Origin of the sequence: Pseudomonas sp. NPDC096950 (assembly GCF_044762525.1) — a bacterium.
Lineage (GTDB): Bacteria > Pseudomonadota > Gammaproteobacteria > Pseudomonadales > Pseudomonadaceae > Aquipseudomonas.
In genome coordinates this window covers 168011-225681 of sequence record NZ_JBIWEL010000009.1, presented here as the reverse complement: position 1 = coordinate 225681, position 57671 = coordinate 168011, and the positions used below count along the sequence as shown (strand labels likewise).

The following is a 57671-nucleotide window of genomic DNA, read 5'->3' as shown; positions in this document are numbered from 1 at the left end:
CGACCGCGCCAGTGAACAACTGGCTAGCGAAAACCGCCTGGCCCTGCGCCAGCTCGGCGTCGCCGGACTGCTGTGGTTCCAGGCAATGATGGCGACCATGGCCACCTGGCCGGAATTCAATATCGATCTCAGCCCGGAACTGCACACCATCCTGCGCTGGGTCGCGCTGTTCCTGACCACGCCCATCATCTTCTACAGCTGCGCGCCCTTCTTCAAAGGCGCGATGCGCGACCTGCGCACCCGTCACCTGACCATGGACGTTTCGGTGTCGCTGGCGATCGGCAGCGCGTATCTCGCCGGGATATGGACCTCGATCACCGGGGTCGGCGAACTGTATTTCGATGCCGTCGGCATGTTCGCGCTGTTCCTGCTGGCCGGGCGCTACCTGGAACGCCGCGCCCGGGAACGCACCGCCGCAGCCACCGCACAACTCGTCAACCTGTTACCCGCTTCGTGCCTGCGCCTGAGTGCTGACGGCCAGAGCGAGCGAATCCTGCTCAGCGAACTGCGCATCGGCGATCAGGTGCTGGTGCACCCCGGTGCGGTCCTGCCGGCCGATGGCAAGATCCTCGACGGCCAGTCGAGCATCGACGAATCCCTGCTCACCGGCGAATACCTGCCACAACCGCGCACCTTGGGCGATGCCGTCACGGCGGGCACCCTGAACGTTGAGGGCGCGTTGACCGTGGAAGTATTGGCCCTGGGCCATGACACGCGACTCTCCGCGATTGTTCGCCTGCTCGACCGCGCCCAAGCTGAGAAACCGCGCCTGGCGGAAATCGCCGACCGCGCCGCCCAATGGTTCCTGTTGTTGTCGCTGATCGCTGCCGCCGCCATCGGCCTGTTGTGGTGGGAACTGGATTCGTCGCGGGCGTTCTGGATCGTGCTGGCGATGCTCGTCGCGACCTGTCCGTGCGCCTTGTCCCTGGCTACGCCGACCGCGCTGACAACCGCCACCGGCACGCTGCACAAACTCGGTTTGCTGCTGACCCGCGGCCATGTGCTGGAAGGCCTGAATCAGATCGACACGGTGATTTTCGACAAGACCGGCACGTTGACGGAGGGTCGGCTGGCCCTGCGTTCGATTCGCCCACTCGGCTCACTCGGCAGCGATGAATGCCTGAGTCTCGCGGCAGCGCTGGAGAACCGTTCCGAACACCCGATCGCCCGGGCATTTGGCCGCGCGCCCTTGGCCGCCGAAGAAGTCCTCAGTACGCCGGGGCTCGGCCTTGAAGGCCTGGTCGGCGAACAGCGCCTGCGCATCGGTCAGCCGGGTTTTGTCTGCGAACTCAGCGGTGCCAGCGTGCCGTTGATGCCGGATGAGGCCGGACAATGGCTGCTGCTCGGTGACAGCTTCGGGCCGCTGGCGTGGTTTGTCCTCGACGACCGCTTGCGCGCCGACGCCCCGGCTCTGCTCGCGGCGTGCAAGGCGCGCGGCTGGCGCACGTTGTTGCTGTCCGGCGACAGTTCGCCGATGGTCGCCAGCGTCGCCACCGAACTGGGTATCGACGAGGCCCGTGGCGGCCTGCGGCCCGATGACAAGTTGCAAGTGCTGCAACAGCTGCACAAGGAAGGTCGCAAGGTGTTGATGCTCGGTGACGGGGTCAACGATGTGCCGGTGCTGGCGGCGGCTGATATCAGCGTGGCCATGGGTTCGGCCACTGATCTGGCGAAAACCAGCGCTGACGCGGTGCTGCTGTCCAACCGCCTCGAAGCCCTGGTGCAAGCCTTCAGCCTGGCGCGGCGCACCCGTCGGGTAATCATCGAGAACCTGCTGTGGGCCGGGCTGTACAATGGCCTCATGTTGCCGTTCGCCGCCCTCGGCTGGATCACCCCGGTGTGGGCCGCGGTCGGCATGTCGATCAGTTCGTTGACCGTGGTGCTCAATGCCCTGCGCCTGACTCGGATGCCGAGCACGCCCAAGGTCCGCGCCACGCCAGAAACCCGCCCGCTGCCGGCCTGAGCCGCGCGGGCATGGAGTCTTCCCATGCCAGCTCTTTACGTGATGATCCCGGCGGCGCTGCTGATCGTGGCCATCGCTGTCTACATTTTCTTCTGGGCGGTCGACAGCGGTCAGTACGACGACCTCGACGGCCCGGCCCACAGCATTCTGTTCGACGACCAGGACCCGAACCACACGGCGGCAGTCGATGAGGCCAGCGGCCATCCGGCCAAACCGGACGATAAGGCACCACCCCATGCTTGAACTGGCGCCACTGCTGGTGTCGGCGGTGATCCTCGGACTGCTCGGCGGCGGTCATTGCCTGGGCATGTGCGGCGGCTTGATGGGCGCGCTGACCCTGGCGATTCCCAAGGAACAACGCAGCCGTCGCTTCCACTTATTGCTGGCTTACAACCTTGGGCGAATTCTCAGCTACGCCACCGCCGGCCTGCTGATCGGCCTGGCCGGCTGGGCAGTGGCCAACAGCCCGGCGGCGATGTTCATGCGCGTCATCGCCGGGTTGCTGCTGATCAGCATGGGCCTGTACCTGGCCGGCTGGTGGAGCGGCCTGACCCGCATCGAAAGCCTTGGTCGCGGCCTCTGGCGGCATATCCAGCCGGTTGCCAACAAACTGCTGCCAGTATCGAGCCTGCCCCGCGCCCTGCTGCTGGGCGCCCTCTGGGGCTGGTTGCCGTGCGGGCTGGTTTACAGCACCTTGCTGTGGGCGGCGAGCCAGGGCAATGCGGTGGATAGTGGGTTGTTGATGTTGGCGTTTGGGCTGGGGACATGGCCGGTTTTATTGGCCACGGGACTCGCGGCCGAACGCGTGACGGCGTTGTTGCGCAAACGCAGTGTGCGGATGAGTGGCGGGTTGCTGGTGATTCTGTTCGGGATCTGGACATTGCCGGGGCCGCATCAGCATTGGCTCATGGGGCATTAGATTGGCGGTGCGCCCTTCGCGAGCAAGCCCGCTCCCACATTGAAATGCATTCCCCTGTGGGAGCGGGCTTGCTCGCGAAGGCGCCGGCACTGCCAACCCCGATCGACCGTTGATGCAAATCAAGATGCCCCAACGCCGCACCCCATAGACTCGCAGCCACTGCAAGCCTATCCGGGGGAATGCCCGCATGCTCGACGCCATTCGTTGGGACACCGATCTGATTCGCCGTTACGACCTGTCGGGGCCGCGCTACACCTCGTACCCGACCGCCGTTCAATTCAACAGCCAGGTCGGCACGTTCGACCTGTTCCATGCCCTGCGCGACAGCCGTAAAGCGCTGCGGCCGCTGTCGCTGTATGTGCACGTGCCGTTCTGCGCGAACATTTGCTACTACTGCGCCTGCAACAAGGTCATCACCAAGGACCGTGGCCGCGCACTCCCCTACTTGCAGCGCCTGGAGCAGGAGATCCAGTTGATCGCCTGCCACCTCGATCCCGCTCAGAAAGTCGAGCAACTGCATTTCGGTGGTGGCACACCGACCTTTCTCAGCCACGACGAACTGCGCCAGTTGATGGCGCAGTTGCGCAAGCATTTCAATCTGCTGGACGACGATTCCGGCGACTACGGCATCGAGATCGACCCCCGTGAAGCCGACTGGTCAACCATGGGCCTGTTGCGGGAATTGGGTTTCAACCGGGTCAGCATCGGCCTGCAAGACCTCGATCCCGCCGTGCAACGCGCGGTCAATCGCCTGCAAAGCCTGGAAGAAACCCGCGCCGTGATCGACGCCGCGCGGACCTTGCAGTTTCGCTCGATCAACATCGACCTGATCTATGGCTTGCCGCGCCAGACACCGGAAAACTTCGCCCGCACAGTGGATGAAGTCATCGCCCTGCAACCGGACCGTCTCTCGGTATTCAACTATGCGCACCTGCCGGAACGCTTCATGCCGCAGCGGCGGATCAACAGCGCCGAACTGCCAACCCCGGCGCAGAAACTGGAGATGCTCCAGGGCACCATCGAACAGTTGACCAAGGCCGGCTACCGCTACATCGGCATGGACCACTTCGCCCTGCCCGACGACGAACTGGCGATTGCCCAGGAAGAATCGACCCTGCAACGCAACTTCCAGGGCTACACCACTCACGGACATTGCGATTTGATCGGGCTTGGGGTTTCGGCGATCAGCCAGATTGGCGACCTGTACTGCCAGAACACCAGTGATTTGAACCTGTACCAAAACACCTTGGCTTCGGCGCAACTGGCGACTAATCGTGGCTTGCTGTGCAACGCCGACGATCGTCTGCGGCGGGCGGTGATTCAGCAATTGATCTGCCATTTCAGCCTGGAATTCGCCGGAATCGAACAGGCCTTCAACATCGATTTCCGTGGCTACTTCAGTGAACTCTGGCCGCAGTTGCAGGCGATGGCCAAGGACGGCCTGATCGAACTGGACAGCGAGCGGATCACTGTTTTACCGGCCGGACGCTTGCTGGTGCGCTCGGTGTGCATGGTGTTCGATGCCTACCTCGAGCAGCAGAATCGTCAGCGCTTTTCCCGGGTGATTTAGGACTTCATGGCCAGCGACGCCGCCTTGAGGACTTGCTCCGGCGTCAGGCCCGCTTGCTTCATGGCTTTACTGAGCGCGTTGTTGGCGACGATCAAGCCACCGTTGAGGTTGTTGATAAACGCTTGCAAGGCGCCGAGCTTGGCTTTTCTTTCTTCGGGGCTCAGCCGTTTATCTTTCATCACCGCCTGCATTTCGGCGAGTTTTTCGGCGATCTGCTGCTGCAATTTACGAATCATCTTCAGGATCTGCTGAATGTTGTCCGGCAAACCGCTTTCTTCGATGTCGCTGTTTTCGCCCTTGGCCCCGGCGGCTTTTTCAATGCCAGCGCCGGACAGCGACACTTTGACGCCTTCGACTTTAGTCGGGGTGTCGACACTCGGTGTCGTGACATCCGCGTCATTGACCGCAGGAAGTTTCGAGGTGTCGAGCAACGACGACAAGCTGCTGTTACCGGGGTTCAGCGTGCCTATGGCGGACATGAATGCGGTTCCTTGCAGGCGATCAGTTGACAGGTTATCGGCCAACCAAGCGCAGCCTTTACCGGCCTGCGGCAAAATCGCCGTGCGCTGGCCTGAATGTCCTCCCGTGAGTTACCCTTACGTCTTATGTGTGTTTTTCCCACAAGGATTGAAGAAATGTCCGAGCCAGTAAAGCTGCGCGCTCACAGTCAGGCCCATTGCAAGGATTGCAGCCTGGCCCCCCTCTGCTTGCCACTTTCTCTGAATCTGGAAGACATGGATGCGCTGGACGACATCGTTAAACGTGGTCGCCCGTTGAAAAAAGGCGAGTTCCTGTTCCGCCAAGGCGACACGTTCGATTCCGTTTATGCAGTACGCTCCGGCGCCCTGAAGACCTTCAGCCTCAGCGATGGCGGCGAAGAACAGCTCACCGGTTTCCACCTGCCGAGTGAACTGGTCGGCCTGTCGGGCATGGACACTGAAAAGCACCCTGTGTCGGCGCAAGCGCTGGAAACCACATCGGTCTGCGAAATTCCTTTCGAGCGCCTCGACGAACTGGCCATTCAACTGCCGCAACTGCGTCGCCAGTTGATGCGCGTCATGAGCCGCGAGATTCGTGACGATCAGCAAATGATGTTGCTGCTGTCGAAGAAAACCGCCGACGAGCGTATCGCCACATTCTTGGTCAACCTGTCCGCGCGCTTCCGCGCCCGGGGTTTCTCGGCCAACCAGTTCCGCCTGAGCATGTCGCGTAACGAAATCGGCAACTACCTGGGCCTGGCGGTGGAAACCGTGTCCCGGGTGTTCACGCGCTTCCAGCAAAACGAACTGATCGCCGCCGAGGGCAAGGAAATCCATATTCTCGACCCGATCCAGCTCTGCGCCCTGGCTGGCGGCTCCCTCGACTAGTGCAATTGCGGCTGAGCGAAACGGTTCAGCCGCCGTTATACTGCGACGTTTGCAGCCCTGCCAGGACAACTCGACGATGGTCTTCGACTCCTTCGACATCAAATCCCTGATCCGCCCCGTGATCGACTTCCCCAAACCGGGCGTGATCTTTCGCGACATCACCCCGCTGTTCCAATCGCCCACGGCCCTGCGCCTGGTGATGGACACTTTCGCTCATCGTTACGTCGAGGCCGACTTCACCCACATCGGCGCAATGGACGCCCGTGGCTTCCTGATCGGCTCGGTGTTGGCGTATCAGTTGAACAAGCCGCTGGTGCTGTTCCGCAAGCAAGGCAAACTGCCGGCGGACGTGTTGGCCGAAGGTTATGCCACCGAGTACGGCGAAGCCTTCCTCGAAGTGCATGCCGACAGTCTGTGCGAGGGCGATTCGGTGGTGATGTTCGATGACCTGATTGCCACCGGCGGCACCTTGATCGCTGCGGCGAACCTGATTCGTCGCATGGGCGCGCGGGTACATGAAGCGGCGGCGATTATTGACTTGCCGGAGCTGGGTGGGTCGCAGCGGCTGGAAGATATGGGGATTCCCACCTTCTGCCTGACGCAGTTTGCGTTGTCGGAAAAGTAAGCGGCGTCTGGGCTGGCGCCTTCGCGAGCAAGCCCGCTCCCACATTGGATTTGTGTGCACCGCAGATCCCCTGTGGGAGCGGGCTTGCCCGCGAAGACGTCAGCCGCCACACCACAAAAATCAAAGTCCCATCTGCTTGCTGATAATCTCGTTCATCACTTCCCGCGTCCCGCCGCCAATCGACAGAATCCGGTTATCCCGATACAAGCGCTCTACCAGACTCTCGCGCATATAGCCCAATCCCCCCAGAATCTGCACCGCATCGTTGGTGATGCGATCCGCCGTGTCAGTGGCAAAGTTCTTGGCCATGGAAATCTCTTTGATCACGCTCTGCCCCGCCGCCATTTTCGCGGCCTGGCGGTAGGTGAATTCCCGTGACACTTCCAGCGCCGTGGCCATTTCGGCGAGGCGATGCTTGAGCACCTGGAACTTGCCGATCGGTTTACCGAAAGCCTCACGCTGACGCGCCCATTTCAGGCTTTCTTCAAGGGCCAACTGCGCGGTCATGTTGGCCATCAGCGCCAGGGCCAGGCGTTCGCTCTGGAAGTTGCCCATGATGCAGGCGAAACCCATATTTTCGGCACCGATCAGATTTCCTACGGGCACTCGGCAATTATCAAAGAACAACTCAGCGGTGTCCGACGCCCACCAGCCCATTTTCTTCAACTGCCGGCCGACGGTGAAACCGGGGGTGCCCTTCTCGATCAACAACAGGCTGATACCGCCAAATCCGGGCTCGCCGGTGCGCACCGCCACGGTGTAGAAATCCGCACGCACGCCGCTGGTGATAAAGGTTTTGCTGCCGCTGACCCGATAGAAGTCGCCGTCGCGCACGGCGCGGGTTTGCAGGTTGGCCACATCGGAGCCGCCGCTGGGTTCAGTGATGGCCAGGGCGCTGATTTTCTCGCCGGACAGCACTTGCGGCACCACCCGGTCGCGGACTTCGGGCCGGGCCCATTTGAGGATTGGCGGCAGGCCGATGTCCAGGGAACCAAGACCCGCGACCAAACCGCCGGAGCCACAACGCATCAATTCTTCGCTGGCGGCGACCTTGGCGAACAGATCGCCTTCGTGGCTGCCGCCCAGGGCTTCGGGGTAACCGATACCGAGGATTCCGGCGGCACCGGCCTTGAGGTAGAGCTCCTGGGGAAAGCTTTCGGCTTCTTCCCACTCATCGATACCCGGCAGGATCTCGCGCTCGACGAAACGCCTCACGCTGTCGCGAACCAATTGGTGGCTGGGATCGAAGTATTCCTGAAAGGCAGGCATCGGCGAACTCCACTGAAGGGTTCAGCGACGTTAACCGAGCGCTTGCTTGGTTTTCAACAGGATTGTGTGAGTCAGGTGGACCGAGGTGCGCTCATTCGCGAGCAAGCCCGCTCCCACATTGGATTCGTGCACACCGCAAATCCCCTGTGGGAGCGGGCTTGCTCGCGAAGGCGTCGGTTCAAACGCTACAAGGCAATCGGCTTACGCCCCGCAAACGAATGCGCCAACGTCCCGCCATCCACCAATTCCAGCTCGCCACCCAACGGCACGCCATGGGCGATCCGCGAGGCGACCAGGCCTTTGTTGCTGAGCAACTGGGCGATGTAATGCGCGGTGGCTTCACCTTCCACCGTCGGGTTGGTGGCCAGGATCACTTCGGTAAACGTGCCGGCTTCTTCGATCCGCGCGAGCAATTGCGGAATGCCGATGGCTTCAGGCCCGAGGCCGTCGAGTGGCGACAAATGGCCCTTGAGCACGAAGTAGCGACCCCGGAATCCGGTCTGCTCCACCGCGTAGACGTCCATCGGCCCTTCCACCACGCACAGCAAGGTGTCGTCACGCCGGGTGTCGGCGCATTGCGGGCAGAGGTCGTCTTCGGTCAGCGTGCGGCACAAACGGCAGTGACCGACCCCTTCCATCGCCTGGCTCAGGGCCAGGGCCAGGCGCGAGCCGCCGCTGCGATCGCGCTCGAGCAGTTGCAACGCCATGCGCTGGGCGGTTTTCTGACCCACGCCCGGCAACGTTCGCAGGGCATCGATCAGTTGGCGAATCAGAGGGCTGAAGCTCATGGGGAAAAGTCCGACAAAACAACGAGACGCGGTTTATACCCGCGCCTCTGGCCAGCGTCAAATACTCAGTCCTGGGCGACCCGCACTACCAGTTTGCCGAAGTTGCGTCCTTCCAGCAGACCGATGAACGCCTCGGGCGCCTGTTCCAGGCCATCGACGATGTCCTCGCGGAATTTGACCTTGCCGTCGCGTACCCACGGCGCCATGGCGCTGACAAATTCCGGCTGGCGATCACCATAGTCATCGAACACGATAAAGCCCTGGATGCGCACCCGTTTGGTCAATAAAGTCCGTTGCAATTGCGGCAGACGATCCGGACCGCTCGGCGCTTCATGGGCGTTGTAACCAGCAATCAGGCCACAGAGCGGAATCCGCGCCTTCGAGTTGAGCAACGGGATGATCGCGTCGAAGACCTTGCCGCCGACGTTCTCGTAGTAGATATCAACGCCTTTGGGACAGGCCAGCGCCAGGTCATTGGCAAAGTCCGGGCTCTTATGGTCGATGCAGGCGTCGAAGCCCAGTTCCTCGACCACGTAGCGACACTTCTCGGCACCACCGGCCACGCCGACCACCCGCAGGCCCTTGATCTTCGCCACCTGGCCGACCACCGAACCCACGGCACCGGACGCGGCGGCGACCACCAGGGTTTCACCGGACTTGGGTTGACCGATGTCCATCAGGCCCATGTAGGCCGTCATGCCCGGCATGCCGAGTACACCCAACGCCATCGACGGACTCGGCAGCCCGGACGGGATCGGGATGATGTTGCGCCCATCGCTGATGCTGTGGCTCTGCCAGCCTGTGGCGCCGACCACCAGATCACCTTCGTGAAACTTCGGATTCAGTGAACGCTCGACGCGGCTGACCGCGCCACCGGTCATCACTTCGTCGATTTCCACCGGCGCGGCGTAGGACGGTGCGTCACTCATGCGACCGCGCATGTAGGGGTCGAGGGACAGATAAAGGGTCTTGAGCAACACCTGGCCGTCGGCCAGGTCCGGCAGCGCCACGCGCTCCAGGCGGAAATTCTCCGGGGTCGGCGCGCCCACCGGGCGGGACACCAGGACGATACGTTGGTTGAGGGTCAATGCTTGCGGCATGTGAGCGTCTCCTTTGATCGATGAATTCAGCGGTATAGGGAGCAGACCTTTATGGGCCAGGCGCGTTCGATGTTTCTGCCCCGATCGTTCCCACGCTCTGCGTGGGAATGCAGCCCGGGACGCTCCGCGTCCCAACAGCGGACGCAGAGCGTCCATTGAGGCATTCCCACGCAGAGCGTGGGAACGATCAGTGTGCGCCAGAAACAAAAATGCCAGGCGCAATGCCTGGCATTTTTTGTAGCCCATCCGACGCGCCTTGGCGAATCAGAATGGCAGTTTCATACCCGGTGGCAGCTGCATGCCAGCGGTTACGCTGCCCATCTTGTCCTGGCTGTTGGCTTCGATCTTGCGCACGGCATCGTTGACGGCGGCGGCGAATACGGCCTCCAGCATCTCTTTGTCGTCTTCGCTCAGGCCTTCCACCAGGCTTGGGTCAATGGTCACGCGCTTGACGTCGTGACGACCGGTCATTACCACGGTGACCATATCGCCACCGGCCTTACCGGTGACTTCGGCGTTGGCCAGTTCTTCCTGCATCTTGGCCATTTTTTCCTGCATCTGCTGTGCCTGCTTCATCAGGCCGGCCATGCCACCTTTCATCATGGTAATCACCTCAAAGTACTTGGATAAAAACAGTGTCCGGCGACGGTCGCCGAACGCCTTCAGTTATTAGCCCTGAGTGACCAGGGCTTCGACAGGTTCAATAGTATCGTTACGGATCACCGCACCGAACTGCTCCATCATCTGCTGGATGAACGGATCACCGTGGATCGACTCCTCGGCCTCGCGCTGACGGTTCACACGACGACGGGACGCGGCCTGGGCCGGGGTTTCCTGCTCGGGCTTGATCAGTTCCATGCTCAGGTTCAGCGTACGCCCGTGAAACTGGTTCAACGCATCGTTGAGACGACGTTGCTGGGTCGCGTTGAACAAGGCGCTGTGGGCCGGATCCAGGTGCAGCAACCAATTGTCGCCATCGACCGCGATCAGCGTGCAGTTGGCGGCGATGCTGCCGGTCATGCCGGAAATCGGCAGTTTCGGGAACAGCTCCAGCCATTGCAGCGCCAGACCGGTGGCCGGCATTGCAGCAGGCTCGGGCTCAGGTTCGGGCGTCGGCTCGGCGGTGTGCTCGCTGGCCAGTTCGTCGAGATAACTGTACGCCGAGTCGATGTCCGGCTCGATGTAATCCTCGTCCAGCGGCGGCTCGTCATCCAGATCGATGCCCGGCGTGGCGGCATCGACTTCGGCCACGGACGGTTCCGGAATCGGCGCAGCGGCCCACTCCGGCGCGTCCGGCACCACGCTGTCAGGCGTTGGCGTCGGCATCGGTGGCAATTCGGGTTGTTCGCTGGTGGTTTCCAGCACCGGCTCGGCCGCTGGCTGCTGAACGACTTCGGGTTCAACCGGGTCATTCCACGGCAGGTCAACGACGGCTTCGACCGCCACCGCTTCAACCACAGGCTCGGGCACGATAACTGGCGCAACCGGCTCAGGTTCAGGCACTGGAGCCGGCGCAATTTGCGCAGCAACCGGCGCCGCTACAACAGGTGCAACTGCCGCAGGAGCTACCGGCGCGACTTTAGGCGCGGTAGCCACTGAATTTGCGGAATCAACTGTGGCCTGGCTGATCCCCACTGGCTTTAGCGGTTGCCTCGGGACATCCGCCGTATCCGCCGGCCGGAACGCGAGCATGCGCAGCAGGACCATTTCGAAGCCACCACGCGGGTCCGGTGCCAGCGGCAAGTCGCGGCGCCCGATCAGGCCCATCTGGTAATAAAACTGCACGTCTTCGGCCGGCAATGCCTGGGCCAGGGCCAGCACCCGATCACGGTCGCCGTGGCCGTTGTCGACGCCTTCAGGCAAGGCCTGGGCGATGGCGACACGATGCAGCACGTTGAGAATTTCCGAGAGCACGCCGTTCCAGTCCGGGCCTTGTTCGGCCAGATGACGGACGGCTTCGAGCAACGCCTTGGCGTCGCCTTCGATCAGCGAATGCAGGACATCAAACACCTGGCCATGATCCAGCGTGCCGAGCATCGCCCGCACGTCGGCGGCCATGACCTTGCCTTCACCAAAGGCGATGGCCTGGTCGGTGAGGCTCATGGCGTCACGCATCGAACCATCGGCGGCGCGACCCAGCAACCACAGTGCATCGTCTTCGAACGGCACTTGTTCGACACCCAGCACGTGGGTCAAATGCTCGACCACCCGTTCCGGAGTCATGTTCTTCAGGGAGAACTGCAGGCACCGGGAAAGAATCGTTGCCGGAAGTTTCTGCGGATCCGTGGTCGCCAGGATGAACTTGACGTAGGGCGGCGGCTCTTCGAGGGTTTTCAACAGCGCATTGAAGGAATGGCTGGAGAGCATGTGCACTTCGTCGATCAGGTAGACCTTGAAGCGCCCGCGGCTCGGGGCGTACTGCACGTTGTCGAGCAGCTCGCGGGTGTCCTCGACCTTGGTCCGGCTCGCGGCGTCGATCTCGATCAAGTCGACAAAGCGCCCTTCATCGATCTCACGGCACACCGAGCACTCGCCGCAGGGCGTTGAAGTGATACCTGTTTCACAGTTCAGGCATTTGGCGATGATTCGTGCGATGGTGGTCTTGCCGACCCCACGGGTACCGGTAAACAGGTAGGCGTGGTGCAGCCGCTGGCTGTCCAAGGCATTGATCAGAGCCTTGAGCACATGGGTCTGGCCGACCATTTCGCGGAACGAGCGCGGACGCCATTTACGTGCAAGAACCTGATAACTCATCGAAAACCGTCGCAACTAAGGAACAGAAGCGGCTAATGCTAGCGGAGCAGGCCCGAAATTGCATCCGGTGTGCTCGTCTAATCTGACTAAGCTGCAATTGGGGGGCTATTTTCGGCTCGGGTTTCATCAGTACCGGAGCGTTTATGCGGTTGGCCTTGGGGGCATTGTTGTGGATCAGCCTGAACGTCGCAGCCGCCGACGCGCCTGTGCGCTTCGTCATGGCCGACAGTTGGGCCATGCCGATGGTGCAACTGGATCGCGGCCGACCGACCCAGGGCATCCTTTACGACATCATGCTCAGCCTCGCCACCCAGGTCGGGGTGCCGGCCGAATTTCATGTGCTGCCCCGGGCGCGGGTGCAGGGCGCCATGGAACACGGCGAAGTCGATGTGCGCTGCTATGCCGCACAGTCATGGCTGCCGAACCAGTCCGGGGATTACATCTGGAGCATTCCACTGTTTCTGCAACGGGATCTGCTGGTCAGCCGGCAAGGTCCGCCCGGGCCGATTGTCCCGGCCAGCCTGAAACATGAATCCATCGGCACGGTGCTCGGCTATATCTATCCGACGTTGCAACCGTTGTTCGATAACGGCCAGTTACAACGGGAAGACGCGCGCAATCAGGAACAGGTTCTGGATAAACTCATGGTCGGACGCTATCGCTACGCCGTCACCAATCAATGGACCCTGGACTGGTTCAACCAGCGCCTGATGCCCGGTCGGCAGTTGCAAACGGTCGCGGTGTTGCAGGAGCAGAATGTTGGCTGCTATGTGCGCAACGACCCGAAGGTGCCGGTGCAGCGGATTTTGCGCACGTTGCTGCGGATGAAAATGTCTGGGGAGATTGATGACATTATTGGGCTCTATACCGGCGCGGAGCCCAGTACGCCTTGAACAACACGGAAACCCTGTGGGAGCGGGCTTGCTCGCGAATGCGGTGTGTCATTCAGCAATGATGTCGACTGTTCCACCGCTTTCGCGAGCAAGCCCGCTCCCACAGGGGATTGGTGGTGATTACAAAACTTCAGCCAACCTGATCCAGCACTTGCCACTCCACCGGTGCAACAAACCCCGCGACCCAACCCGGCACCTCGGCGGGCGGCATCGGCTTGGCGATGAAATAACCCTGGGCCACTTCGCAGCCCAGTTCCAGCAACAATCGACCATGCTCGACACTCTCCAGTCCTTCGGCAATCACTTGTCGGCCAAACGCCCGGGCCAGGCCGATCACCGCCGTGGTCAGGGCCAGATCGTCGCGGTCATGGAGAATGTCGCGCACAAAGGATTTATCGATCTTGATTGTTTGCGTGCGCAGGCGCTTGAGATAACTCAGGGACGAATAACCCGTGCCGAAATCCCCCAGCGAAAACTGCACCCCGAGCGCCTGGCAGGCCTGCAAACAGGCGCTGACATGCTGGATGTTCTCGACGGCCACCGACTCGACGATTTCCAGGTCCAGCAATTGTGGATCGACCTGGGCATGCCGGGCGAGCACCTGCTTGAGTCGCTCGACAAAATCCGCCCGCTGAAAATGCCGCGCCGCGATATTGATGCTGATCGGCCAGCCCTGCCCTGCCTGCTGCCAGCGGTGCAATTGCGATAAGACTTGATCCATCACCCACTCACCAATGTCGATGATCAGGTCGGTTTCCTCCACCAGCGGCAGGAATTCCCGCGGCGGCACCAGACCGTTTTGCGGGTGCTGCCAACGCAACAACGCCTCGAAACCCACCACCTCGCCGCGGCGCATGTTCACCTTGGGCTGGAAATACAGGCGCAGTTCGCCAGCGGCCAGCGCCTGGCGGACGCGCTCGACGGTCTGGTGCGTGACCTTGACTTCCAAGTCCCGGGACACATCGAATAGATGAAAACGGTTGCGCCCGCGCTGCTTGGCCACGTACATCGCCTGATCGGCGTGACGCAACAAAGTTTCGGCATCTTCGTGGTCATAGGGGAACAGCGTCACGCCAATGCTGGCAAACACGTTGACGTCCTTGCCGTGCAGCGAATACGGGGCCGAGATCGCCCCCAGCACTCGATTCAGCGCCGCGCGCAATTCCGGCAGATCCCGCACGTAACGCAGCACCAGCACAAACTCGTCGCCGGCCAGCCGCGCCACCACGTCTTCGCCTCGCACTATGGTGCGCAACCGCTTGGCCACTTCCACCAGCAACAGATCGCCACTGGCATGACCGTAGCCATCGTTGACGGCCTTGAAGCCATCGAGGTCGAGCATACAGACCGCCAACGGGATGTTTTCCTGGCGGGAAAACTCCAGCGCCTGATCCAGCAGGTCCGAGAGGAAGGCTCGATTGGGCAGGCCCGTCAGCACGTCATGCCCGACCCGCCATTGCAGGGAATGCAACAATTGGCGTTTTTCGCTGATGTCGAAGCGAATCGATAAATAGCGGTCAACCCGCCCGGTGGCGTCGTTCAGCACCGGCACCATGGTGCTGTCGACCCAGTACAGGCTGCCATCCTTGGCGCGATTACAGATCTCGCCCTTCCAGACGCTGCCCAAGGCGATAGTGCGCCATAGCGTGGCGAAAAAATCGGCGGAGTGCAGGCCGGAATTCAGCAGGCGATGGTTCTGCCCGATCAGTTCCTCGCGGCTATAGCCGGAGATGGCGCAAAACTGGTCGTTGACGTAAGTGATCCGGCCGCTCAGATCCGTTTCGGAAAAAATGGCGGCGGCGTCCACGGCCCTGCGGTATTTCTCATCCATGAGTCAGGCTCGCTGTCGCTAGCGGTGGTACCGCTCGACCAGCACACAATGCCCGGAAGAGATGTTTTGAGACGGACTGCGCAGAGACACTCGGTTACTCCATGACAGCATTTGATGGCCCCGGGACAGTCGAAGATCAACTAGGCTCAAAGGCCTCGGCGAAATCGGAAACAGCGATCCAGGCAGCATTTTGCAAGGCACCGGACCACTCGTGGCGCCTCCGCACACCCGGTGCTGGAACGCAACGCTGGCTGTTCCATAGCGCCTTAACTTCTGGAAGCAGGTCACCAAATGCCCCCTCTGAGCGGCGATTCTACGAAATGCATCACATTTTGCAAAGCAAGGTGATGGATCATGCAGTTGTCTAATGCAAAAATCTATCGTTAAGTTCTTGATTCTAAATGGGAATTGAGCGATGCAAATTTCAAGTTTGGGTCCGGCCATCCGACGCTATCGCAAGGTCGCGGGGCTTACTCAGGCTGAACTCGGCGAAAAAACCGGTTTTGACCCCAAAACCATCAGCCGCTTCGAAACCGGCACCTATACCCCCAGCGTGGAAGCATTGTTCCTGCTTGCCGATGTGCTGGGCGTGAAGCTGAAAGCGTTTTTCGCAGATATGGGCGATGAAGACGAACAGCGGGCGTACCTGTTCAGCGTCATACACAAAGCCACCTCAAAGGATCTGGGAAAGCTGATCGCTGCGGTTGACCAGGCCTTGTCCAAGCCTTAGTGCCAGTAATGAAAAAGGCAGATTTGTCGAAATCGATAAATCTGCCTTTTGTGTTTATCAGCGCCTGAAAACCGTACGACTTGAACGTCGAACAACGTGCATCGATAGTGGCCATCCGATATTCTCCGCACGAAATTAATTCAAAATGTAAGGGAATACGATGAAACACCTCCGCCCAATCCTCATGGCCGCGTTGTTGCTCGCACTGCACAACCCCGCCCACGCCGCGAGCAATCCCCCGGCAGCCCCAACCGAAGCGGCCCAGGTCGAGCAATCGCCCGCACAGTTTCTCGCCTCCTTGAAGCAACAGCACGGCACTATCACCCTGCCGTCTGGCATCGCCACGTTGAAACTCAACGATGAGTTTTACTACCTGGACCCGAAAGACACCGAACGCTTGCTGACCGAAGGCTGGGGCAACCCGCCCGGCCACAAGACCTTGGGCATGATCATCCCAAAAGCCGTTAACCCACTGGCCGCCAGTGGTTGGGGCGTGATTGTCAGCTACAACGACGACGGGCATATTTCCGACGAAGACGCGGCAAAAATCGACTACGCAGACCTGCTCAAACAAATGCAGGAAGAGGATGAGGAAGACAACAAGGCGCGTCAGAAACAGGGCTATGCCGCCCTGCACCTGCTGGGCTGGGCCGAGCAGCCGCATTACGACGAAACCAGCCACAAAATGTACTGGGCCCGGGAACTGAAATCTGATGACGCGGAGGACAGCACGCTGAACTACAGCATTCGGGTGTTGGGCCGCAAAGGCGTCCTCGAATTGAACGCCGTCGCTGCCATGGCCGACCTGCCGACCATCAAGCAAGAACTGCCTAAAGTCATCGCCTTCACCAACTTCACCGACGGCAACCTCTACACCGACTACAGCCCCGGCACCGACAAACTGGCCTCTTATGGCCTGGCCGCACTGGTGGGCGGTGGCCTGGCGGCCAAAGCAGGGTTATTTGCCAAGATCGGCATCTTCCTGCTGGCCGCGAAGAAATTCCTGATTGTCGGTTTGGTGGTGATTGCGGGGTTTGTGCGTAAGTTGTTCAGTCGCAACAAAGCTTAAGACCATAGCCTGTCTGTGCTGCCGGGTAACACTGGCAGCGCAGAATCCACGAACCGCAGGCATGGCAAAACCGCCGCATCAAGCGCAGCAGACAAACAAAAAAGGTTTTTAAACGAGAGGTATCGGAGAGTACTGCGCGCTCAACTCTTCGAATCCGAAGAGAGGGCGTTATGGAGGCAACCCCACCAGCCACACCCCGGCACACAATGTTCCCGCTGTGGCTGCTTCCTTCCGGATCTGACCAGGTTCACGGGTAATCGTTGCGGGGGGACCGATGGAGTCACCATAACGACATTCACCTGACGGCGAACGGCGCCATTGTACCTATCTGAGTCGAAGTTACAACCGTTCGATCCAGATTAAAAATATGAATCAGGTCAAGGACATGCGCGGGCCCTGAAAAGCCGGGCTATTGAGCCAACACCTCATCCGCCCTGCCGCCCTCTTGCTGGATCACCAGATGGATAAAGTGCAGCTTGGCGATCACCGCGGGTGGCAGGACGAACGGATAGAAATCCGGCTGGCCCATGCTGCGCGACAATTCGTTGAGCATGCCGGCCAGTTCGATCCACGCATTGACGAACGACAGGAATGCCGCGCCGCCGGGATGCTGCGGGTCGTAGAGGGTGCTGGACGGGAATGGCTGGTAATCGAAATCCATTTCCCGGGCGCTCATGCCGAAGCCCAGGGCGGTGTCCACCGCGTCCATCATGTGCAGGTAGTGCGCCCAGGTTTCGGCCCAGTCTTCCCACGGGTGCATCGTCGCGTAGGCGCTGACGGAGTGTTGCTGCCAGTCCAGCGGCGCGCCTTGCTGGTAGTGCCGCTCGAGGGCGTCGGCGTAGCTGGCGCGCTCGTCGCCGAACAGGCCACGGAACGGTTCCAGCCAGTGACTGTTGGCGATCAACCGATCCCAGTAGTAATGCCCGACTTCGTGACGAAAATGCCCGAGCAACGTGCGATACGGCTCGTGCATTTGCACGCGGATCTGTTCTCGGTGAGCGTCGTCGGCTTCCTTGATGTCGAGGGTGATCAGCCCGTTGGCGTGACCGGTGGTGGGCGGTTTGCCTTCCAGATCGACACCGATGAAATCGAAGGCCAGGCCGGTTTCTTCGTCCACGGTTTTCGGGATCACCTGCAAACCGAGGCTGACCAGTTGCGCAATCAGACGCCGCTTGGCCGTTTCGACCTTGCGCCAGCGTTCAGGGTTTTCGGGAATCGAGAGATCAGGGATGGTGTGATTCAGGCTACAGGCGATGCACAACGCATCGTGGTCGTTGGCCGGCAGCAGCCAGTTGCACGCGGCCGGTGAATCGAGATTGGCGCAGCGGCGAAACACACCGGCCTCGGGATCGGCGTCGAGCAGCCAGGTGTCCGCTTGCGGGCCGGATTGCAGGGACGACAGGCGACTCTGTTCCGGCTGATAGCCCAACGCCGCCGAGCAGGCCAGGCACTGGCTGTTGCGAAAGAACAGGGACTGGCCGCAGCGGCACTGCCATACCTTGCTGTTGCGCGAACTCTCGCCGATGAAAGGCGCGGCGATGCGGGAACTGAGCTGTTCGAAGAAACGGTACATGGCGAACTCTCCCTGAGGGGTGCCAAGACTAGATCATTTCAGCCTCGCGATCGTTCCGGTTTTTTTGCGCAATGGCCGACATCGCCTTCGCGAGCAAGCCCGCTCCCACAGGATTGCGCGGACCATGTGGGAGCGGGCTTGCTCGCGAAAGGCGTCACACTGGAATGTCGTACTTGCGCAGAAACTCGACAAATGCCTCTTCATCCAGCACCTTCAACCCCAGTTCATTGGCCTTGGCCAACTTCGAGCCCGCCCCCGGCCCCGCGACCACGCAATGGGTCTTGGCGGACACCGAACCCGCCACTTTGGCGCCTAGACCCTCAAGCTTCTCCTTGGCCACATCACGGCTCATCAACTCCAGCGAACCGGTCAGCACCCAGGTCTGCCCGGCCAGTGGCAAGCCTTCGACGACTTTCTTCTCGCTCAACCAATGCATGCCAAAATCACGCAACTGCTTTTCGGCTGCTTCTGCAATCTGGCGATTCTCTGCAATCGCAAAAAACTCGCGAACCGAATTCGCCTGTTTCTCCGGCAGCGCCTGACGCATGTCCAGCCAGTCAGCGTTGAACACGCCTTCCAGCGAACCAAACTTGTCCGCCAGTTTCTGCGCCCCGCCCGGCCCTACCGAGGGAATGTGCAGCTTGTCGAGGAACCCGCCGAGCGTAGTGCTCGCGGAAAACTCGGCGCCCAACTCGCCTTGGTCCTGAATCTGCAAACCGTGCTTGAGCAGTTCCGCGATCACCTGCTGGTTGTGCGCATCTTCAAAGAAACTGTGAATCTCATACGCCACTTCCAGGCCGACATCCGGCAGGTACGTCAACACTTGCGGCAACGCCTGCTGAACCCGCTCCAGCGAGCCCAGGGAGCGCGCCAGCACCTTGGCCGTCTCCTCGCCGACATCGGGAATCCCGAGGGCATAAATGAAGCGTGCCAGGCTCGGCTGCTTGCTGTCTTCGATGGCGCAGAGCAGCTTTTTACTCGACAGCTCGGCAAAGCCTTCCAGGTCGACAATGTCTTCGAACTTCAGGGCATACAGATCTGCCGGCGAACTCACCAGGCCTTCATCGACCAATTGCTCGACGCTCTTGTCGCCCAGGCCTTCGATGTCCATGGCGCGACGGGAGACGAAGTGGATGATCGCTTGCTTCAGCTGCGCGCCACAGGCCAGACGTCCGACGCAGCGATACACCGCGCCTTCGCTGACGGTCTCGCGCCCTTTGCTGCGCTTGACCAGTTGCGTGCGCTCGACGTGTGAGCCGCACACCGGGCACTGCTCGGGAATCTGCACCGCTCGCGCATTTTCCGGACGACGCTCCAGGACCACTTGCACCACTTGCGGAATCACGTCCCCCGCGCGGCGAATGATCACGGTGTCGCCAATCATCAGACCCAGGCGCGCAACTTCGTCCATGTTGTGCAACGTCGCGTTGGCCACGGTGACGCCGGCCACTTTGACCGGTTTCAAGCGCGCAACCGGCGTTACGGCGCCGGTGCGGCCAACCTGGAATTCCACGTCGAGCAACTCGGTGAGTTCTTCCATCGCCGGGAATTTGTGGGCAATCGCCCAACGTGGCTCGCGGGCGCGGAAACCCAGCTCACGCTGAGAAGCGATGCTGTTGACCTTGAACACCACGCCATCGATTTCATAGCCCAGCGCGTTGCGGCGCTCGCCAATGTCGCGGTAGTAATCCAGGCATTCGCCGATGCCGTGCGCCAGTTTCAGTTCATGACTGATCGGCATGCCCCAGACCTGCAACTGCTTGAGATTGCCGATATGAGTGTCGGCAATATCCGCCGAAATCTGGCCGATGCCGTAGCAGCAGAATTCCAGCGGACGATTAGCGGTGATCTTCGAATCCAGCTGACGCAAGCTGCCGGCCGCCGCGTTACGCGGGTTGGCGAAGGTCTTGCCGCCGACTTCCAGTTGTGTGGCATTCAGCCGTTCGAAACCAGCCTTGGACATGAACACTTCGCCGCGCACTTCCAGGGTCGCCGGCCAGCCGGTGCCGTGCAGCTTGAGCGGAATGTTGCGCACGGTGCGCACATTGACGCTGATGTCTTCGCCGGTGGTGCCGTCGCCGCGTGTCGCGCCGCGCACCAGTACGCCGTCCTGATACAGCAGGCTGACCGCCAGGCCATCGAGTTTCGGTTCGCAGCTGTATTCAACCGCCGCGCCGCCACCAAACAGATCACCGACGGGCAGATCCAGACCTTCGGTAACGCGGCGATCGAACTCACGCATGTCGGTTTCTTCGAAGGCGTTGCCGAGGCTGAGCATCGGCACTTCGTGGCGCACCTGGGTGAACGCCGACAGGGCTGCGCTGCCGACGCGCTGGGTGGGCGAGTCGCTGGTGATCAGTTCGGGATTGGCCGCTTCGAGGGCCTTGAGCTCATGGAACAACCGATCGTACTCGGCGTCCGGAATGCTCGGCTCGTCCATCACGTGATAGCGATAGTTGTGCTGATCCAGCTCAGCGCGCAGCTCTAGAATGCGGGTTTTGGCGGCGGTCATGGGTGTTCTCTCATAAAGCAAAAGAGCAGCCGAGGCTGCTCAATTTTCTAGATACAGTAGCTTAAAGATATGGACACTGTGGCGAGGGAGCTTGCTCCCGCTCGGCTGCGAAGCAGTCGTAAAACCAGCGAAATGCGGAGTGTCTGAATATTTAAGGTTGTTGCTTGAATGGGGCCGCTTCGCAGCCCAACGGGAGCAAGCTCCCTCGCCACAAGAGCCCACCCCATTCATCTGAATTAGCGTTTCTGGGTCAACGCACGACGTTCGAATTCAACGATGCGCTGACGGTAGTGCTCAATCGTCTGGGCGGTCAGCACGCTGCGCTGGTCGTCTTTCAGTTCGCCGTTCAGCTCCTGGGACAGTTTGCGCGCCGCGGCCACCATCACGTCGAAGGCTTGCTTCGGATGACGCGGGCCTGGCAGGCCGAGGAAGAAGCTCACCGCCGGGGTGCTGAAGTGGTCGATGTCGTCCAGATCAAAGATGCCCGGCTTGACCGCATTGGCCATGGAGAACAGCACTTCACCGTTGCCGGCCATGCTTTCGTGGCGGTGGAAAATATCCATCTCGCCGAAACGCAGACCGCTTTCCAGAATGTTCTGCAACAGCGCCGGGCCTTTGAAGCCGGCAGCGTCGCGGCAGATCACGCTGATCACCAGCACTTCTTCGGCTTGCGGTTGTTCTTTGTCGCTGACCGATGGCGAAGACTTGGTGTCATCCGGGAAGTCATCGTCACGGCTGCTGAAGCTCGGGCCGCCGTCCAGGTCCAGGCTGAGGTTCATGTCGCCCTGGGATGGCTCGGAATGGCCACGCTTGCCGCGTTTGGAACCCGACTCACGGGGCTCCCGGGCCGGCATGCTCACCGACGGCAGATCGTGCTCGTCCAGCTGCGGCTCTTTATGGGTATCCAGCACCCGAGGCGGGCCCAACAGCTCGGCGCTGGTGTCCTCGTCCGGCAGGTTGGACAGACTTCGATCAAGACGGAATTTCAGTTTTCCCTTGCCGCCGCGCATGCGACGCCAGCCATCGAAAAGAATACCGGCAATGACAATAATGCCGATGACGATCAGCCACTCGCGCAGACCGATTTCCATGTAATCCCGTGCCTCTATAAAAAATGCTGAAAAATAAGGGGTTTACAACGTGCAAACCGCTTTAAAACGTGGCGCCAACTCTATGTTCTGACAGGCGTTTTGCCCACGTATACGAAAAATTGACATTAAACTAGCACGACCAAAGGCAACTTTACACCGTCTGTCACAATGGCTTCAGCGAATATGTCGATTGGCCAGCAAGTAAAGGGCGCGTAAATAAGCCTACAGCGCATAAATACTTGCCTTACAAGCGCCGGTTCAGGCATCCACCATCGCCATCGCCTCCTCGACATCCACTGCCACCAAGCGTGAGCAACCCGGTTCGTGCATCGTCACCCCCATCAGTTGATCGGCCATTTCCATGGCGATCTTGTTGTGGGTGATGTAGATGAACTGCACCGTCTGCGACATCTCTTTGACCAGCCGCGCGTAGCGTCCAACGTTAGCGTCATCCAGTGGCGCGTCAACTTCATCGAGCATGCAGAACGGCGCCGGGTTCAACTTGAAGATCGCAAAAACCAGGGCCAATGCGGTCAGGGCTTTTTCGCCACCGGAGAGCAAATGGATGGTGCTGTTCTTCTTTCCTGGCGGTCGCGCCATGATCGTTACCCCTGTATCGAGTAGATCTTCGCCCGTCAGTTCCAAATACGCGCTGCCGCCACCGAAAACTTTTGGGAAAAGTGCCTGAATTCCGGCATTGATCTGATCAAAGGTATCTTTGAAGCGGTTTCGCGTCTCTTTGTCGATCTTGCGAATCACGTTTTCCAACGTATCCAGCGCTTCCACCAGATCGTCGTTCTGGGCATCCAGATAACGTTTACGCTCGGATTGTTGCGTGTATTCGTCGATGGCCGCCAAGTTGATCGCACCGAGTCGAGCAATGCGCGCGGCGATGCGCTCCAGTTCTTCCTCGGCCTCTTTCTCGTTGGCCTCGGCCACCAGGGTCGCGATCACGCCGTGGAGGTCGTAGCCGTCTTCCAGCAGTTGATCTTCCAGGGTCTTGCGCCGCACGGTCAGGGCTTGCCATTCCATGCGCTGGTGTTCGAGTTGGCCGCGGATTAATTGCGATTGCTGCTCGGCCTGATTGCGGCGTTTCTCGGCGTCGCGCAATTCGCGGTCGGCATCTTCCATGGCGGTTTGCGCGGTCTTGAGTTCTTCGTCGACGGTCATGCGCTTGTCGAGCAACTCTTCGAGTTTGAGGCGCAGTTCTTCCAGCGGCGCCTCGCCCTCCTCCAGGTTCAGACTGAGCTGCTCGCGCTTCTCGGTCAGGCGCTCGGATTGCATCTCCAAACGCTCCAGGGCCTGGCGCGTGGAATCGTGTTGAGCCTTGAGCGAACCCAGGCGCACCGCCAATTGATGCGCGTGATCCTTGTGCTGCCGGGCTTCCTGGCGCACCCGATCGAGGCGCTCGCGCAAGCTGTCGCGCTGGGCCAGCAGCAACTCGCGCTGCTCGGTGTCCAGCGCCATGCTGTCGAGGGCTTCCTGCAATTGCAGACGCGCTTCGCCGATGTTTTCGTGTTCCAGCGCCCGTTGCTCGCCCAACTCGGTGAGTTCTTCATCGAGACGGGTACGGCGCAGGGTCAGTTGTTCGGCCTTGGCTTTTCCGGCGGACAACTGCGCTTTCAATTCACCTTGCTGACGGGCTTCGTCTTGCAGCAGACGGCGCAAATGTTCGCGACCGTTTTCCTGCTGACGCTGTTGTGCCCGCAAGTTTTGCAGCTGGGTTTCCAGGGTTTCGACCGTGGCTTCGCGCTCTTCGCGCTCAAGGCCCAGTTGCTGGATTTCCTGGCCACGGGCGAGCACGCCGCTTTCCGCTTCACTGGCGCGACGCACGCGTAAAAAGTGTCGGGCGACCCAGTAACCATCGCGGCTGATCAGGCTTTCACCAGGCTTCAATTGACCGCGCAAGGCCAAGGCCTGCTCGAGGCTGTCCACCGGTTTGACCTGCCCCAACCATGGCGACAAATCAATCTGCGCCTCGACCTTATCGAGCAAGCTGCCGGCCACGCGCACGCCATCGCTGGCGGGGCTGAGCAAGCGCAAATCGCCCTGGGCAAAACCGGCCAGATCAAAGTCGCCGAAGTCATCCACCAGCACCGCTTGCAGGTCGGCACCGAGCACGGTTTCTACCGCCAGCTCCCAACCGGCCTCGACCTTCAGGCCTTCGGCCAGGCGCGGACGCTCTGCCAGATTCTGTTCACGCAGCCATTCAGCAGTGCCGGTGCCCGGATCGAGCGCGGCTTGCTGCAAGGCTTCAAGGGACGCGAGACGCCCGTTGAGGCGCTGCAAATCGCCCTGAGCTTGCTGTTGCGCGGTCAATGCGTGCTGCAACTCCTGACGCAGTTGTTCAAGCTTTTCGACCTGAGCCTGTTCACTGGTCTGCAAATCCTCAAGCGTCGCTTCGGATTCAGCGAGCTGCTCGCTGAGTTGCATGATCGCCGCGTCTTCCGGGTCGGCCGAGAGCAACGCGCGCTCTTCGCCTAGACGCTTCTGGCGATCGGCCAGACGCTCCATGCTGGTTTCCAACTGCTGGATTCGCGATTGCTGCACTTCGGACTGACGACGGGGTTCGGCGGCGGTGAGGTTGAAGGTGTCCCACTGCTCCTGCCACGCATGCATGGTGGTTTCGGATTCTTCCAGCGCGGCGGCAGCCTCTTCGGCGGCGGCGCTGGTGACCTCCTGCTCTGGCGTGAGCATGTCCAACTCTTCGCCGAGGGTCAGCAGCAGAGTGCGGTCGTGACCCAAGTGCGATTCGGTTTCCAGACGCGCGCGCTCGGCTTCCTTCAAATCGTCCTGCAACTGGCGCAAGCGCTGCTGGCCGTGCTGGATGCTCTGCTCGACCCGGGCAATGTCGCCACCGACCGAATAGAAGCGCCCCTGCACCAGATTGAAGCGCTCGGACAGGTCATGGTGACCGTCACGCAGGCGTTCAATCGCCGCATCGGCGTTGCGCTGTTCAGCGACCAAGGCTTCGAAAGTGATTTCCTGGTTGCCGATGATCGCTTCGCGCTGCCCGACCTGTTCGTTCAACGCCTGCCAGCGCAGGGCAGACAACTGGGCCTTGAGCTGACGTTCTTCGCCCTTGTATTCCTGATACTTCTTCGCCGACTCGGCCTGGCGATGCAAGCGCTCAAGTTGACGCTCAAGCTCTTCACGCAAGTCAGTCAGGCGCGCCAGATTTTCGTGGGTACGGCGGATGCGGTTTTCAGTCTCGCGCCGACGCTCCTTGTACTTGGAGATCCCCGCCGCTTCTTCAATAAAGTTACGCAGGTCTTCGGGCTTGGCTTCGATCAGCTTGGAGATCATGCCCTGCTCGATGATCGAGTAGCTGCGCGGGCCCAGGCCGGTGCCGAGGAAGATGTCGGTGATGTCGCGACGACGGCATTTGGTGCCGTTCAGGTAGTAGCTGTTCTGGCTGTCGCGGGTGACTTTGCGGCGTATCGAGATTTCCGCGTAGGCCGCGTATTCGCCGACCAGGGTGCCGTCGGAGTTGTCGAACACCAGTTCGATGCTCGCCTGGCTCACCGGTTTGCGGCTGGTGGAACCGTTGAAGATGACGTCGGTCATCGACTCGCCGCGCAGGTTCTTGGCCGAGCTCTCGCCCATCACCCAACGCACGGCGTCGATGATGTTCGACTTGCCGCAACCATTGGGCCCGACCACCGCCGCCATGTTACTGGGGAAGTTCACCGTGGTCGGGTCGACGAAGGATTTGAACCCCGCCAGTTTGATGCACTTGAGCCGCACGCTTAAGCGACCGTCAGGGCGGAAATCACCAGATCGCAGCTGCGCTGGGCATACGCCGTCAGCACCACGCGAATCTGCGGAAAGTCACGGGCGATCACGGCCGCGAGCAAACGCTCGAACAGCTCCAGGAATTCGCTCATCTCGGCCTTGCGCTGTTCCAGGGCGAGGAAATACGCGCGGCTCATGGCCGGTTGCAGGTTCTCGACGGTTTCCTGCAAGTACGGGTTGTTGGCGAACGGGTACGCGGCGCGCATCACGCTGAAGCTGTCGTCGACGAACGTGCGGATGTCCTGGCGCTCGTAGCTGGCGGTCAGGCGCTGCTGAATCTGCACGAACGGCGCCAGGTCGGCCTGGACTTGCCAGCCAGTGGCCACGGCGTTGCCGAGCAAGATGTACAACTCGCTCATCAGCGTGCACAGGCTCTGGACCTTGTGCGCGGTAAGTTCGGTCACGTGGGCGCCACGTCGCGGCAGGATCGCGATCAGGTGGCGGCGCTCAAGGATCAGCAAGGCCTCACGGACCGAACCGCGGCTGACATTGAGGGCCAGCGTGACCTTCTGTTCCTGGATGCGCTCTCCCGGCTTCATTTCGCCGCGAATGATACGTTCGGCGAGGTGGTGAGCGATTTGCTCGGCGAGGCTGTCCGGCGCCTTGAACGTCATGGTTGTCCTTCAAACTCTTCGATCTGCACAAGCGGCGCAGTGTAGCGCAATTGGTACGTCATGGCGGAGTGCCCACCCGGCGGTTTTTGGCACGAATTAAGCAAAAAGCAAGCTATCGCGTCAGGGTCAATACTGATGAAACGCGCAGTTGATCGCCAAAACGGGCTTTCCTGACCTTTAAGTCAGAAAATCATTGACCGAAAAGTCAGACCTGATAAATTCGGCTCAATCGGTTAACAACAATAATGAGTCTGCGAGGCCTTCCGTGATCCAGTTTTTACTAAACCAGGAACTCCGTAGCGAGCACGCCCTGGACCCGAACCTGACCGTGCTCAATTACTTGCGCGACCATGTGGGCAAACCCGGCACCAAAGAAGGCTGCGCCAGCGGCGACTGTGGCGCGTGCACCGTGGTAGTCGGCGAGTTGCAAACGGATGACGACGGCCGCGAACACATTCGCTATCGCAGCCTCAACTCGTGCCTGACCTTCGTTTCGTCGCTGCATGGCAAACAACTGATCAGCGTCGAAGACCTCAAGCACAAGGGCGAACTGCACAGCGTGCAGAAAGCCATGGTCGAGTGCCACGGCTCGCAATGCGGCTTTTGTACGCCCGGCTTCGTGATGTCGCTGTTCGCGTTGCAAAAGAACAGCGACGAACCGGATTCCCATAAAGCCCACGAAGCGCTGGCGGGCAACCTCTGTCGTTGCACCGGCTATCGGCCGATCCTGCAAGCCGCCGAGCAGTCCTGCTGCGGCAAGCAACCGGATCAGTTCGACGCCCGCGAGGCCGACACCATTGCGCGCCTGAAAGCCATCGCCCCCACCGACATCGGTGAACTCAACAGTGGCGACAAACGCTGCCTGGTGCCACTGACCGTCGCCGACCTGGCCGACCTCTACGACGCTTATCCACAAGCACGATTGCTGGCCGGCGGCACCGACCTGGCGCTGGAAGTCACGCAGTTCCACCGCACCTTGCCGGTGATGATCTACGTCGGCAACGTCGCCGAGATGAAGCGCATCGAAACCTTTGATGACCGCATCGAAATCGGCGCCGCCACCGCACTGTCCGACTGCTACGAAGCGCTGAACGCCGAGTACCCGGATTTCGGCGAACTGCTGCACCGTTTCGCGTCGCTGCAAATCCGCAACCAGGGCACCCTGGGCGGCAATATCGGCAACGCTTCGCCGATTGGTGACTCGCCACCGCTGCTGATCGCGCTCGGCGCGCAGGTTGTGTTGTGCAAGGGTGAAACCCGACGCACGCTGAACCTCGACGATTACTTCATCGATTACAAAGTGACTGCGCGTCAGGAAAGCGAATTCATCGAAAAGATCATCGTGCCCCGCGCCAGCGCCGAACAATTGTTCCGTGCGTACAAGGTTTCCAAGCGCCTGGACGATGACATTTCCGCCGTCTGCGCCGCGTTCAATCTGCGCGTGGAAAACGGCGTCATCACCGACGCCCGCATCGCTTTCGGCGGCATGGCCGCGATCCCGAAACGCGCCGCCCACTGCGAAGCCGTGCTGATCGGCGCGCCGTTCAATAGTGCGTTGGTCGAACGCGCCTGCGCCGCCCTGGCGGAAGATTTCACGCCACTCTCGGACTTCCGCGCCAGCAAGGAATATCGCCTGCTCAGCGCGCAAAACCTGCTGCGCAAATACTTCATCGAACTGCAAACGCCGCACATCGAGACTCGGGTGACCGCTTATGTCTAATCATCACGCTGTAGAGAAGACCCAAGCCGAACTGGCTGAACTGTTCGCCAAGGACCTGACCACCGGTGTCGGCCGCAGCGTCAAGCACGACAGCGCCGCCAAGCATGTGTCCGGCGAAGCGCAGTACATCGACGACCGGTTGGAATTCCCGAATCAACTGCACGTTTATGCACGCCTGTCGGACCGCGCCCACGCGAAGATCATCAGCATCGACACCAAGCCCTGCTACGCCTTCGAAGGCGTGCGCATCGCCATCACCCACGAAGACGTGCCGGGCCTGAAGGACATCGGCCCGCTGTTGCCAGGTGATCCGCTGCTGGCCATCGATGATGTGCAATTCGTCGGGCAACCGGTGCTCGCCGTCGCGGCGAAAGATCTGGAAACCGCACGCAAAGCCGCGATGGCCGCGATCATCGAATACGAAGACCTCGAACCGGTGCTGGACGTGGTCGAAGCCTTGCGCAAACGCCACTTTGTGCTCGACAGCCATACCCATCAGCGCGGCGATTCGGCCGGTGCATTGGCGACTGCTGAACATCGCATCCAGGGCACGCTGCACATCGGCGGCCAGGAACACTTCTATCTCGAAACCCAGATCTCTTCGGTGATGCCGACTGAAGACGGCGGGATGATCGTCTACTGCTCCACGCAAAACCCGACCGAAGTACAGAAGTTGGTGGCTGAAGTGCTGGACGTGTCGATGAACAAAATCGTCGTCGACATGCGCCGCATGGGCGGTGGTTTCGGCGGCAAGGAAACCCAGGCCGCGAGCCCTGCTTGTCTCTGCGCAGTGGTCGCGCACCTCACCGGCCAGCCGACCAAGATGCGCCTGCCCAGGGTCGAAGACATGCTGATGACCGGCAAGCGTCACCCGTTCTACGTCGAGTATGACGTCGGTTTCGACAGCACCGGTCGCCTGCACGGCATCGCCCTGGAACTGGCCGGCAACTGCGGTTGCTCGCCGGACCTGTCGGCGTCGATTGTCGACCGTGCGATGTTCCACGCCGACAACTCCTACTACCTCGGCGATGCGACCATCAACGGTCATCGCTGCAAAACCAACACCGCGTCGAACACCGCTTACCGTGGCTTCGGCGGCCCGCAAGGCATGGTCGCCATCGAAGAAGTCATGGACGCCATCGCCCGGCATCTGGCCCTCGATCCGCTGGCCGTGCGCAAGGCCAACTACTACGGCAAGACCGAGCGCAACGTCACCCATTACTACCAGACCGTCGAGCACAACATGCTCGAGGAAATGACCGCCGAACTGGAAGAAAGCAGCCAGTACGCCGAGCGCCGTGAAGCGATCCGTCGCTACAACGCCAACAGCCCGATCCTGAAAAAAGGCCTGGCGCTGACCCCGGTGAAATTCGGTATTTCCTTCACCGCGAGTTTCCTCAACCAGGCCGGTGCGCTGGTGCATGTCTACACCGACGGCAGTATCCACTTGAACCACGGTGGCACAGAAATGGGCCAGGGCCTGAACACCAAAGTCGCGCAAGTCGTGGCCGAAGTGTTCCAGGTGGAAATGGACCGCGTACAGATCACTGCGACCAACACCGACAAGGTGCCAAACACCTCGCCGACCGCCGCGTCCAGCGGCGCCGACCTCAACGGTAAAGCTGCGCAAAACGCAGCGGAAATCATCAAGAAACGCTTGGTGGAATTCGCCGCGCGCCACTACAAGGTCAGCGAAGAAGACGTGGAATTCCACAACGGCCATGTGCGGGTTCGCGACCACATCCTGACCTTTGAAGCGCTGATCCAGCAGGCGTATTTCGCCCAGGTGTCGTTGTCGAGCACCGGGTTCTACAAGACCCCGAAAATCTTCTACGACCGCAGCCAGGCCCGGGGGCGTCCGTTCTACTACTACGCCTTCGGTGCGGCGTGCTGCGAAGTGATCGTCGACACCCTGACCGGCGAATACAAAATGCTGCGTACCGACATCCTTCACGACGTCGGCGCCTCGCTGAACCCGGCCATCGACATCGGCCAGGTCGAGGGCGGTTTCATCCAGGGCATGGGGTGGCTGACCATGGAAGAACTGGTGTGGAACAACAAAGGCAAACTCATGACCAACGGCCCGGCGAGCTACAAGATCCCGGCCGTGGCGGACATGCCGCTGGACCTGCGGGTGAAGCTGGTGGAAAACCGCAAGAACCCGGAAGACACGGTGTTCCATTCCAAGGCTGTGGGCGAGCCGCCGTTCATGCTCGGCATCGCCTCGTGGTGTGCGATCAAGGACGCCGTGGCCAGTCTCGGGGACTACAAGCATCAACCGAAGATCGATGCGCCGGCGACCCCGGAGCGGGTGTTGTGGGGTTGTGAACAGATGCGCCAGTTGAAGGTGGCGAAGGCTGTCGAGGCCGAATCGGAAGTGGTGGTTTGATCGTTCCCACGCTCTGCGTGGGAATGCAGCCCGCGACGCTCTGCGTCGCATTGTGAACAGCGGACGCGGAGCGTCCAGAGATGCATCCCACGCGGAGCGTGGGAACGATCTTGAGAGGTGAAACATGTACAACTGGATCGACGCCCTCGCCGACCTGCAATCCCAGGGTGAACCCTGCGTGTTGGTGACCATCATCGAAGAGCTCGGCTCGACGCCGCGCAATGCCGGTTCGAAAATGGTCATCAGCGCCCACCAGACCTTCGACACCATCGGTGGCGGGCATCTGGAATACAAGGCCATGCAGATCGGCCGCGAGATGCTTGCCAGCGGCAAGCAGGACACGCACCTGGAGCGCTTCAGCCTCGGCGCCAGCCTCGGCCAGTGCTGCGGTGGCGTGACCGTGTTGCTGTTCGAACCGATGGGCCAGGTCCAGGCGCAGATTGCCGTGTTCGGCGCCGGGCATGTCGGCCGCGCGCTGGTACCACTGCTCGCCAGCCTGCCCTGCCGGGTGCGCTGGATCGATTCCCGGGACGCGGAATTCCCGGAACTGCTCCCCCACGGCGTGCGTAAAATCGTTGCCGAAGAGCCTGTGGATGAAATCGATAACTTGCCCGCCGGCAGCTACTGCATCGTCATGACCCACAATCACCAACTCGACCTTGAACTCACCGCCGCAATCCTCAAGCGCAACGATTTCACCTACTTCGGCCTGATCGGCTCGAAGACCAAACGGGTGAAGTTCGAACATCGCCTGCGTGATCGCGGTTTCGACAGCGACGTGCTGCAACGCATGCGCTGCCCGATGGGCATCGGCGAAGTCAAAGGCAAGTTGCCTGTGGAAATCGCCATCTCCATCGCCGGCGAAATCATCGCCACCTATAACGCGAATTTCGGCCAGCAAACCGCCAGCGCCGGATCATCGATTGCCAAACTGCTGCCTGCTTCACGCCGCAGCCAAGCCTCTAATTGATAAGCCTAGAACCCGGGAACCCACATGCCTTTCACTCGCAAAGCCTACCGCGCCGCCATCCTGCACAGCATCGCCGACCCCGCCGAAGTGGGGATCGAAGCCTCCTATGAGTATTTCGAGGACGGCTTGCTGGTGGTGGAGAACGGCCAGATCAGCGCCATCGGTCACGCCACCGAACTGTTGGCGACCCTGCCGGCGGACATCGAGATCACCCATTACCAGGATGCGCTGATCACTCCGGGCCTGATCGACACCCACATCCACCTGCCGCAAACCGGGATGGTCGGCGCGTACGGCGAGCAATTGCTGGACTGGCTCAACACCTACACCTTCCCATGCGAAAGTCAGTTCGCCGACAAGGCTCACGCCGATGAAGTCGCGGACATTTTCATCAAGGAACTGCTGCGCAACGGCACCACCACTGCGCTAGTGTTCGGCAGTGTGCACCCGCAATCGGTGAACTCGTTCTTCGAGGCCGCGCAGCAACTGGATCTGCGGATGATCGCCGGCAAGGTGATGATGGACCGCAACGCCCCGGACTACCTGACTGACACCGCCGAATCCAGCTACGTCGAAAGCAAGGCGCTGATCGAGCGCTGGCACGGCAAGGGTCGCTTGCACTACGCGGTCACCCCGCGCTTCGCCCCGACCAGCACCCCGGAACAACTGACCCTCGCCGGCCAGTTGCTTGGCGAATACCCAGACCTGTACATGCAGACCCACATCAGCGAAAACCTGAAAGAAGTCGAGTGGGTCAAGGAACTGTTCCCGGAGCGCAAAGGCTACCTGGACGTTTACGATCACTACCAATTGCTGGGCGAGCGCTCGGTGTTCGCCCACGGCGTGCACCTTTGCGACGACGAGTGCGCGCGGCTGGCGGAAACCGGGTCGGCCATCGCCTTCTGCCCGACCTCGAACTTCTTCCTTGGCAGCGGTTTGTTCAATCTGCCGATGGCCGAGAAGCACAAGTTGAATGTCGGTTTGGGCACGGACGTGGGCGGCGGCACCAGTTTCTCGCTGCTGCAAACGTTGAACGAAGCGTACAAGGTCATGCAACTGCAAGGTGCGCGACTGAGCCCGTTCAAATCGCTATACCTGGCGACCCTCGGCGGTGCGCGGGCGCTGCGTCTGGAAGACAAGATTGGTACGTTGCACCCGGGCACCGATGCGGACTTCCTGGTGCTGGATTACAACGCCACGCCGCTGTTGAGCTATCGCTTGAAACAGGCGAATAACATTGCCGAGACGTTGTTTGTGTTGATGACGCTGGGGGATGACCGGACGGTGTTGCAGACGTATGCGGCGGGAACATTGGTGCATCAGCGCTGAGTTTCTTTCGGGCATAAAAAATCCCCCGCAATCGATGGTTGCGGGGGATTTTTTGTGTTCTTGAGGACGCCTTCGCGAGCAAGCCCACTCCCACATTTGAAATGCATTCTCCTGTGGGAGCGGGCTTGCTCGCGAAGGCCGCGCCGCAGTCTTACTTATAACTTCGCGGTCGACCGCCCAGGCTTCTTGGTCTGCAACAAATGCGAGAACACCGCATGCAAATCATCCGACGCGCTTTCTTCGTCGAGGTTGAGTTTGCTGTCGATGTGATCCATGTGATGCATCATCAAGTCCACCGCCAGCTCACCGTTGCGCGCTTCGATCGCGTCGATCAGTTGGGTGTGTTCATCATAGGAACAGTGCGAGCGGTTGCCGCTTTCGTACTGGGCGATGATCAACGAAGTCTGGGACACCAGGCTGCGCTGGAAGCTGATCAGCGGCGCATTCTTCGCCGCTTCGGCCAGTTTCAGGTGGAACTCGCCCGACAGACGGATGCCGGCGCCGCGATCACCACGGGAGAAGCTGTCGCGTTCGTCGTTGACCATTTGGCGCAACTCGGCAATCTGCTCGGCGGTGGCGTGTTGCACCGCCAGCTCGGTGATCGCGCGCTCCACCAGACGGCGTGCCAGGAACACCTGACGAGCCTCTTCGACGCTTGGGCTGGCGACGACCGCGCCACGGTTCGGCCGCAGCAACACCACGCCTTCATGGGCCAGGCGCGATAGCGCGCGGCGAATGATGGTGCGGCTGACCCCGAAAATTTCCCCCAGCGCTTCTTCGCTCAACTTGGTGCCGGGCGCCAGGCGCTGTTCGAGGATGGCCTCGAAGATATGCGCGTAGACAATATCGTCCTGGGTACCGCTGCGGCCGGCTTTGCCTGCTCGCGGTTGTTTCTTTAGGGGCTGCAACTGTTCGTTCATGGGCACTCGAGTCGGGAGAACTGCGGCGAATAGACCGTGACTGTAATACGGCACAGTGGGTCGCTGGCAAGTATCGCGTAAAAAACACCGCGATTGTACACAATGGATGGTGGCAACACGACTGTATGGCTGAATGCGGCCTCGGCTGTATCGCAACGGTCCGTTACCTTTGAGTTTAGGCTTGAACCCGGAATCCGCCGCTTGAACGCAATTCTCCCCTGTGGGAGCGGGCTTGCTCGCGAAGACGTCGGCACATCCAACATCAATGTCGACTGATACACCGTCTTCGCGAGCAAGCCCGCTCCCACAGGGGTCCAGCGTTGCTGCGGACATCTTCACCAGAACAAGGATCACCGCCGTCATGAACGACGCCACGCAAACGCAGTTGCGCCCCTTGGCCGACACATCGCCTTCGGCCATCGTCGCCGGGTTCATTGCCATGATGACCGGCTACACCAGTTCTCTGGTCCTGATGTTCCAGGCCGGGCAAGCAGCGGGCCTGACCAGCGGGCAGATTTCCTCGTGGATCTGGGCGATCTCGATTGGCATGGCAATCTGTTCGATTGGCCTGTCCCTGCGTTATCGCACGCCGATCACCATTGCCTGGTCCACGCCCGGCGCGGCGTTGCTGATCACCAGCCTCGGCGGTGTGACCTACGGCGAAGCCATCGGCGCTTACATCACCTGCGCGGTGCTGGTGACGATTTGTGGCCTGACCGGCAGCTTCGAACGGCTGGTGAAAAAGATTCCGGCGTCGCTGGCGGCGGCGCTGCTGGCGGGGATTCTGTTCAAGATCGGCAGCGAGATTTTCGTCGCGGCCCAGCATCGCACTGCGCTGGTGTTGGGGATGTTCTTCACTTATCTGGTGATCAAGCGCCTGTCGCCACGCTATGCAGTGCTCGCCGCGCTACTGAACGGCACGGCGCTGTCGGGGTTCATGGGGCTGCTGGATTTCAGTGGTTTCCATCTCGAACTGGCGACACCGGTCTGGACCACGCCGCACTTTTCACTGGCCGCGACCATCAGCATCGGCATCCCGCTGTTCGTGGTGGCGATGACTTCGCAGAACATGCCCGGCATCGCTGTGTTGCGCGCCGACGGCTATAACGTGCCGGCCTCGCCGCTGATCACCACCACCGGCATCGCCTCGTTGCTGCTGGCGCCGTTCGGCTCCCACGGCATCAACCTCGCGGCGATCAGCGCAGCGATTTGCACCGGACCGCATGCCCATGAAGATCGCAACAAGCGCTACACCGCGGCGGTCTGGTGCGGGATTTTCTACGGGATTGCCGGGGTGTTCGGCGCGACGCTGGCGGCGTTGTTTGCCGCGTTGCCGAAAGAACTGGTGCTGTCGATTGCGGCGCTGGCGCTGTTCGGTTCGATCATCAATGGCTTGAGCATTGCCATGAGCGAAGTGAAGGAACGGGAAGCGGCGCTGGTGACGTTTATGGTCACGGCGTCGGGGCTGACGCTGTTTTCGATCGGGTCGGCGTTCTGGGGGATTGTCGCGGGGGTGTTGACGTTGTTGATTTTGAATTGGCGTAAAAGTTAAAAGCACGCAGCCTCGTTTCACTCGACAGCTGCTACAGGGCGACGCAATCCATGTAGCAGCTGTCGAGTGAAACGAGGCTGCGATCATTTAATCCGGGCATAAAAAAACGGCGACCCTTGGGTCGCCGTTTTTTTTAAGACAAAAAGCTATGACATCAAGCTACCGGATTGATCGGCTTTTCCGGGTACCAGACATCGATCAGCGGGCTGACGGTTGCTTCGGTCAGTTCGCTGCGGCCTTTGAGCCAGGCTTCAACAGCAGCGCGCTGCTCTTCGGACACCGAGCCACGTTTCTGCAGGCAAACCAGACCGAAGTCGTCGCCGCCAACATAACCCAGACCGTTGGCTTCCATGGCTTCTTTCAGGAACGCGTCGAGGAAAGCATCAATGGCTTCATCAGCCAAATCTTCTTTGAAATCCAGGTTCAGTTCGAAACCCAGCTCTTGAAATTCATCGACGCACAGTTTTTTGCGCAGACGCTGGGAACGGTTAGTCGCCATTGGAACAATCCTCATAAGTAATAACGGGCGGCACTTTAGCAGTTTAAGGCACTAATTGCCCGCTCTGCGGTAGCGGCCAGCCTACCGTCGGTAAAAAAATAGCGGATTAGAGGGCCGGGGCACGGCCCATGCCGCGTCACCTTGGGGCATAATGCCGACACTTTCATGACCACTGAGGGATTTTATCTTCATGCCCTCGCCTTTTTTCCCCTCGCCCGTAGGGTTTTACTTCATATGATCAAATCTTTGCGTCCACTGTTACTCGCCAGCCTTCTTCTGCCCCTGGCCCTCCCGGTTTCTGCTGCTCAGATCAATACCTCGCTGACGCCCAACGTTGAAAAAGCCCTCAAGGCCAGCAAGTTGCAGGACAGCGCCCTGTCCCTGGTGATGCTCCCGCTCGACGGCCCCGGCACCCCGACCATTTACAACGCGGACGTCTCGGTCAACCCGGCCTCGACCATGAAACTGGTCACCACGTATGCGGCCCTGGAAATGCTCGGCCCGAACCACCAGTGGAAAACCGAGTTCTACACCGACGGCACCCTTAGCGGCGGCATCCTCAACGGCAACCTCTACCTCAAGGGTGGCGGCGATCCGAAACTGAACATGGAAAAACTCTGGCTGCTGATGCGCGACTTGCGGGCCAATGGCGTGACCCAAGTCACCGGCAACCTGGTGCTGGACCGCAGCTTCTTCGTGCAACCGCAACTGCCGGAATTCAATGACGACGGCAATGACGAGAACAAGCCGTTCCTGGTCAAGCCCGACTCACTGATGGTCAACCTCAAGGCCCTGCGCTTTGTCGCCCGCAACGACAACGGCAAGGTGCTGGTGTCGGTGGAGCCGCCGATTGCGACGATTAACATCGATAATCAGGTCAAAGCAGTCAATTCCAAGCAATGCACCGGTGGCGTGCGCTACAACCCGGTGACCCAGGCGGATGGCAGCGTGACTGTGACGGTCGGCGGTCAGTTGGGCGACGGTTGCAGCTCGCAGACCTACCTGTCGCTGCTCGATCACGCGACCTACACCGCTGGCGCCGTGCGGGCGATCTGGAAAGAACTGGGTGGCAGCATCCAGGGCAAGGATGTGCTGGCAGCGACGCCAAAAGACGCCAAGGTGCTGGCGCGGGCGTTCTCGCCGGATCTGGCGGAAATCATTCGCGACATCAACAAATACAGCAACAACACCATGGCCCAGCAGCTGTTCCTGAGCCTGGGCCAGAAGTTTCGCAATGACGCCGATGGCGATGATGCCAAGGCTGCACAGCGTATCGTGCGTCAGTGGCTGGCCCAGAAAGGCATCACCGCACCGCACCTGGTGATGGAGAACGGCTCCGGCCTGTCCCGCGCCGAACGGGTCAGCGCCCGTGAAATGGCCGGCATGCTGCAAGCCGCGTGGCACAGCCCGTACGCCGCCGAGTTCATCAGCTCGCTGCCGATCGCCGGCACCGACGGCACCATGCGCAAACGCCTGAAGACCACCGCCATGCGCGGTGAAGCGCACATCAAGACCGGCACCCTGAACACCGTGCGAGCGATCTCGGGCTTCAGCCGCGACGTCAATGGCAACACTTGGGCGGTGGTGGCGATCCTCAACGACAAGGCACCGTTTGGCGCTTCTTCGGTGCTGGATCAGGTGCTGCTGGACCTGTATCGCCAGCCGAAAGTGGCGGCCACGGCTTCGGTACTCTAAAGCACCACAAATCCAAATGTGGGAGCGGGCTTGCTCGCGAAAGCGGTGTGTTATTCAACATTAATGTCGACTGACACGCCCTCTTCGCGAGCAAGCCCGCTCCCACAATGGATTGTGTGCGCTCCGGCCTAGAGGGGCTGCGCCTCGACCCGATCCCGGCCCGCCTGCTTCGCCGCATACACCCCCGAATCCGCCCGCAGCAACAGCGCATCCGCACCCTCGCCGACTTGCCAACTGGCGATGCCGAAACTGGCGGTCACCGTGCCGACGCCTTCGATCGGCGAGCTGCGCAACGCCTGCCACAGCTGCAAGGCCAGGACGTGCGCGTGTTCGCCGCTGATGTCCGGGCACAGCACCATGAATTCCTCACCGCCCAGGCGACAGAACACGTCGGTGCGGCGCAGGCGATGACCGATGCGTTCACACACCGCTTGCAACACCCGGTCGCCCACTGCGTGGCCGTGCTGGTCGTTGATGCGTTTGAAGTGGTCGATGTCGAGCATGATCACCGACAACTCACCGCCACCGCGTTCGACCCGCGCCATTTCAGTGGTCAGGCGCTCTTGGAAGTAGCGGCGGTTGTGAATGCCGGTCAACGAATCGGTGACCGACAGCGCCCGCAGTTCCTCTTCAACGCGTTTCAGATCAGAGATGTCCGAGATGTAGCCGTGCCAGAGCACGCCGCCACCGGGCAATTCCTCCGGGGTTGCCTCGCCACGCACCCAACGCAGGCCACCCACGGGCAGTTGCACGCGGTATTCCTCGCGCCAAGGGCTGAGGGTGTCCGCCGAGGCACGGATCGAGGCGCGGACCCGGGTCGAGTCCTGTGGATGAATCCGGGTGAAAATCGCTTCGGCGTTGAGCAACAGCACTTCCGGCTCAAGTTCATAGATGTCACGAATGCCGTCACTGGCGTAGATCACGCTGAAACGCCCGTCGAATTCCATCTTGAACTGGTAGATGCCGCCCGGCACATGGGCGCTGAGTTTCTTCAGCAGCAAGTCCCGCGCCGCCAGAGCTTCGTGGACGCGTTTGCGCTCGGTGATGTCGATGCAGATCGCCAGGTGCCCGACCCACAGCCCCTGCTCATCCAGCACCGGGGTGGCCAGCATGTTCACCGTCAAATGGCTGCCATCCTGGCGCACCAGGGTCCACTCCCGGGCTTCGTGACCGCCCTCCTCGCCGCCCTCGACCAGCATCGCCTGGCAAGTCGGGATCAACTTGCCGTAACGGGCGCTCAACTCTGCCGAACGGGCTACCAGCTCCCGTGGGAAATGCAGATTTTCCAGGGTCATGCGCCCGACCACATCCGCGGCGGAATAGCCGAGCATTTGCTCGGCACCGGCGTTAAAGGTGCTGATGACCCCGCGCAGGTCGGTGGCGATAATCGCCACTTGGGTCGCCGCATTCAGCACCCCGCGCAACTGGCCATGGGTGCCGCGCAACTCTTGCTCGCGGGCACGCAATTCCTCGGTGCGCTGCTCAACCATTTTCAGTGCCCGTTGCCGCTGGCTGACCAACACGTAGAGCAAGGCACTGAGCAACAGGCTAAGCAAACCGCCGAGCACCACCAGGCTGCTCACCGACGAATGGTTGGCCGCCAGAAAGGCCTCGCTGGGCTGGATGTCTACTTGATAGTCGTGGTCGGCCAGGCGCAGCAGGCGACTCGCGGACAGTTCACTGGCGGCCGGCGGGTTCGCCGACTCAAACAGCACTTCGTGTTGATCGCTGGTGGACAGGTCGAGAATGCGCACCGTCAGATAATCGCGCCCGGCCTCCGGCAACCCGTCGGCCAGCAACTGGCGCATGCTGATCACGGCCATGACGTAGCCGAACGGCTTGCTCTCCGCCATTTCAGAACCTGAATGGCGTATGACCGGCGCTACCAGCAGCACACCTCGGGCATAAGTCGGCTCGACGCTCACCAAATGCATCGGTTGCGACACCGCCATGCTGCCCCGTCGATCCGCCCGCTCCAGCGTGGCCCGGCGCAACGGCTGGGCCAGCAAGTCGTAACCCAGCGGTGAACCGAGGCGACTTTGCGTCTGGCTATAAAGCACCACCACATACTCATCGCGCTCCGCCGCCAGTTGCAGCTCACCGGCAGGGTTGAGTTCACGAATGGAAAAGTCGTTCAACCCTTGGGCACGCACCTCCTGCTCAAACGCCGGGCGCTCTTCACGGGTCACTCGCTTGGCGAACGAATACGCCTGGGTGCGGTGCAATAAAGGCTGGGTGTAACCGTCAAATTCGGCGCGGGACACCGATTCGGAATTGGCAAAGAACCGGCGCAGGCCGTCGAGGCGCTGTTCCTGATCTTCGAAACGTTCTTCGATACGGCTGTAACGCTCACTGGCCAGCAGTTGGAAGCGTTGCCGCAATTGATGGTGAAACAGATTCAGCGTCGCCCAGGCCAGCAATCCCGTGAGAATCCCGCCAGCGAGCAATACCAGCATCGCGACCAGCCAGGCCGAGACGTCTTCGCTGATAAAACCCAGGATCTTGGGGCGCACGGCGTGCAACGACATAAAACGCAACTCAAAACGCCAGGTGCCGGAAAAGCCCATTGGCCATGGGTTGAGTTATAGCTATTAGCCACTAATTTGGCCAGCCCTGAAAGAATCCAAGAGCCTTTAAAAATCAAGGCTCTGTGGATCCAATCAAGTCAGGTGTCAGCGGGCCGTGATTTTCCAGGCACGATGGATCTTGCCGTTGCGGGCAAAGTCCGGATCGATGGTCTTGTCGGTGATTTCCTCGACCGCGTAACGGGTGGTGAGGTTCTCCTCCAACACGAACTTGCGGAAGTTGTTGGAGAAGTACAAAACGCCGCCCGGCGCCAGGCGCGCCATGGCCAGGTCGATCAACTGCACCTGGTCACGCTGCACGTCGAAGATCCCTTCCATGCGCTTGGAGTTGGAGAAGGTCGGCGGGTCGATGAAGATCAGGTCGTACTCGTCACGGCAGGCGTCGAGCCAGGCCATCACATCGCCCTGCTCCAGGCGGTTCTTGTCGGAGAAACCGTTCAGCGACAGGTTGCGACGCGCCCAGTCCAGGTAAGTTTTCGACAAGTCGACACTGGTGGTGCTGCGGGCGCCCCCCTTGGCCGCGTGGACACTGGCGGTCGCGGTGTAGCAATACAGATTGAGGAAGCGCTTGCCCTCGGCCTCTTTCTGGATGCGCATGCGCATCGGCCGGTGATCGAGGAACAGCCCGGTGTCGAGGTAGTCAGTGAGGTTGACCAGCAGCTTCACGCCGCCTTCATTCACCTCGACAAACTTGCCCTGTGCCGCCTGGCGCTCGTACTGCTTGGTGCCGCTCTGACGCTCGCGACGCTTGACCACCACGCGGCTCTTGTCAATGTTCAGCGCCTGCGGAATGGCCGCCAACGCATCGAACATCCGCGCCGAGGCTTTTTCCGGGTCGATGGATTTCGGCGCGGCGTATTCCTGGACGTGGACCCAATCCTGATACAGGTCGATGGCCATGGAATATTCCGGCATGTCGGCATCGTAGACGCGATAGCAGTCGATGCCTTCACGCTTGACCCACTTGCCCAGAGCCTTGAGGTTCTTTTGCAGGCGATTGGCGAACATCTGCCCGCCTTCGCTCAAGCGCGGTTGCTCGATCACCACCGGGGCCGGTTTGATCGGATTGCCGTTCTTGTTGTACTTCTCGTACTTGCCCGGCGCCACGTCGTTGTCGGCGACTTCGACTTCAGCCTGCTCACGCTCGACCTGACGCTGCTCCGGGGTGCGACGCTCGCCGGTGACGAACTGATCCGGGGTGACCTTGATCAGCAGCAGCTTGCACGGCAACGCGCCGTTCCAGAACGAATACTGTTTGTGGCTGCGGATGCCCATGCGCTTGCCGAGGTCCGGCGCGCCAGTGAACACCGCGGCTTCCCAGTTCAGGCAGGCCTGACGCAGACGCTCGCCGAGGTTCTGGTAGAGGTAGAGCAGGCTCGCCTCGTCACCCAGACGCTCGCCGTACGGCGGGTTGCAGATGACCAGGCCTTTCTGGTTCTGGTCCGGACGCGGCTCAAACGTGCCGACTTCGCCCTGGTAGATCTTGATCCACTCGCTCAGGCCGGCACGCTCGACGTTGTTGCGGCCCGGTTGAATCAGGCGCGGATCGGCTTCGTAGCCGCGAATCCACAACGGAGGCTTGGCCAGACCGGCAGCGCAACGTTCGGTGGCTTCTTCGTGAAGCTTTTTCCACAGCGCCGGGACGTGGCCCAGCCAGGCCGTGAAACCCCACTGCTCGCGACGCAGGTTCGGCGCCATATCGGCGGCGATCATTGCCGCTTCGACGAGGAACGTACCCACACCGCACATCGGGTCAGCCAGCGCGCCGCCTTCGGCCGCAATGCGAGGCCAGCCGGAACGGATCAGGATCGCCGCCGCGAGGTTTTCCTTCAGCGGTGCCGCGCCCTGCTGCAAGCGATAGCCGCGCTGGTGCAGGCTGTGGCCGGACAGGTCGAGGGAGAGGATCGCTTCGCCACGGTCCAGGCGCAGGTGAATGCGCAGGTCCGGGTTGAGCTTGTCGATCGACGGACGGTCGCCTTGCGGGGTGCGCAGTTTGTCGACGATGGCGTCTTTTACTTTCAAGGCGCCGAAGTGGGTGTTGTCGATGCCCGAGCCGTGACCGCTGAATTCGACGGCCAGGGTGCCGTCATTGAGCATGTGGTCTTGCCACTCGATGTCGAGCACGCCGTGGTACAGGTCTTCGGCGTCTTTCATCGGGAAACGCTTGAGCACCAGCAGCACCCGGTTCGCCAGACGCGACCACAGGCACAGGCGATAAGCGGTTTCCATGGTAGCCATGCCGCGCACGGCAGAAGTGTGTTCACGCGCTTCTTCAAGGCCAAGCCCGACGGCTTCCTCGATGAGCAGGCCTTCAAGGCCTTTTGGGCAAGTGAGGAAGATTTCGAATTGATCGGACATTGGAATTTCAGAGCCTTTGGCTAAGTGAACCGACAACGCATTGCCGGTCCGGTTTTCAATCAGGCGCTTTTCTAAAAGAGCGCCCGCGTGGCACGAAGGTGTGCCGTCCCACCCTGACTGCTCGGTTAAAAGAGCTTAGATGCCAGGGCAGATAAAATAGTTGAAGCAACAAAATGTCATAAAGCGACCCTTCGTCGAATAGTACCCCAGCGTAAACGTGGGTCATTCTCACTAAAGGATGAAGCCCGTCATACAGCGCGGAGCTGATCATACCGGGGTTTGGCCAATAAACACGGAGCAAACATCGTGTTACTTATGGCCATAGCATCTTTATGGTTACGTCCTTATGACAAAACGATCATTCCATCAATGTGACGCATTGGTTAGAACTCAACACAGGTTGACGTCGCAACGGCGTCAACACCTTGGCTCGCGACGCCGGCAGCGAGCCGCCAACGGCAGAATTTTTCTGCCAGACCTCGATTGAGGTCGACGCGATAAAAACAGTCAACAAGTGAGGGCAACACCCTATGAGAAGACTTAAGCGTGATCCGTTGGAAAGAGCATTTTTGCGCGGATATCAATATGGCGTTGGTGGCAAATCCCGTGAGCTTTGCCCATTTACTCTACCGTCGGTACGCCAAGCCTGGATTAACGGCTGGCGCGAAGGACGCGGCGACAACTGGGACGGTATGACCGGCACTGCGGGAATCCATAGACTCAACGAACTTCACGCCGTTGGCTAACAAAGGGCCTGACACTGCAACACAATCATCTGACTACGTAACACATTAACCACGCACGTCCCATCCGGACGGCGGGCTCCGGCCCAGGGGCACCTTCGAGGTGCCCTTTTTTATGCCTGCTCAAATCTTGAACCACACACCAATCAACTGTGGGAGCGGGCTTGCTCGCGAAAGCGGTGTGTCATTCAGTGTTGATGTCGACTGATACACCTCATTCGCGAGCAAGCCCGCTCCCACAAGGGCTCAGCGCAAAGCGGCTATGGCGTCGACGGATTCACGAATCAGCGCCGGCCCTTTATAGATGAAGCCCGAATACAGCTGCACCAGGCTCGCACCCGCAGCGATTTTCTCAGCCGCGTGCTTGCCTTCGGTGATGCCACCCACGGCGATGATCGGCAAACGGCCGGCCAACCCTGCCGCCAGGACCTTCACGGTCTGAGTGCTCTTGTCGCGAACCGGCGCGCCGGACAAACCGCCCGCCTCGTCACCATGTTCCAGGCCTTCGACGCCAACCCGGCTCAGGGTGGTGTTGGTGGCAATCACCGCGTCCATCCCGGTTTCGATCAGCGCTTGTGCGACCTGTGCAGTTTCTTCGTCGGTCATGTCCGGGGCGATCTTGATCGCCAGCGGCACATGCTTGCCGTGACGCAACGCCAGTTCGGCGCGGCGCTGGGCCAGGTCGGCGAGCAGTTGCTTGAGCGAATCACCGAACTGCAGGCTACGCAGGCCCGGGGTGTTCGGCGAGCTGACGTTGACCGTCACATAGCTGGCGTGGGCGTAGACCTTGTCCAGGCAGATCAGGTAATCGTCCACCGCTCGTTCAACCGGAGTGTCGAAGTTCTTGCCGATGTTGATGCCGAGTACGCCCTTGTACTTGGCGGCTGCGACTCGAGCCAGCAGGTGATCGACGCCGAGGTTGTTGAAACCCATGCGGTTGATGATCGCCTCGGCTTCCGGCAAGCGGAAAATCCGTGGTTTCGGGTTGCCAGGCTGTGGACGCGGAGTAATGGTGCCGATTTCAACGAAGCCGAAACCCAACTGGGCAAACCCGTCGATGGCCGCGCCGTTCTTGTCCAGACCCGCCGCCAGACCCACCGGGTTCGGAAACTCCAGGCCCATGACCTTCACCGGCTTTTTTGCCGGTGCCTTGCACAGCAAGCCGTTGAGGCCCAAACGCCCGCCCGCGCCGATCAGGTCCAGGGACAGATCGTGGGAGGTTTCCGGGGAAAGTTTGAACAACAGCTGACGGGCCAGGGTGTACATGGGCGGGTTTGACTCGGATGGCGGCGAAATGAGGCGGCGATTATAGCCGGGCATCGGGGTCGCAAGCGAGGCGCACACACAAATCAGCGTTCGATGGCATATGCCTTGCACCGGTATAGGCATCAGCACTCATGCCAACGACGGGATGAGTCGACGGACAATGGCGTCGTCACCCGGTTCTGCTCGCGCGGGGACCTGGGACGACGTTTTTTTTTGCAAGGTGTTTATCGATGAATGAAACCACAGTCGGCCCGCTGGCCTGGGTCAACGGCAGCGATGCCCCGGAAAAGTCCGCGATCAATATCGGCTTCATGGCCCTGACTGACTGCGCCTCGGTGGTGGTCGCCGCCACCCAGGGCTTCGCCCAACCCTATGGCCTGACCCTGAACCTCAAGCGCCAATCGTCCTGGGCCAACCTGCGGGACAAACTGGTCAGCGGCGAACTCGACGCCGCCCACAGTCTCTACGGCCTGATTTATGCGGTGCACCTGGGCATCGGCGGCGTTGCGCCCACGGGCATGGCGGTACTGATGGGCCTGAACCAGAACGGCCAGAGCATCAACCTGTCCCACGGTTTGCAGGCCCAGGGGGTGACCAGTCCTGAAGCACTTCACCTGTGCGTGCACCAAACTCGCCCAAAACTGACCTTCGCCCAGACCTTCCCGACCGGCACCCACGCCATGTGGCTGTATTACTGGCTGGCGAGCCAGGGCATTCATCCGTTGCACGATGTCGATAGCGTGGTGGTGCCGCCGCCGCAAATGGTGGCGCACCTGCAGGCCGGGCGCATCGACGGTTTCTGCGTCGGCGAGCCATGGTGCGCCAGCGCCGTCGATCAGAACCTCGGTTTCACTTTGGCAACGACCCAGAGCATCTGGCCCGATCACCCGGAAAAAGTCCTCGGCTGCACCCGCGCCTTTGTCGAGCAATACCCCAACACTGCCCGGGCGCTGGTGATGGCGATCCTCGAAGCCAGCCGCTTTATCGAAGACAGCCAGGAAAACCGCCGCAGCACCGCGCAACTGTTGAGCGCGCCCGAGTACCTCGATGCGCCTGTGGAGAGCATCGAACCGCGATTGCTGGGGGATTACGCCGATGGCCTGGGCAATCGCTGGCAAGACCCGCACGCCTTGCGTTTCCATGGCGGTGGCGAGGTCAATCTGCCGTATCTGTCCGACGGCATGTGGTTCATGACACAGTTCCGCCGCTGGGGCTTGTTGCGCGAAGACCCGGATTACCTCGGCGTCGCCCGCAAAGTCCAGCAACTCGACTTATACCGTGAGGCCGCGACGGCAGTGGGCGTTGCCGCCTGGGGTCAGGAAATGCGCAGCAGCCAGTTGATCGACGGTAAAGTCTGGGACGGCTCGGACCCGGCCGGCTATGCCCGTGGTTTCAAGCTTCACGCCATGAGCGACAGCTCCCACCGATTGGCCAGCCGCTGACAGGAGCCCGCCCCTATGTTGCGCATCCTGCTGATCAACGACACCGCGAAGAAAGTCGGCCGACTGAAAGCCGCCCTGACCGAAGCCGGGTTCGAGGTGATCGACGAGTCCGGCCTGACCATCGACCTGCCCGCGCGCGTCGAAACGGTGCGCCCGGACGTGATCCTGATCGATACCGAGTCACCCAGCCGCGATGTGATGGAGCAAGTGGTGCTGGTGACCCGCGACCAGCCCCGTCCGATTGTGATGTTTACCGACGAACATGATCCCGGCGTGATGCGTCAGGCGATCAAGTCCGGGGTCAGTGCCTACATCGTCGAAGGTATTCACGCACAACGTTTGCAGCCGATTCTCGACGTGGCCATGGCGCGGTTTGAAAGCGACCAGGCCTTGCGCGCTCAACTCCATGCGCGGGACCAGCAATTGGCCGAGCGCAAGCGCATCGAGCTGGCCAAGGGGCTGTTGATGAAGATGAAGGACTGCAACGAGGAAGAGGCCTACACCCTGATGCGCCGCCAGGCCATGAGCCGCCAGCAGAAGTTGATTCAGGTGGCGGAGCAGATTATTGCCATGAGTGAGTTGCTCGGCTGAATTCCTGTGGAGTCTCTGAGGGCGCTTTCGCGAGCAAGCCCGCTCCCACATTTGAAATGCATTCCCCTGTGGGAGCGGGCTTGCTCGCGAATGGCCGCGACTCGGACTCCTGGTTGGCACAAATCTGGCTAAGTAATCCACACAGGTAACCAACGGCGGTTGCCCCACCTACGACAAAGACGTCGCTCACCTCGTTCGCCCCATGGCGGATCCGGTGGCGGCGTTTTTTTGTTTTGGCCCCGGAGAACGGGGCCGGTGGTGCGGCCGTTGCGGCGCCCCACCTGCAAGCTCATGACTCCTTCTCGAGACGCTTAACAGCTGAGGTGCGCGATGAATTCAAGCTTCTGGAAATCCGGCCATGCCCCGACCTTGTTCGCGGCTTTCCTCTATTTCGACCTGAGCTTCATGGTCTGGTACCTGCTCGGCCCGCTGGCGGTGCAAATTGCCGCCGACCTGCACCTGACCACGCAACAGCGCGGGATGGTGGTGGCCACGCCGATTCTGGCCGGCGCGGTATTGCGCTTTGCCATGGGCTTGCTGGCCGATCGTCTGTCGCCAAAAACCGCCGGGATCATCGGCCAGGTGATCGTCATCAGCGCGCTGTTCGGCGCCTGGAAACTCGGGATCCACAGCTACGAACAGGCGCTGGTGCTGGGGCTGTTCCTCGGTATGGCCGGCGCATCCTTCGCCGTGGCCCTGCCGCTGGCGTCGCAATGGTATCCGCCGCAGCACCAAGGCAAGGCAATGGGCATCGCCGGCGCCGGTAACTCGGGCACGGTCCTCGCCGCGCTGATCGCCCCGGTATTGGCCGCATCGTTCGGCTGGAGCAACGTCTTCGGCTTCGCCCTGATCCCGCTGATCCTGACCCTGATCGTCTTCGCCTGGCTGGCTAAAAACGCGCCGGAACGGCCGAAAGCCAAGTCCATGGCCGATTACCTCAAGGCCCTGGGTGACCGCGACAGCTGGTGGTTCATGTTTTTCTACAGCGTGACGTTCGGTGGCTTTATCGGCCTGGCCAGCGCCCTGCCCGGCTACTTCAACGACCAATATGGCCTGAGCCCGGTCACCGCCGGTTACTACACCGCCGCCTGCGTGTTCGGCGGCAGTCTGATGCGTCCGTTGGGTGGCGCCCTGGCGGATCGATTCGGCGGCATCCGCACCTTGCTCGGGATGTATACGGTGGCGGCGATCTGCATCGCGGCGGTGGGTTTCAACTTGCCAAGTTCCTACGCGGCGCTGGCCCTTTTCGTCTGCACCATGCTCGGTTTGGGGGCGGGTAACGGCGCGGTTTTCCAACTGGTGCCGCAACGTTTTCGTCGGGAGATCGGCGTGATGACCGGTTTGATCGGCATGGCGGGCGGCATTGGTGGCTTCGCCCTCGCGGCGGGCATGGGCGCGATCAAGCAAAGCACAGGCAGCTATCAAATGGCCCTGTGGCTGTTCGCCAGCCTGGGCGTGCTTGCCTGGTTCGGCCTGCACGGCGTGAAACGTCGTTGGAGAACCACTTGGGGTTCGGCAGCGATGACGGCCGCTCGGGTCTGAGGCGTCGTCAATGAGCCTGCAACTGAGTTTCGCCGAAGCCAGCGCCATCGGCCCGCGCGAGGAAAACCAGGACGCCTTGCGCCTGGTGACCCCGGCCCCGGCGCTGGCGGCGAGCAAGGGTTACCTGTTCGCCATCGCCGACGGCGTCAGCCAATGCGCCGATGGCGGCCTCGCTGCCCGTTCGACCTTGCAGGCGCTGGCGCTGGATTACTACGCCACCCCGGAAACCTGGGGCGTGGCCCAGGCGCTGGATCGCCTGCTGTCCGCGCAGAATCGCTGGCTGCAGGCCAATGGCGGTGGGCAACCGCTGCTGACCACGGTCAGCGCTTTGGTCATGCGCGGCAGGCGTTTTACCCTGGCCCATGTCGGCGATTGCCGGGTGTATCGCTGGCACGCCGATCAGTTGCAGCGGGTCAGCGAGGATCACGTCTGGGATCAGCCGGGTATGCAACATGTGTTGAAACGGGCGCTGGGGCTCGATCAACACCTGGTGCTGGATTTCCTGGACGGTGAATTGCGCCTCGATGAGCGTTTCGTGCTGCTCAGCGACGGGGTCTGGGCGGTGTTGGGCGATACCGCGATTGCCGGGATCTTGCGTGATCAACCTGACCTACAGAGCGCCGCGCAAACCTTGGTTAACGCCGCGCACCTGGCCGGCAGCCAGGACAACGCCAGCGCCCTGCTGGTGCGGGTCGATGCCCTGGGTGAAACCAGCATCGGCGATGCGTTGATCCATTTGCAGCAATGGCCGTTGCCACCCACCCTGAAACCGGGGCAGTTCTTCGAAGGGTGGCAGGTCGAGGGTGTCCTTGCCCAGAGCCAGCAATCGTTGCTTTACCGGGTGCGAGATGCACAGCAACAGGCTTGGCTGCTGAAAACCTTGCCCGGGCATCTGCACGACGATCATCTGGCCGGGCAGGCCTTGCTGTCGGAGGAATGGTTTCTCAAACGCGTGGCCGGGCGGCATTTTCCTGAAGTGCATGCCGCCAGTCAGCGTCAGCATTTGTACTACGTGATGCGTGAATATTCGGGCTCGACCCTGGCGCAATTGCAGGACCGGACAGGGCCGCTGTCACTGGCGCAGTGGCAGGAACTGGCCGAACGCCTGCTGCGGGCGGTGGGCATGTTGCATCGGCGGCAGATCCTGCATCGCGATATCAAGCCGGAAAACCTGCTACTGGGGGACGACGGCGAGTTGCGGCTGCTGGACTTCGGTCTCGCCTACTGCCCCGGCCTGTCCGAAGACCAACCGAGTGCATTGCCCGGCACGCCCAGCTATATCGCGCCGGAAGCCTTTCGCGGGGAAGCGCCGACGCCGCAGCAGGATCTGTATGCGGTCGGTGTGACCCTGTTTTTCCTGCTGACCGGGCAGTATCCCTACGGCGAAATCGAAGCCTTCCAGCGCCCGCGGTTTGGCGTGCCGGTGAGTGCCAGTCGCTATCGGCCCGATCTGCCGGAATGGCTGGCACTGAGCCTGGAGCGCGCGGTCGCGGTGGATCCACTGCAACGCTTCGAAACGGCAGAGGAATGGTTGTTGCTGCTGGAGCAAGGCGAGCGCCGGAGTTTGAGCGTCAGACCCAGGCCACTGCTGGAACGCGAGCCACTGAAGGTTTGGCGGACGTTGGCGCTGGGGTCGTTGCTGGTGAATGTGGTGCTGTTGTTTCTGCTGTTTCATGGCTGAGTGTTGGCGCAGCCGACCGCCGTATCCCCTGAGGAAAATTCGATGAGCGCAAAAGTCTGGCTGGTGGGTGCGGGTCCCGGCGATCCTGAATTATTAACCCTGAAGGCTGTTCGGGCCTTGAGGGAAGCGGATGTGGTGCTGATCGATGATCTGGTCAACGAAGCGGTGCTGGAGCATTGCCCGAATGCGCGGATTATTCCGGTCGGCAAGCGCGGCGGCTGTCGCTCCACGCCGCAAGCGTTCATTCATCGGCTGATGCTGCGTTATGCCCGCCACGGCAAATGCGTGGTGCGGCTCAAGGGCGGCGATCCGTGCATTTTTGGGCGTGGTGGCGAAGAGGCGCAATGGTTGCGCGAGCGTGGCGTGGAGGTGGAGCTGGTCAATGGCATTACCGCAGGACTGGCCGGCGCAACGCAATGCGATATTCCGTTGACCCTGCGCGGCGTGGCACGCGGCGTGACGCTGGTCACCGCCCATACGCAGGACGACAGCAGCCTGAACTGGCAGGCCTTGGCCCAGGGTGGCACGACGCTGGTGATTTATATGGGCGTGGCGAAACTGAGTGAGATCCGCGAGCAACTGCTGGCGGGCGGCATGTCGACGGACACACCGGTGGCGATGATCGAAAACGCTTCACTGCCGCATCAGCGGGAATGTCGCAGTGTTCTGGCAGCCATGGAAGACGATGCCCACAGCTTCGAGCTCAAGAGCCCGGCGATCCTGGTGATTGGTGCCGTTGCGGCGTGTGCCGCGTCCTCCCTGTGGGAGCGTGGCTTGCCCGCGATGGCGGCCGATCAAACAGCCTGAACCCACCTGATTCAACTTCCCCTCATCAAATCGCAGGCAAAGAAAAGCCCGGCCTAAGCCGGGCTTTTCAGAGCTGCAAGATAATTACTTACCTTGGGCTTCAACCTGCGCTTCTACGCGACGGTTTACAGCGCGACCAGCTTCAGTTTTGTTGTCAGCAACTGGGCGGGATTCGCCGTAGCCAACAGACTGAACGCGGGACGATTCAACACCGTACTGGTTGGTCAGAACTTGTTTAACGGCGTTTGCACGACGCTCGGACAGTTTCTGGTTGTAAGCGTCAGGACCGACGGAGTCAGTGTGACCTTCAACAGTAGTGGTGGTGGATGGGTACTGTTTCATGAAATCAGCGAGGTTTTTGATGTCGCCGTAGCTGTTAGGCTTGACTACCGACTTGTCGAAGTCGAATTTCACGTCCAGCTCAACACGAACAACTTCAGCAACTGCTGGGCAGCCATCAGCGTCAACAGTTACGTTGGCTGGGGTGTCCGGGCACTTGTCAACGTTGTCGCAAACGCCATCGTTGGCGCTGTCGGAGCAGACTTCAGCTGGTGCTGGAACTGGAGCAGCAGCAGGCTTGGCACCGCCGCCAACGTTGGCGAAGGTGGAGCGGTTACGACCGGATTCGTTCTGACCGATGCTTTGATCGGAGAAACCAGCCGAAACGTACGGACGCAGCATGTCGCCCGGGTTGTTGAAGTGGTACAGAGCGTCCAGAGCGGTGTTGGCGCCCTTGATGTTACGGCCGTTGTCTGCACGTACGTTGTGCACTTCGTCGTAGCCCAGACGCAGTTCAACGTCGTCGGTCAGGAAGTAACCAACCGAACCACCGAACAGGTTGCCGTTGTTCTTGAAGTTACGAGCGCTGTCGTTGAACTGCTTTTTGTAAAACAGCTGGCCTTCAACTGCGCCTTGGCCTTGTGCCAGAGCGCCGAACGAAGTGGCAGCAATAAGAGAACCAATGGCAAAGCCCAAGGTGTTTTTCAGTTTCATCCGTTAAATCCCCATCTGGTGATTGTGAAGCAGTCCCGCAAACCGGGGGACAACTCGGCGGCAAGTCTAACAGAACTTGCCTACACGTAAGAGATATTTGCTCTGAACTAAGTTTCAGCAACGCCCGCAAATTTCTCACGCAATTTATCTAGAGCACGTTTGTAACGCATTTTTGTCGCACTCAAGCCCATATGCATGATGTCCGCGATCTCCTGAAATTCCAGCTCTGCGACAAATCGTAGCACCAGAATTTCACGGTCAATCGGGTTCACATACACCAACCAGCGATCAAGTCCACCCTTATCCTCGGGTTTCGGCGCCTTTTCTTCAGACGCTTCCTCGAGGGGGTCCAGACTCAAAGCGTCCATCAAGCGACGCTTTCGCCGTTCTTTTCGATACTGTGTGATGCACTCGTTGTACGTGATGCTATAGAGCCATGTCTTGAACTTCGATTTCCCCTCGAAGTTCTTCAGGCCGTACAACACCTTCAACATCACTTCCTGACAGACATCGTCTGCGTCGCGATCGTTCCCAAGATATCGTGCACAAACGTTAAATAATGTTCGTTGGTAACGCCGCATCAGTTCTTCATAGGCGCGTGTTACGTGAAACAGCTCGGTATGCGAGCGCGCGACCAACTCCTCATCAGAGAGCTCGCGGGGGTCGTAGCGCGTGGAGAGCGATTGAGCTTTATTCAAAACAAGTCGGGCCGACAGTCAGGTCAATGTCCGCCGCAGTCCCTTCAGGGCAGTTTGCGGCGGCATACATTAGCAGGGTTTGCCGGGTTAGCGGCTACTCACATGCTGCTCCAGGAGGATCCGATTGGAGAGAGAGACTAGCTCACCCTCGTCGGTCAGCAATGTGGTTTTAACCGTGCCGATCTCTTCGATCTGACCTTCGACCTCGCCAACACGCACTTGTTGCCCAACCTGATACAACTCACGCACATAGATTCCCGCAAGAATCTGACCGGCAATTTCCCGGCTTCCCAACCCCATGGCCAGCGCAACCGCCAGACCAACGGTAATCAATACGATCACAATCACGTGGTTGAGCAGGTCAGTCTTGACCTCCAACTGGCTGATCGCAACCGACAAACTGATGATAATCACCAGGCCCTGGGCAATTCGCCCCAGGCCAGAGGCGTAATCCAGCCCTACGCCCTCTGCCGCACCGCGCACCAGCCCATTGGCCAGTTGCGCCAGCAATACCCCCACCAACAACACCAGCGCGGCGCCAAATACTTTCGGCAAATACAGCGCAAGCATATCCAGCGTAGCTGAAACCCGCTCAAGTCCAAGGGATTCTGCTGCCGACACAAGGAAAATCAGCAAAACAAACCAATAGACGATTTTGCCGATCAGGGTCGAAATGGGCACCTGAAGGCCGGCACGGGACAACAACTTGGTCAGGCCGGTACCGCCCATCAGGCGATCAAGGCCCAATTTGGCGAGCAGCTTGGACAACAAGGTGTCCAGAAGCTTGGCTACGACAAATCCCAGCAGTAGGACAACCAAGGCACCGAAGAGGTTCGGAATAAAATTCGCAACCTTGGTCCACAACGCAGTCATTGCAGTGACGAGGCTCTGAGTCCAGAGATCAAGTTCCATATTCAATCAGCCTTATCAGCAGTGCGAACTGTAGGTTTACGGTGACGGGAGACCGGCGCGACGTGGGCCGATCCATTGTTCAAGGCAATCATCAGCGCGGGCAACCAGCGGCCCAGCAGGCTGAACAGATCACCGGCGCCGACCTGGCGGTTGGCGGTTTTCAGGACACGGCCAAGGCACGCATCGTCGTCCCGGGTGGACGGAGATGCCTTGAGCATGTCACGCAAAGACTGTTCAAACGGATCGTGCATACGCACCTCTCGTAATGTCAGTGAAAGACGCGATCAAATTTGCCCGGGTCACATGGCTCATCGATCACACCCAGCGCAAACGTCGGAATAACCACCACTGCCCGAGTGCCACCGAGACCATCATCAGGCAGGCAATCAGGAAGCCATAGGGGCTCGCCGAGAACGGAATGCCACCAACATTGATGCCCAACAGACCGGTCAGAAAACTCATCGGCAAAAAGATCCCGGTGATGATCCCGAAGCGGTACATCGTGCGGTTCATGCGCACGCTCAAACGCCGGTCTTCGGCCTCCAGGACCAGCCCCACCCGCTCCCGGGTCAATTCCAGCTCCTCGAGATAGCGGGTCAGGCTGTTGTTCAATTCGTTCCAGTAATCGCCGTCATCTTCGACAAACCACGGCAGTTTTATCCGCGTCAGCTGTCCGAAAATATCCCGCTGCGGGGCCAGGAAACGTTTCAGTCCAGCCGCCCTGCGCCGGATCTGCAAAATGGAGCCATGCTCGGGTGTATACCGTTCGTCGGCATCCAGTTTTTCTTCTTCCTCATCGACCACTTCCGAGAGGCAAGTGACCAGATCCTGCACCTTATTGGTGAGGTACTGAGCCATATAAAGGATGAGTTCGGAGGCGGTTTTCGGGCCCTTGCCTTCGGCGAGCTGCACCAGCAACTCATCGGTGGCGCGCAACGGACGCAAGCGCAGGGAAATAACCCGCGGGGCCGAAGCAAAGATGCGCACGGAAACCATGTCCTCTGGCTCGGCGCCAGGGTTCAGGTTTACCCCACGCAAAAATAGCAGCAGTTCGCTGTCGGAAAGCTGTAAAAGCCGCGGACGGGTGTTTTCTTCGAGCAGCAGATCGCAGCTGAACTCACTCAGACCGCTGGATTTACGCAGCCAGGTCTGGGTTTGCGGGTGACTGCGATCCCAATGCAGCCACAGGCTTTCATGGGCCTGCAGCTGCAAGTCATCGAGATCAGTCCGGGCTATCGAACGCGCACCGCCTTTACCGTCCAGCACCAGGGCATGCACCAGCCCCCACTGCGCGTTTTCTTCCTCGAACATCCTCACCCCATGGTTACCACGAAAATTCGCATCGACGCTTTATTCAGGCATCTTCAGCGGGCTCGGCGAGATGATCACGCCGTTGTTGTCCGCATAAATGTAATGGCCCGGATGGAACGTCACGCCGGCGAAGGTCACCGGAACGTTAATGTCGCCAAGCCCGCGCCTGTCGGACTTTCTCGGGTGGCTCGCGAGGGCCTGCACGCCCAGATCGGTCTGCGCGAGGATATCGACGTCGCGAATGCACCCGTAGATGACCAGCCCTGCCCAACCGTTTTTCGAGGCTTTCTCGGCCAGCATGTCACCCAGCAACGCATGACGCAGGGAACCGCCACCGTCAACCACCAGCACCTTGCCGTCACCCTTGAGTTCGACTTGCTCTTTAACCCGCGAGTTGTCTTCGAAACACTTGATGGTCACGATTTCGCCGCCGAAGGAATCACGGCCGCCGAAATTGCTGAACATCGGCTCCAGCACCTGCACCAGCTCCGGATAGGCGTCGCACAGGTCAGGCGTAACGTAATGGTTCATCGAGAAACTCCTGTAAAGAGGAAGACAATCGAGGATGTCGCAAAATGACCAGAAAAGCTCAATGCGTCATATCTTAGCCGCAAGCCGACCGGAGCGAAATGCCCTTGTTAGAGCAGTGCGCTCAGACGGCCGTGGCCAAATCCGGCTTTTCCCCGAGCAACGGCGTCTGTTGATCAGCCAGCCAGCGGGCCACCAACGGCCAGACTTCGACCTGCGCCGCTTTGCTCACCAGCATTTCAACATGACCGAAATTGTCGGCAAAACCCTGTTCGCGGCCCAAGTTGATGAACTGCTTGTGCTCCGAGCCGAGCTGATCGAACAGTTTACGACATGCCCACGCCGGGTCTTGATGATCGCCGGCCGCGCTCACCGCCAGCACTGGCAACTGAACCTCGGTCAATCCGGCCCACCAGTCCTTGTCCGCATCGCCAAAGCGCCCGAACAGGCCGTACCAGCGCATGCTTTCCAGGGCCAGGCCAATCGGCTCGTCCTCCGGGCCGCGCTTGAGCCGTGAACCGGACAGTTGGGCAAAACGCTTGAGAATGAAGCGCCCGCTCCACTCCACCGGCGGAATCTTCAGCGGCCAGTAGGTGCGGCTGACCTGCGTCCCAAAAAACGCCGCCGAGGCTACCACCGGCTCGCCGATGTACTGACCACCCAGCGCTGCCGCCAGGGTAATGCCGCCCAGCGAATGACCGATCCAGTGCGGAACCTGGCCACTTTGTTCGCGCACGAACGCACCGATGGCTGGCAGATCGTAGCGGGCGTAGTCGGAAACGCGGTTCTTGCGGTAGTTCTGGTTGCGCTGGGACAGGCCGTGACCACGCATTTCCGGAATCCAGACATCGAAGCCCAGGCGCGTCAGGTAAGCGCCCAATCCCAGGCCCTTGGGGGAAAACCAGAACCGGCGATTGGAAAAACTGCCGTGCAGCAAAATCACCGGAACGCCGCGTGCGTCCGAGCCGTCCGCCATACCCAGGCGCGTCACCGCCAGCTCGACGGTGCCGTCGGGGCTGTTGCCGGGTTTCAATCGATACACGTCTTCGCTCAGATCACCGCGCCGCTCGGCGCTGATCAGGGCGACAGGAAATAGGTTGCTGCTGCTTTGCATAATGCTCTTGCACAAAAAAGGGCGGCGTCCAGAGGAGCCCGCCCTACTTGAATCACTGAAAAGCCCCGATCAATGTGGGAGCGAGCCTGCTCGCGAAAGCGGTGTATCAGCCAACATCCCTGTGGGATGTCAGTGCGCCTTCGCGAGCAGGCTAGCTCCTACAAGGAAGCGGGCCTTTCTCTCACACCATCAGACTGCTGCCTGGCCTTCAGCCAGGAAGAACCAGGTTTCCAGTACGGAATCGGGGTTCAGCGAAACGCTTTCGATGCCCTGCTCCATCAGCCATTTGGCCAGGTCCGGGTGGTCCGAAGGACCCTGGCCGCAAATGCCGATGTACTTGCCCGCCTTGTTACAGGCCTGGATGGCATTGGCCAGCAGCTTCTTGACCGCCGGATTACGCTCGTCGAACAGGTGAGCGATGATCCCGGAGTCACGGTCCAGGCCCAGGGTCAACTGGGTCAGATCGTTGGAACCGATCGAGAAGCCGTCGAAGAATTCGAGGAACTCTTCAGCAAGGATCGCGTTGGACGGCAGTTCGCACATCATGATGATGCGCAGACCGTTCTCGCCACGGGCCAGGCCATTTTCGGCCAGCAGGTCGATCACCTGGCTCGCTTCGCCCAGGGTGCGGACGAACGGCACCATGATTTCAACGTTGGTCAGGCCCATCTCGTTACGCACGCGCTTGAGGGCGCGGCATTCGAGCTCGAAGCAATCGCGGAACGATTCGCTGATGTAACGCGAGGCGCCACGGAAGCCCAGCATCGGGTTTTCTTCTTCCGGCTCGTAGAGCTTGCCGCCGATCAGGTTCGCGTATTCGTTGGACTTGAAATCCGACAGACGCACGATGACCTTTTTCGGGGTGAACGCTGCAGCCAGGGTGCTGATGCCTTCAACCAGCTTATCGACATAGAAGCCGACCGGATCGTCGTAACCGGCGATGCGCTTGTCGACGCTGTCCTTGATGTCCTGCGGCAGGCCGTCGTAGTTCAACAGCGCTTTGGGGTGAACACCGATCATGCGGTTGATGATGAATTCCAGGCGGGCCAGGCCGACACCGGCGTTCGGCAGTTGCGCGAAGTCGAAGGCGCGGTCCGGGTTGCCGACGTTCATCATGATCTTGAACGGCAGATCAGGCATGGCGTCCACGGAGTTTTTCTTGATGTCGAAGCCCAGTTCGCCTTCGAAGATGTAGCCGGTGTCGCCTTCCGCGCAGGAAACGGTCACGCCCTGGCCGTCTTTCAACAGCTGGGTGGCGTTGCCACAACCAACCACGGCCGGGATACCCAGCTCGCGAGCGATGATCGCCGCGTGGCAGGTACGGCCGCCACGGTTGGTGACGATGGCGCTGGCGCGCTTCATGACCGGCTCCCAGTCCGGGTCGGTCATGTCGGAGACCAGTACGTCGCCTGGCTGGACCTTGTCCATCTCGGACACGTCCTTGATGATGCGGACCTTGCCGGCGCCGATGCGCTGGCCAATGGCGCGACCTTCAACCAGCACGGTGCCGGTTTCTTTCAGCAGGTAGCGTTCCATGACGTTGGCCTGGGTGCGGCTCTTCAC

The 57671-nt window shown here is 60.5% G+C and carries 46 protein-coding genes, 1 other RNA gene and 1 pseudogene (2 of these 48 running past the window's edge); 21 read left to right on the top strand and 27 right to left on the bottom strand.

Going from position 1 to position 57671, the window contains the following annotated elements; all coding sequences use genetic code 11:
- From ACIQY3_RS16750 to hemN, 4 genes are all read left to right on the top strand, one after another.
- Positions 1-1963, top strand: partial view of a heavy metal translocating P-type ATPase gene (locus tag ACIQY3_RS16750; protein WP_403021293.1) — the 3' portion only. It extends 488 nt beyond the left edge of the window; 1963 of the gene's 2451 nt are visible here — the last part of the coding sequence; its start codon lies off the left edge, out of view; its stop codon occupies positions 1961-1963.
- Positions 1964-1987: 24 nt separating this feature from the next.
- Positions 1988-2206 (top strand): cbb3-type cytochrome oxidase assembly protein CcoS, encoded by a 219-nt coding sequence (ccoS, locus tag ACIQY3_RS16745; RefSeq protein WP_047531427.1) that lies wholly within the window; start codon positions 1988-1990, stop codon positions 2204-2206.
- A complete protein-coding gene (locus tag ACIQY3_RS16740; RefSeq protein ID WP_403021289.1) occupies positions 2199-2882 on the top strand; it encodes a sulfite exporter TauE/SafE family protein in 684 nt (227 codons plus the stop codon). Before ccoS ends, ACIQY3_RS16740 begins: the two co-directional genes overlap by 8 nt.
- Before the next feature lie 187 nt (positions 2883-3069).
- Positions 3070-4452 (top strand): oxygen-independent coproporphyrinogen III oxidase, encoded by a 1383-nt coding sequence (gene hemN / locus ACIQY3_RS16735; RefSeq protein WP_403021286.1) that lies wholly within the window; start codon positions 3070-3072, stop codon positions 4450-4452.
- Here the strand turns inward: hemN and ACIQY3_RS16730 are convergent.
- On the bottom strand, positions 4449-4931 hold the full coding sequence (locus ACIQY3_RS16730) for a hypothetical protein (RefSeq protein WP_403021283.1): 483 nt from the start codon (positions 4929-4931) through the stop codon (positions 4449-4451). The two genes, hemN and ACIQY3_RS16730, sit on opposite strands and share 4 nt — an antisense overlap.
- A 156-nt stretch (positions 4932-5087) precedes the next feature.
- Here ACIQY3_RS16730 and fnr point away from each other — a divergent pair, with 156 nt between their 5' ends.
- Positions 5088-5819, top strand: a complete 732-nt coding sequence (gene fnr / locus ACIQY3_RS16725; protein WP_403021280.1) for a fumarate/nitrate reduction transcriptional regulator Fnr — start codon at positions 5088-5090, stop codon at positions 5817-5819.
- Between the two features lie 76 nt (positions 5820-5895).
- A complete protein-coding gene (locus tag ACIQY3_RS16720; protein ID WP_403021277.1) occupies positions 5896-6444 on the top strand; it encodes an adenine phosphoribosyltransferase in 549 nt (182 codons plus the stop codon).
- Between the two features lie 120 nt (positions 6445-6564).
- On the opposite strand, the gene ACIQY3_RS16715 is transcribed toward ACIQY3_RS16720, so the two are convergent.
- From ACIQY3_RS16715 to dnaX, 5 genes are all read right to left on the bottom strand, one after another.
- A complete protein-coding gene (locus ACIQY3_RS16715) occupies positions 6565-7713 on the bottom strand; it encodes an acyl-CoA dehydrogenase family protein (RefSeq protein ID WP_403021274.1) in 1149 nt (382 codons plus the stop codon).
- Positions 7714-7898: 185 nt separating this feature from the next.
- Positions 7899-8501 carry a recombination mediator RecR gene (gene recR / locus ACIQY3_RS16710; protein ID WP_163909218.1) on the bottom strand — a complete coding sequence of 201 codons (603 nt, stop codon included), beginning with the start codon at positions 8499-8501 and terminating at the stop codon, positions 7899-7901.
- A 65-nt stretch (positions 8502-8566) separates the two neighbouring features.
- Positions 8567-9601: an NADP-dependent oxidoreductase gene (locus ACIQY3_RS16705; RefSeq protein WP_403021270.1), complete on the bottom strand. Its 1035-nt coding sequence runs from the start codon at positions 9599-9601 to the stop codon at positions 8567-8569.
- A 264-nt stretch (positions 9602-9865) separates the two neighbouring features.
- The gene (locus tag ACIQY3_RS16700) at positions 9866-10204 is read right to left on the bottom strand and encodes a YbaB/EbfC family nucleoid-associated protein (RefSeq protein WP_123403312.1); all 339 of its coding nucleotides are present in this window, start codon (positions 10202-10204) and stop codon (positions 9866-9868) included.
- Positions 10205-10270: 66 nt separating this feature from the next.
- Positions 10271-12355 (bottom strand): DNA polymerase III subunit gamma/tau, encoded by a 2085-nt coding sequence (gene dnaX, locus ACIQY3_RS16695; protein WP_403021267.1) that lies wholly within the window; start codon positions 12353-12355, stop codon positions 10271-10273.
- Between the two features lie 143 nt (positions 12356-12498).
- Between dnaX and ACIQY3_RS16690 the strand changes: the two genes are divergently transcribed.
- Entirely contained in the window at positions 12499-13248 is a 750-nt protein-coding gene (locus ACIQY3_RS16690) for a substrate-binding periplasmic protein (protein ID WP_403021264.1), read from the top strand.
- Positions 13249-13262: 14 nt separating this feature from the next.
- Here the strand turns inward: ACIQY3_RS16690 and ACIQY3_RS16685 are convergent.
- Together ACIQY3_RS16685 and ACIQY3_RS16680 are read right to left on the bottom strand one after the other, a co-directional pair.
- Positions 13263-13382, bottom strand: a pseudogene (locus ACIQY3_RS16685) (DUF4381 domain-containing protein); the annotation flags it as partial.
- Entirely contained in the window at positions 13379-15079 is a 1701-nt protein-coding gene (locus ACIQY3_RS16680) for a putative bifunctional diguanylate cyclase/phosphodiesterase (protein ID WP_403021262.1), read from the bottom strand. The pseudogene ACIQY3_RS16685 and the gene ACIQY3_RS16680, both read right to left, overlap by 4 nt.
- 415 nt (positions 15080-15494) lie before the next feature.
- Here ACIQY3_RS16680 and ACIQY3_RS16675 point away from each other — a divergent pair, with 415 nt between their 5' ends.
- Together ACIQY3_RS16675 and ACIQY3_RS16670 are read left to right on the top strand one after the other, a co-directional pair.
- Positions 15495-15809, top strand: coding sequence for a helix-turn-helix domain-containing protein (locus ACIQY3_RS16675; RefSeq protein WP_054054050.1), 315 nt, complete (start codon positions 15495-15497; stop codon positions 15807-15809).
- Positions 15810-15969: 160 nt separating this feature from the next.
- Complete coding sequence (locus ACIQY3_RS16670; protein WP_403021260.1) at positions 15970-16878, top strand: DUF2167 domain-containing protein; 909 nt, start codon at positions 15970-15972, stop codon at positions 16876-16878.
- 180 nt (positions 16879-17058) lie between these two features.
- Here the strand turns inward: ACIQY3_RS16670 and ffs are convergent.
- The 6 genes from ffs to ACIQY3_RS16640 all read right to left on the bottom strand — a co-directional run bounded on the left by ffs (position 17059) and on the right by ACIQY3_RS16640 (position 26463).
- An RNA gene (gene ffs, locus ACIQY3_RS16665) (signal recognition particle sRNA small type) lies at positions 17059-17155 on the bottom strand.
- A 132-nt stretch (positions 17156-17287) separates the two neighbouring features.
- Positions 17288-18451: a putative zinc-binding metallopeptidase gene (locus ACIQY3_RS16660; protein ID WP_403021257.1), complete on the bottom strand. Its 1164-nt coding sequence runs from the start codon at positions 18449-18451 to the stop codon at positions 17288-17290.
- 154 nt (positions 18452-18605) lie between these two features.
- Complete coding sequence (ligA, locus tag ACIQY3_RS16655) at positions 18606-20963, bottom strand: NAD-dependent DNA ligase LigA (RefSeq protein WP_403021255.1); 2358 nt, start codon at positions 20961-20963, stop codon at positions 18606-18608.
- A gap of 236 nt (positions 20964-21199) precedes the next feature.
- The gene (zipA, locus tag ACIQY3_RS16650) at positions 21200-22054 is read right to left on the bottom strand and encodes a cell division protein ZipA (protein WP_123512168.1); all 855 of its coding nucleotides are present in this window, start codon (positions 22052-22054) and stop codon (positions 21200-21202) included.
- Between the two features lie 258 nt (positions 22055-22312).
- Positions 22313-25801: a chromosome segregation protein SMC gene (gene smc, locus ACIQY3_RS16645; RefSeq protein ID WP_403021252.1), complete on the bottom strand. Its 3489-nt coding sequence runs from the start codon at positions 25799-25801 to the stop codon at positions 22313-22315.
- A 2-nt stretch (positions 25802-25803) separates the two neighbouring features.
- Positions 25804-26463, bottom strand: coding sequence for a GntR family transcriptional regulator (locus ACIQY3_RS16640; protein WP_403021249.1), 660 nt, complete (start codon positions 26461-26463; stop codon positions 25804-25806).
- A gap of 265 nt (positions 26464-26728) precedes the next feature.
- On the opposite strand from ACIQY3_RS16640, the gene xdhA reads away from it, so the two are divergent.
- From xdhA to guaD, 4 genes are all read left to right on the top strand, one after another.
- A complete protein-coding gene (xdhA, locus tag ACIQY3_RS16635; protein ID WP_403021247.1) occupies positions 26729-28183 on the top strand; it encodes a xanthine dehydrogenase small subunit in 1455 nt (484 codons plus the stop codon).
- Positions 28176-30572, top strand: a complete 2397-nt coding sequence (xdhB, locus tag ACIQY3_RS16630) for a xanthine dehydrogenase molybdopterin binding subunit (protein WP_403021245.1) — start codon at positions 28176-28178, stop codon at positions 30570-30572. Before xdhA ends, xdhB begins: the two co-directional genes overlap by 8 nt.
- A gap of 124 nt (positions 30573-30696) precedes the next feature.
- Entirely contained in the window at positions 30697-31542 is an 846-nt protein-coding gene (gene xdhC / locus ACIQY3_RS16625; protein ID WP_403021243.1) for a xanthine dehydrogenase accessory protein XdhC, read from the top strand.
- A gap of 24 nt (positions 31543-31566) precedes the next feature.
- Positions 31567-32871, top strand: a complete 1305-nt coding sequence (guaD, locus tag ACIQY3_RS16620; RefSeq protein ID WP_403021241.1) for a guanine deaminase — start codon at positions 31567-31569, stop codon at positions 32869-32871.
- Positions 32872-33026: 155 nt separating this feature from the next.
- Here guaD and ACIQY3_RS16615 read toward each other — a convergent pair whose 3' ends face one another.
- Complete coding sequence (locus tag ACIQY3_RS16615) at positions 33027-33791, bottom strand: GntR family transcriptional regulator (protein ID WP_054054029.1); 765 nt, start codon at positions 33789-33791, stop codon at positions 33027-33029.
- A gap of 361 nt (positions 33792-34152) precedes the next feature.
- On the opposite strand from ACIQY3_RS16615, the gene ACIQY3_RS16610 reads away from it, so the two are divergent.
- The gene (locus tag ACIQY3_RS16610; protein WP_403021238.1) at positions 34153-35343 is read left to right on the top strand and encodes a benzoate/H(+) symporter BenE family transporter; all 1191 of its coding nucleotides are present in this window, start codon (positions 34153-34155) and stop codon (positions 35341-35343) included.
- A 154-nt stretch (positions 35344-35497) separates the two neighbouring features.
- Here the strand turns inward: ACIQY3_RS16610 and ACIQY3_RS16605 are convergent, their stop codons facing one another.
- Positions 35498-35842 carry a YggL family protein gene (locus ACIQY3_RS16605; RefSeq protein ID WP_007896965.1) on the bottom strand — a complete coding sequence of 115 codons (345 nt, stop codon included), beginning with the start codon at positions 35840-35842 and terminating at the stop codon, positions 35498-35500.
- Between the two features lie 234 nt (positions 35843-36076).
- Between ACIQY3_RS16605 and dacB the strand changes: the two genes are divergently transcribed.
- The gene (gene dacB / locus ACIQY3_RS16600; protein WP_403021234.1) at positions 36077-37537 is read left to right on the top strand and encodes a D-alanyl-D-alanine carboxypeptidase/D-alanyl-D-alanine-endopeptidase; all 1461 of its coding nucleotides are present in this window, start codon (positions 36077-36079) and stop codon (positions 37535-37537) included.
- A gap of 128 nt (positions 37538-37665) precedes the next feature.
- On the opposite strand, the gene ACIQY3_RS16595 is transcribed toward dacB, so the two are convergent.
- The gene (locus ACIQY3_RS16595) at positions 37666-40065 is read right to left on the bottom strand and encodes a diguanylate cyclase (protein ID WP_403021231.1); all 2400 of its coding nucleotides are present in this window, start codon (positions 40063-40065) and stop codon (positions 37666-37668) included.
- A gap of 144 nt (positions 40066-40209) precedes the next feature.
- Positions 40210-42480: a bifunctional 23S rRNA (guanine(2069)-N(7))-methyltransferase RlmK/23S rRNA (guanine(2445)-N(2))-methyltransferase RlmL gene (rlmKL, locus tag ACIQY3_RS16590; RefSeq protein WP_403021229.1), complete on the bottom strand. Its 2271-nt coding sequence runs from the start codon at positions 42478-42480 to the stop codon at positions 40210-40212.
- Between the two features lie 530 nt (positions 42481-43010).
- Between rlmKL and rmf the strand changes: the two genes are divergently transcribed.
- Positions 43011-43226, top strand: coding sequence for a ribosome modulation factor (gene rmf, locus ACIQY3_RS16585; RefSeq protein WP_003223300.1), 216 nt, complete (start codon positions 43011-43013; stop codon positions 43224-43226).
- Between the two features lie 243 nt (positions 43227-43469).
- On the opposite strand, the gene ACIQY3_RS16580 is transcribed toward rmf, so the two are convergent.
- A complete protein-coding gene (locus tag ACIQY3_RS16580; RefSeq protein ID WP_403021227.1) occupies positions 43470-44489 on the bottom strand; it encodes a quinone-dependent dihydroorotate dehydrogenase in 1020 nt (339 codons plus the stop codon).
- A gap of 230 nt (positions 44490-44719) precedes the next feature.
- Between ACIQY3_RS16580 and ACIQY3_RS16575 the strand changes: the two genes are divergently transcribed.
- The 5 genes from ACIQY3_RS16575 to cobA all read left to right on the top strand — a co-directional run bounded on the left by ACIQY3_RS16575 (position 44720) and on the right by cobA (position 50552).
- Positions 44720-45931: a CmpA/NrtA family ABC transporter substrate-binding protein gene (locus ACIQY3_RS16575; protein ID WP_403021225.1), complete on the top strand. Its 1212-nt coding sequence runs from the start codon at positions 44720-44722 to the stop codon at positions 45929-45931.
- Positions 45932-45946: 15 nt separating this feature from the next.
- A complete protein-coding gene (locus ACIQY3_RS16570) occupies positions 45947-46522 on the top strand; it encodes an ANTAR domain-containing response regulator (RefSeq protein WP_018925269.1) in 576 nt (191 codons plus the stop codon).
- Positions 46523-46852: 330 nt separating this feature from the next.
- Positions 46853-48064: a nitrate/nitrite transporter gene (locus ACIQY3_RS16565; RefSeq protein ID WP_403021222.1), complete on the top strand. Its 1212-nt coding sequence runs from the start codon at positions 46853-46855 to the stop codon at positions 48062-48064.
- A gap of 10 nt (positions 48065-48074) precedes the next feature.
- Positions 48075-49745, top strand: coding sequence for a protein kinase (locus ACIQY3_RS16560; protein ID WP_403021220.1), 1671 nt, complete (start codon positions 48075-48077; stop codon positions 49743-49745).
- A 42-nt stretch (positions 49746-49787) separates the two neighbouring features.
- A complete protein-coding gene (gene cobA, locus ACIQY3_RS16555) occupies positions 49788-50552 on the top strand; it encodes a uroporphyrinogen-III C-methyltransferase (protein WP_403021218.1) in 765 nt (254 codons plus the stop codon).
- Positions 50553-50636: 84 nt separating this feature from the next.
- Here cobA and ACIQY3_RS16550 read toward each other — a convergent pair whose 3' ends face one another.
- The 8 genes from ACIQY3_RS16550 to ppsA all read right to left on the bottom strand — a co-directional run.
- Complete coding sequence (locus ACIQY3_RS16550) at positions 50637-51545, bottom strand: OmpA family protein (RefSeq protein WP_403021216.1); 909 nt, start codon at positions 51543-51545, stop codon at positions 50637-50639.
- Between the two features lie 107 nt (positions 51546-51652).
- Positions 51653-52243 carry an RNA polymerase sigma factor SigX gene (gene sigX, locus ACIQY3_RS16545; RefSeq protein ID WP_054054007.1) on the bottom strand — a complete coding sequence of 197 codons (591 nt, stop codon included), beginning with the start codon at positions 52241-52243 and terminating at the stop codon, positions 51653-51655.
- Between the two features lie 87 nt (positions 52244-52330).
- Complete coding sequence (locus tag ACIQY3_RS16540) at positions 52331-53155, bottom strand: mechanosensitive ion channel family protein (RefSeq protein WP_054054005.1); 825 nt, start codon at positions 53153-53155, stop codon at positions 52331-52333.
- A gap of 2 nt (positions 53156-53157) precedes the next feature.
- A complete protein-coding gene (locus ACIQY3_RS16535; protein ID WP_008146303.1) occupies positions 53158-53406 on the bottom strand; it encodes a hypothetical protein in 249 nt (82 codons plus the stop codon).
- Positions 53407-53470: 64 nt separating this feature from the next.
- Positions 53471-54466, bottom strand: a complete 996-nt coding sequence (locus ACIQY3_RS16530) for a zinc transporter ZntB (protein ID WP_123403256.1) — start codon at positions 54464-54466, stop codon at positions 53471-53473.
- A 39-nt stretch (positions 54467-54505) separates the two neighbouring features.
- On the bottom strand, positions 54506-54997 hold the full coding sequence (rraA, locus tag ACIQY3_RS16525; RefSeq protein WP_403021212.1) for a ribonuclease E activity regulator RraA: 492 nt from the start codon (positions 54995-54997) through the stop codon (positions 54506-54508).
- Positions 54998-55118: 121 nt separating this feature from the next.
- Positions 55119-56108, bottom strand: coding sequence for an alpha/beta fold hydrolase (locus tag ACIQY3_RS16520; RefSeq protein ID WP_403021209.1), 990 nt, complete (start codon positions 56106-56108; stop codon positions 55119-55121).
- Positions 56109-56297: 189 nt separating this feature from the next.
- Positions 56298-57671, bottom strand: partial view of a phosphoenolpyruvate synthase gene (gene ppsA / locus ACIQY3_RS16515; protein ID WP_054053998.1) — the 3' portion only. 1002 nt of this gene lie beyond the right edge of the window; the window shows 1374 of its 2376 coding nt (coding positions 1003-2376); its start codon lies off the right edge, out of view; it ends in the stop codon at positions 56298-56300.

Bases quoted from the DNA above. Each gene is read 5' to 3' on its own strand.
- ACIQY3_RS16560 (WP_403021220.1), top strand. From the start codon at position 48,075: ATGAGCCTGCAACTGAGTTTCGCCGAAGCCAGCGCCATCGGCCCGCGC.
- ccoS (WP_047531427.1), top strand. From the start codon at position 1,988: ATGCCAGCTCTTTACGTGATGATCCCGGCGGCGCTGCTGATCGTGGCC.
- ACIQY3_RS16720 (WP_403021277.1), top strand. From the start codon at position 5,896: ATGGTCTTCGACTCCTTCGACATCAAATCCCTGATCCGCCCCGTGATC.
- ACIQY3_RS16690 (WP_403021264.1), top strand. From the start codon at position 12,499: ATGCGGTTGGCCTTGGGGGCATTGTTGTGGATCAGCCTGAACGTCGCA.
- ACIQY3_RS16730 (WP_403021283.1), bottom strand. From the start codon at position 4,931: ATGTCCGCCATAGGCACGCTGAACCCCGGTAACAGCAGCTTGTCGTCG.
- ACIQY3_RS16580 (WP_403021227.1), bottom strand. From the start codon at position 44,489: ATGTACACCCTGGCCCGTCAGCTGTTGTTCAAACTTTCCCCGGAAACC.
- ACIQY3_RS16660 (WP_403021257.1), bottom strand. From the start codon at position 18,451: ATGTACCGTTTCTTCGAACAGCTCAGTTCCCGCATCGCCGCGCCTTTC.
- cobA (WP_403021218.1), top strand. From the start codon at position 49,788: ATGAGCGCAAAAGTCTGGCTGGTGGGTGCGGGTCCCGGCGATCCTGAA.
- guaD (WP_403021241.1), top strand. From the start codon at position 31,567: ATGCCTTTCACTCGCAAAGCCTACCGCGCCGCCATCCTGCACAGCATC.
- ACIQY3_RS16565 (WP_403021222.1), top strand. From the start codon at position 46,853: ATGAATTCAAGCTTCTGGAAATCCGGCCATGCCCCGACCTTGTTCGCG.
- ACIQY3_RS16520 (WP_403021209.1), bottom strand. From the start codon at position 56,108: ATGCAAAGCAGCAGCAACCTATTTCCTGTCGCCCTGATCAGCGCCGAG.
- ACIQY3_RS16570 (WP_018925269.1), top strand. From the start codon at position 45,947: ATGTTGCGCATCCTGCTGATCAACGACACCGCGAAGAAAGTCGGCCGA.
- ACIQY3_RS16615 (WP_054054029.1), bottom strand. From the start codon at position 33,791: ATGAACGAACAGTTGCAGCCCCTAAAGAAACAACCGCGAGCAGGCAAA.
- ACIQY3_RS16700 (WP_123403312.1), bottom strand. From the start codon at position 10,204: ATGATGAAAGGTGGCATGGCCGGCCTGATGAAGCAGGCACAGCAGATG.
- ACIQY3_RS16595 (WP_403021231.1), bottom strand. From the start codon at position 40,065: ATGTCGTTGCACGCCGTGCGCCCCAAGATCCTGGGTTTTATCAGCGAA.
- ACIQY3_RS16610 (WP_403021238.1), top strand. From the start codon at position 34,153: ATGAACGACGCCACGCAAACGCAGTTGCGCCCCTTGGCCGACACATCG.
- dacB (WP_403021234.1), top strand. From the start codon at position 36,077: ATGATCAAATCTTTGCGTCCACTGTTACTCGCCAGCCTTCTTCTGCCC.
- rlmKL (WP_403021229.1), bottom strand. From the start codon at position 42,480: ATGTCCGATCAATTCGAAATCTTCCTCACTTGCCCAAAAGGCCTTGAA.
- ACIQY3_RS16680 (WP_403021262.1), bottom strand. From the start codon at position 15,079: ATGGATGAGAAATACCGCAGGGCCGTGGACGCCGCCGCCATTTTTTCC.
- ACIQY3_RS16535 (WP_008146303.1), bottom strand. From the start codon at position 53,406: ATGCACGATCCGTTTGAACAGTCTTTGCGTGACATGCTCAAGGCATCT.
- dnaX (WP_403021267.1), bottom strand. From the start codon at position 12,355: ATGAGTTATCAGGTTCTTGCACGTAAATGGCGTCCGCGCTCGTTCCGC.
- xdhB (WP_403021245.1), top strand. From the start codon at position 28,176: ATGTCTAATCATCACGCTGTAGAGAAGACCCAAGCCGAACTGGCTGAA.
- ACIQY3_RS16530 (WP_123403256.1), bottom strand. From the start codon at position 54,466: ATGTTCGAGGAAGAAAACGCGCAGTGGGGGCTGGTGCATGCCCTGGTG.
- ACIQY3_RS16705 (WP_403021270.1), bottom strand. From the start codon at position 9,601: ATGCCGCAAGCATTGACCCTCAACCAACGTATCGTCCTGGTGTCCCGC.
- zipA (WP_123512168.1), bottom strand. From the start codon at position 22,054: ATGGAAATCGGTCTGCGCGAGTGGCTGATCGTCATCGGCATTATTGTC.
- ACIQY3_RS16670 (WP_403021260.1), top strand. From the start codon at position 15,970: ATGAAACACCTCCGCCCAATCCTCATGGCCGCGTTGTTGCTCGCACTG.
- xdhC (WP_403021243.1), top strand. From the start codon at position 30,697: ATGTACAACTGGATCGACGCCCTCGCCGACCTGCAATCCCAGGGTGAA.
- ligA (WP_403021255.1), bottom strand. From the start codon at position 20,963: ATGACCGCCGCCAAAACCCGCATTCTAGAGCTGCGCGCTGAGCTGGAT.
- ACIQY3_RS16605 (WP_007896965.1), bottom strand. From the start codon at position 35,842: ATGGCGACTAACCGTTCCCAGCGTCTGCGCAAAAAACTGTGCGTCGAT.
- ACIQY3_RS16575 (WP_403021225.1), top strand. From the start codon at position 44,720: ATGAATGAAACCACAGTCGGCCCGCTGGCCTGGGTCAACGGCAGCGAT.
- ACIQY3_RS16740 (WP_403021289.1), top strand. From the start codon at position 2,199: ATGCTTGAACTGGCGCCACTGCTGGTGTCGGCGGTGATCCTCGGACTG.
- ACIQY3_RS16640 (WP_403021249.1), bottom strand. From the start codon at position 26,463: ATGACGTTCAAGGCGCCGGACAGCCTCGCCGAGCAAATCGCTCACCAC.
- hemN (WP_403021286.1), top strand. From the start codon at position 3,070: ATGCTCGACGCCATTCGTTGGGACACCGATCTGATTCGCCGTTACGAC.
- ACIQY3_RS16550 (WP_403021216.1), bottom strand. From the start codon at position 51,545: ATGAAACTGAAAAACACCTTGGGCTTTGCCATTGGTTCTCTTATTGCT.
- ACIQY3_RS16715 (WP_403021274.1), bottom strand. From the start codon at position 7,713: ATGCCTGCCTTTCAGGAATACTTCGATCCCAGCCACCAATTGGTTCGC.
- rraA (WP_403021212.1), bottom strand. From the start codon at position 54,997: ATGAACCATTACGTTACGCCTGACCTGTGCGACGCCTATCCGGAGCTG.
- ACIQY3_RS16540 (WP_054054005.1), bottom strand. From the start codon at position 53,155: ATGGAACTTGATCTCTGGACTCAGAGCCTCGTCACTGCAATGACTGCG.
- fnr (WP_403021280.1), top strand. From the start codon at position 5,088: ATGTCCGAGCCAGTAAAGCTGCGCGCTCACAGTCAGGCCCATTGCAAG.
- ACIQY3_RS16675 (WP_054054050.1), top strand. From the start codon at position 15,495: ATGCAAATTTCAAGTTTGGGTCCGGCCATCCGACGCTATCGCAAGGTC.
- recR (WP_163909218.1), bottom strand. From the start codon at position 8,501: ATGAGCTTCAGCCCTCTGATTCGCCAACTGATCGATGCCCTGCGAACG.
- rmf (WP_003223300.1), top strand. From the start codon at position 43,011: ATGAGAAGACTTAAGCGTGATCCGTTGGAAAGAGCATTTTTGCGCGGA.